Source organism: Nitrospirota bacterium, from assembly GCA_040757335.1.
In the GTDB taxonomy this organism is placed as follows: domain Bacteria; phylum Nitrospirota; class Nitrospiria; order 2-01-FULL-66-17; family 2-01-FULL-66-17; genus JBFLXB01.
Genome location: JBFLXB010000003.1, coordinates 126,992 through 171,946 on the forward strand (window position 1 = coordinate 126,992; position 44,955 = coordinate 171,946).

The window sequence follows — 44,955 nt, forward strand, 5'->3', positions numbered from 1 at the left end:
CGTTGGCCTCGGGCAGCCGGTGATCGCCGGAGGGTCGAAGTAACGTCGATTAAGTAATTCGCGGAGCGGCCCCTCCGTCCTGGAGGGGCCGCCAATCCCAGACTAGGAGAGGATGCGGTGATTCCAGGAAAGCTCGGCCTCATTGTGGGTATTGTCGCAGGCGTCTGGTTTATCAAGTGGGCATCGAGTGGACTGGGTCCGCTCGGCCTGGCGTTCGGCCTGTTGCTCAGCGCGGTCTTTCTGATGTGGCTGGGCTACATGCTCCCCAAGGCTCGGATGCTGCTGGTCTCAATCGGGTTCTTCACGTTGATGAGCGGATCCTTTGCCAGCTATTCGAACTGGCTACCACAGAGCCGCGGTGAGGTGCCGCCGGTGGAGCCAGCCGGCGCCGCCAAGAAAGCCGAGGACATGACGACCCAGGAACTCGCGGACAAAGGCGAGATGATCATCTTCGGCGAGATGGGCACGCTCCACGGCCAGGGGAAAGGGCAGTGTCCGCTGTGTCACGGGTTCAAGAAGGGTGACGTGAGCGAGCGCGCGCCGAACCTGGCCGGCATCCCGTCACGTGCCGCGGAGCGGATCAAAGATCCCCGGTATCTCAAACCCGATTCCGTGCAGACCGAAGCGTTTTCAGGGAGCGGGCGGGCGACGTCGGCCATTGAGTACATCGCCGAGTCCCATTCCTGCCCGAACTGCTTCATCGTGGCTGGGTTCGGAGTAAAGGGCAGCAACGACCGCGAAAGCCCGATGCCCCAGGTCCACAAGCCGCCGATCCAGCTCTCCATCGATGAACTGATCGCGGTCGATACCTGGTTGTTCACTCGCGAGGGCGAAGAGGCCCCGGCGGTTGCGGATCTCCGTGCGGCCTACGAAAAGTTTATCCCGGCCGCTGACCGGCCCGAACCGGCTCAAGAAGCCGCGGCGCCTGCGGGTGGCGCTCCCGCCATCGCGATCGCGATGGGAACCGATAAGCCGGAAGATATGCTGACTAAGATGGGGTGCGGAGCCTGTCACACGATTCCCACCACCCCCAACAAGTTTGGCGCCATCGGCCCTGTCCTGGTCGAAAAGACCAATGCGAGTAAGCGCATCGCATCTCCGGAGTATCAGGCTCGCGTGAAGGCCGGCAAGGCTCACGCGAAGACTCCAAAAGAGTATGTTATCGAGTCGATCATGAATCCGAGCGCCTTCGTGATTCCAGCATTCAAGAACCCGGGCGCTCCGGATGTGTCGATGATGCCTGCTGATTTCTCCAAGAAGTTTACTTACGAAGCGGTCGAAAAGCTGGCGGATTTTCTGTTGTCGATCGACGAGTCGGCCGCGGCAAAGGACGGGATCAAAGTCGACAAGGATGGGAAGAAACTGCCTGGGTAGTTGTCGACTTGCGCGGTTGGCTGAGTGTCACACGAACGGGTGCAGTGGCTAGTGTCACTTCCGTACTAGGGGAGGAGGGGTCCGGTGGGTAAGATTTGGATTCCAGGAGCCATGCCGGTTGAGCTCTTGCTGATTCTGGCGGCAGTGTTCTTCGCCTTCGTGGCCGGTGGGTGGGTGCTGAAGAAGCAAGGTCGGCCGATTCCGAAGTTCTGGCAAGCGATTCTAATCTGGATCGCCGCCTACGTCGTTCTCCGCTACGTCTTGTATCCACCGATTCCTTCGGCCCTCCTCAAGACCTACATGGGGCTGATCACCCTGGTGCTCTTCCTGTTGGTGTCGTCCGACGAGGAGTCTTGGACCGAATTCAAGGATCCCATCCTCAAGGTGCTGAGGGGAGCGACGCCAGGATTTCGGAGCATTCGTACCATCACGTTCGTGGCGCTTCCCGCGCTCATCGCGTTTGGAACCTACGACACGATCGTGCCGAAATTCGAGGAGCCGATCGAGCTGCGAACCGTGCACCCTGCGCCTCCGGCTTCGGTCAAGGTTGCCGGAAAGACCTTCACGCTGCAGACCGCTGAGAATCCGTTCCGCGTGGATGAAGAGGGTAAGTACTCGCGCGATATTCAGCAGCAGCACGTCAATGACAATCCCTGGGATCCCAACGCCGTCAAGTACATGAAATACGTTCGGGAAGGCGGCGCGATCTTTTTCCAGAATTGCCACTTCTGCCACGGAGATAACCTCGACGGACGCGGTATGTTCGCGTTCGCGTTCAACCCGATTCCGGCCAACTTCACGGACGCTGGCACGATTGCTCAGTTGCAGGAAACCTTCGTGTTCTGGCGCGTGGCCAAGGGCGGGATGGGGCTTCCACGCGAAGGCTTCCCGTGGGCGTCCGTGATGCCGCCGTGGGAGCAGCACCTGACCACCGACGAGATGTGGAAGGTGATCATGTTCGAGTACTGGCACACGGGCTTCTATCCAAGAACGTGGGATTGATCGAGCGTAAGTCGCGCCAACTCATCCAGGAAAAATCGGGAGTCTGACGATGAAGGGGATACTGAAGGGTTCGAGCAAGCGGGGACTGGTGATCGGGCTCACTCTGTTTGCTCTAATCGGGGCGGTGCTTGTGTCCACAGTCGTGATCACGACCGCGCAAGAAGAGAAAGCCGCGGCTCCAGCGACAGCGGCCATTCCTCCAAAGGCGACGCCTGAAGATTTGGAAGCCGGGAAAGCAGTCTATTTCAGAAAATGTGTCTGGTGCCACGGCCCTGAAGGTGCGGGAGATGGTCCCGGCGCGGACCGCTTGTGGCCACGACCCCGGAACTTCAATCAGGGGACCTTCAAGATCCGCCATACGGCGAGCGGAGAACTTCCCTTGCTCGACGATCTGTTCCAGACCGTGACCCATGGCCTTCCGGGTTCGGCCATGCCCGCGTGGGACGGCATCTTGAGCGAAAAGCAGCGGCGGCAGGTCGTGGAGTTCGTCCGCACCGAGTTGGTGAAGGATCGCGACTTTACCGACGCTGAGACCGAGACCTATACACCGATCAATTTCGGGAAACAAGTCCCCAGCTCGGAAGAAAGCATCGCGCGCGGCAAAGAAGTGTTCATGAACAAGGGGAAGTGTGTGGAGTGCCACGGCCCCGAAGCCCGAGGCGACGGGAATGCGACTCAGAAGGACGAGTGGGACTTCCCGATCCGGCCCGCGGATCTCCACAAGTGCTGGAACTTCAGAGGCAATCGTGGCGATCCGTATAATCCGGCGAATATCTTCCGGGAGGTTTCGACCGGACTCAACGGCACGCCCATGCCGTCGTTCGCAGATGTGCTCAGTGAGGAACAGCGGTGGGACGTCGCGAACTTTGTGATTTCGCTGTGCCCCAAGAAGCAGATCGACCCGCTGACCATGAAGCCGAATAACGATTTCGTGGTGCGATCCAAGTTCGCGGAGGGTGACCTTCCGACGGATCCGGACGATCCCAAGTGGCAGGAAATGGCACCGAACTACGTGGGACTGGGCGGACAGATCACCCACAAGCCGAGAAATTTCGTTCGCCTGGTCGACGATGCCTGGGTTCGTTCGTTGTACAACGACAAGGAAATCGCGTACCTGATCGAGTGGGATGATCGAAACAAGAGCGTCGCCACGCCCGAAGCACTGGCCATGGCCGCGACGTTTGAAGAAACCCCGCCGGAGGGCAAGCCCATTGCCGAGCGCGAGTACCCCGTGTTCAATGACGCCGCTGCGATTCAGTTTCCGACCAAGTGGGAAACGCTCAACGCGCCGGAGAAACCGCGCTTCATGTTCGGCGACGCAAAGAACGGCGTGGATATCTGGAAGTGGTCGGCCGATGGGTCGGTGAAAATGCTCAACGGCAGTGGGTGGGATCAGGAACTCGTTCCGCACGGGAGCGGTGAGGTCACGACGCCGTACGTCCAGCACAAGGACGGACAATGGAGAGTCATTTTCAAGCGGCCGCTGGTGACCGATGACAAGGAGAAAGCCGTCCAGTTCACCACCGGCCAGTACATTCCAACGCTCTTCTTCGTCTGGGACGGGCACAACGGTGATACCGGCCGGAAAACTTCGCTCTCGAGCTGGTATTACACGATCTTGATGCCGCCGATCCCGACCAAGGCGTACGTCTATCCGTTGTTCGCCGCGGCGTTCGTGATCGGGCTGCAATTCTGGGTCACGTCCAAGGTCAAGAACGGCAAGAAGAAGTAACGAACTGGGTGTGCAGTCGGAGCATTGGAGGCCCTGCGCGACGCGCAGGGCCTCTTTTTGTCTGGGCCGCGTTAAAATCCCCCTTGGCAAACGGGGGGCAGGGGGGATGTAGTTCCACATGGGCGAAAAATCCGAAATTCTGTTTCTGCTGTTCAGCCAACTTTCAGTCGGAGGGATCGTGCTGCTGGCGGCGATCGCCAAGCGGCAGCTCGGCCTCAGTTTCTTTCGCCTGAATGGGATGATCTTCTTCCTGCTGTTCGGCGTGGCTGTTCCGGGCATTCCCACGAGCGAGACCACGAGCCTCTGGTCGCAGGCGGTGATCATCCTGACGCTTGCCTATTCGGTCGCGCTGTTCGTGTATGTGGTGACGTTCTGGATCAAGAAGGAGACCCATCCCGTGTTCTGGCTCTATGCCGCCGCCGGGCTCGGCATTGCCCTGGTGGCCGCAAGCGGCTGGTTCTATGCCGCGCGCTCTGGTGGCGGGCTGGCGGCCGAGTTGATCCCGGTGAGTTTTCTCTTCTCCGCGCTGATTTTAGGATCGTCGCTGCTGGGGATGTTGTTGGGACACCGCTATCTGACCAATCCCCATTTGCCGATGAGCCATCTCAACTTCGTGGCCTGGGTGTTTCTGATCGCGGTGTTGCTGCAGGGTGGGTTGACGGTCGCGGCGTTTTGGTTTGGCCTGAGTCCGGACGCGGCGTTCGCCGCCCTGCGCCTGGAGAGCGTGCTCGGTCTCTTCCTCTGGATCCGCCTGGCCATCGGCATTGCCGGGCCGCTGGTGCTGGCCGTGATGATTCTCAACACCATCCGGTATCAAGCCAACATGTCCGCCACGGGTCTCATGTATATCGCGGTGATTATGGTGATGGCGGGCGAGGCGTTTTCGCGGTATCTGCTGGTCGCCGAATCCATCCTGTTATAATTCAGCGCCCGTCCATGAAGGGTCATCTGCGGCGTTGCCGCTGCGCATCCGCTCCTCGCGTACGCACTTAGTACGCTCCGGTGCGGTGCTCGCGGCGCCTTGCATCTGACGCCTTCCTGAACAGGCGCGCGCCCTGCGCAAATGCCAAAACAATCATACCAAGGGACTGTCACCGACATCGAGACCCTGACACCGACCGTCAAGGTCTTCCGCTTGGCGTTCGAGCCGGCGACGAATTTTTCGTTCATCGCTGGGCAATACGTGATGGTGGACGTCTTGAAGGACGGGGCGGTTATTCACAAGCCGTACTCGATTGCCTCCCCTCCGCATCAGAAAGACATCGATCTGTGCATTAAGTACGTGGAGGGGGGGTACGTCTCGACGTATTTCCATACCAAGGTTCGGGTGGGCGATGTGCTCACCGTGCACGAGGCGCTCGGGTTTTTTGTGGACCGTGGCGGGCCGCACGAGCGCGTGTACGTGGGAACCGGTACCGGGATCGCGCCGATCCGCAGCATGATCCTCGATCTATACCATGCTGGATTCGAGGGGCCGATGTCCGTGTATTTCGGGGTCCGGTACGAGGACGAACTTCTCTACGAGCCGGATTGGCGGAGGCTGGAAGCTGAACACCCCGCGTTTCGGTTCATTCCGGTGGTCAGTCGTCCCAAAACCTGGACCGGCCGCACTGGGTGGGTGCAGGACGCTTTGCGGGACACGTTGCGCGATCCTGCGTCCAAAGAGGTCTATGTCTGTGGGCTGGTGCCGATGGTCAAGGCCGTCAAGCCGTTGCTCATGGAATTGGGCGTGCCGCGGCAGCAAATTCACACCGAAAAATACATCTAAACCGTACGTCCATGGGATGGCGCACCACGGTGTGGTGCGCTGCGCGTTGACTCGTTCGTCGCAGTTGTGTTACAACCAGCCTGTTTTTACGCGCTGATTTTCCGCCGTTCGACCGGGGTTTCGTCATGTCAGGCCACTCAAAGTGGGCCACCACCAAGCATAAAAAAGCCGCGGCCGACGCCAAACGCGGGAAGATCTTCACCAAGCTCATCAAGGAATTGACGGTGGCCGCCCGCATCGGCGGCGGCGATCCGGACGGCAATCCACGCCTCCGCATGGCGATCCTGAAGTCCAAAGAAAACAACATGCCGGCGGACAACATCAAGCGCGCCATCATGAAGGGCACCGGTGAGCTCCCGGGCGTGACCTACGAAGAGTTCGTGTACGAAGGCTACGGTCCCGGGGGCACCGCTCTGTTGGTCGACATCATGACCGACAACAAGAACCGCACCGTGTCCGAGATCCGCCACGTCTTCTCCAAACACGGCGGCAACATGGGGGAGGCGGGGTCCGTGGGGTGGATGTTCCAGAAGCGCGGCTATATCGTGGTTGAGAAGGCCAAGGCGGACGAGGACACCCTGATGACCCTGGCCTTGGACGCGGGCGCCGAAGACATGAAAACGGACGACCCCGAGCAGTACGAGGTCCTCACCGCGCCCTCCGAGTTCGAGCGCGTCAAGAAGGCGATCGAAGCCAAAGGGATCCCGATCGCGCTGGCCGAGATCAGCCAGATCCCGCAGACCTACGTGAAGCTGGAGGGCAGGGACGCGGAGCAGATGCTCAAGTTGATGGAAGCCCTCGAGGATCACGACGACGTGCAGAAAGTGCACGCGAATTTCGACATTGATCAGGCCGTGATGGAGAAGGTGCTGGGGTAAAGGGCCGATCCCAAAAAAGGCCAAGCATCTCGCAGCCTCGGGTCTGAAGTCGACCCTGCGTTGCGTCAAGCAAGCTCGGAGGGGAGGGAGCCACCCATGCGGATTCTTGGAATCGACCCCGGCCTGAACGCCACCGGGTACGGCGTGGTGGAGCTGGACGGCTCCGAGGTGCGTCACGTCGCGTCCGGCACCATCAATATCCCCTCGGCGCGCCCGTTGCCCACCCGTCTGAACCTGCTGTTCGAATCCCTGCGAGAAGTGTTCGACCAATACCGCCCCGACGAGGTCGCGGTGGAGAACACGTTTCTCGCCAAAAACGTGGCCGTGGCGCTCAAACTGGGACAAGCCAAGGGGATCGCCCTGTTGGTGGCTGAGCAGGCCAAGCTCCCGGTGCTGGAATACACGCCCACGGAGATCAAGACCGCGGTCACCGGATACGGCGCGGCCGCAAAGGAGCAGGTGCAATATATGGTCGGCCGGCTGCTCCGGCTGGACGTGGAGGCCACCACGCACCACGCCACCGACGCGTTGGCCACGGCCATTTGCCACCTCCACACCGCCTTGCCCCGGCACGCCACGATGTCGGTCGCGTCGTCGCGGCGTATCGCCCACGCATGATCGCCGCGCTCGCGGGGACGTTGGTCGCCAAGTCTCCGCAGTCCGTGATTCTCGATGTTCAGGGCGTGGGCTACGAAGTCTTCACTTCGCTGCAAACCTACTATCGACTGCCTGAGCTGAAACAGGCCGTGCGCTTGCACACATACACGCACGTGCGCGAAGACGCCCTGTCCCTGTACGGTTTTCTCTCCTCTGAGGAAAAGTCGGCGTTCCTGCTGTTGATCTCGGTGTCGGGCGTGGGGCCTCGATTAGGGCTTGCGGTGCTCTCGGGACTGACGGTCGCAGAACTGGCGTCCGCGATCCGAACCGGCGACGCCAAACGCCTCTCCTCCGTGCCTGGTATCGGCCAAAAAACCGCGGCGCGTCTGATCCTGGAACTCCAGTCCAAAATCACCGCGATCGCGCCCGAGACCACGGACAACGGGGCGAGCCCGGCCGCGTCATCGACCATGGACGACGCGCTCTCAGCGTTGGTGAACCTGGGGTATCAGGGCGCAGCGGCCAAGGAAACCCTCAAACTCATCGAGCGCAGCCGGCCCGGTGAAGAACTCACCGTCGAGGATCTTCTGCGCGAGGCGCTGCGCCGCCTGTCCAAGTGACGATCGATCGCGACAACAGCCGCACCAACTCGCCGCTCGCCGCCGGCATGGTGGATGACGAGCGAGGCTACGAGAACAGTCTGCGGCCGCTGGCCTTGGACGAATACGTGGGCCAGGAGAAGATCAAAGCCAACCTGCGCGTGTACATCGAAGCCGCGCGCCAGCGCGGCGACGTGCTGGATCACTCGATCTTCTACGGCCCGCCGGGCTTGGGCAAAACCACGCTCGCGCACATCATCGCCAAGGAACTGGGCGTGCAGATCAAAGCCACGTCCGGTCCCGCGCTCGAACACGCGGGCGACCTGGCCGCGATCTTGACCAACCTAGGCCCGCGCGACGTGTTTTTCATCGATGAAATCCATCGCCTGCATCCCGCAGTGGAAGAAGTCCTCTACCCCGCGATGGAGGACTTTCAACTCGACATCGTCATCGGTCAAGGCCCGGCCGCGCGTAGCATCAAACTCGATCTGCCGCCGTTCACCCTGGTGGGCGCCACCACGCGCGCGGGTCTGTTGACGTCGCCGCTGCGTGATCGCTTCGGCGTGATCTGCCGTCTGGAGTACTACTCTCCCGGCGAGTTGGAGCAGATCATCATGCGCTCCTCGCGCCTGCTCAAGGTCCCCATCGTGCCGGAAGGCGCCTCTGAAATCGCGCGCCGCGCGCGCGGCACTCCGCGTATCGCCAACCGTCTGCTGCGTCGCGTGCGCGACTTCGCCCAGGTCAAGGGCGACGGCGTGATCACCGCGGAGGCCGCGCACGGCGCACTGTCCATGATGGAGATCGACGAACACGGCTTCGACGTCATGGACCGCCGCCTGCTCGCCGCCATCATCGACAAATTCGGGGGCGGCCCGGTCGGCGTGGACACCCTGGCTTCCGCCATCGGCGAAGAACGAGAAACCATCGAAGACGTCTACGAACCCTTCCTCTTGCAAGGCGGCTTCCTCGACCGCACCCCCCGCGGCCGCCTCGCCACCCCCCTCGCGTACCAGCATTTAAACAGACAACAGCCGAGCAATACTGAGCAGAAACCGTTGTGGTAGTGGGAAGGCAAGGTCGCCAAACCTTGCACTCGAACGAACCGCCGCGTTCTGGCCCGTGTGGGAAATGTTGGGGTCGGGGTACTAAAACCCGACAGTTGAGCCGCGGCTGCGTGGAGTGCCCTAAGCGGTTACTCGGCTGAATAGGACTCAGGTATGTCGGATAGTTAGGGGGACGTTCTTTACTAATTAAGTAATGTGGTAGTGACTCATTTCGAATCGCTACAGTGACGTCGTTGCACAGAGATGACCTTCCGAGGTTTCCACCTGTTCTGGGTTGCTTCACTCTTGACCCCGATTCTCACAAGGAGGCCCAGCACATGGATCCATTGAGCGGAGAAGTCGTCGTGGTCGATATCAAGATGCGCTTCGGGTCGATGGTAGTGTTCATGGTGAAATGGGCCATCGCGTCCATCCCGGCGCTGCTGATCCTGGCGGTCATTGGTGTGATGGCGGTGGCGTTCTTGGCGGCGATGGTCGGACCGTTGAGGTAATACGCCCCACGTATTGACTCGTGCCCGCCAACTCCGTTATACCCGACACCGTTCACCCTCGTAGAGGTGCCGGGTCGTGCCTTCGTCGCCTCCGTCAATAGCGCCCATCAGCATCATGGACGCCATCAATCAGCGGCGATCCGTGCGCGCCTTCTTACCACAGAAACTCGACCGATCAACTATTCGCGCGTTGCTCGCGGCCGCGGTGCGAGCTCCCACGGCGATGCACGGGGAGCCGTGGGCGTTTGCAATCGTGCAGGACGCGAACGTGCTGAAGCGGCTTTCGGATCAGTCCAAAGTGCTGTTTGCCGAGGAAGCACACCGCCTGCACCTCGACCATGGAGGCCATGCGCTCGACATCTTCAGCCGCCCGGATTTCAATATTTTCTATGACGCGAGCACGCTCATCGTGATCTGCGGTCTCCCCATCGGCCCCTTCGTGGCCGCGGACTGCTGGCTGGCCGCGCAGAACCTAATGCTCGCTGCCTCTGCCATGGGGCTCGGCACCTGTGTGATCGGTTCCGCGCTGCTCGCGCTGAACACCTCGGGCGGAAAAGCCGATGCCGGGATCCCGAGCGAGTTTTCCGCGTTTGCCTCGATCATCGTCGGTGTGCCGAGCGGTGAGACGCCCCTCACGACCCGCAAGGAGCCGCAGATTCTCGCCCGGAAGTGACGATGAACATTCACGGGGCCCTCTCCATGCCGGAGCGGTTCATTGTGTAGTATGAAAAGGTTCGGAGTATGTTGTTGCGACGTCGGAAATGGCGGTCGTGGTCGTCTTCACGAAAACGGGATCTAAACCGGAGGTACCTCCATGAACACGCGTAATGTTCGAGCAGGGATGATCGTCGGGTTGGTCGTGGGATTTCTGGGGGTATTGGTCTGCGCGTCGACCGCGTTGGCCGATGCCGCGGAGCACGTGGGCGAGGCGATAGAACACGCCAATGAGGCGGTCAAACACGGCAAACAAGGCCATACGGATCTATTGGTTGACCATGCCGACGGTGCGCTGCGGTACGCCAAAGAAGCGCAAAAGCTCAAGCAAGACGAGCACCTCGACGAGGCAATCGACGAGCTGGAAGCCGCGGTTTTCCAGGGCAAAGACGGGCGCACAGATATGGGTGTGCAACACGCGGAAAAAGCGTTGGAGCATCTGTCCGCGGTGAAGTAGGCTAAGGGGTGACGGACGTCGCGTTGAATCCGTCGGGTCAGTCGGTGGCCTCAGAGGGGAAAAAGTCGTGCAGGACAGCGGGTCGCCACGTGGATTTGGTGACCCGCCAAGTGCCGCGTTTATCAACGAGCGTCAGGTCGAACCGATAAAGGTCGGCGCGCAGCGCGGGCAAGTCGGAGACCGTGGGAATCGGCCGAGCCGCCATGGCGGTAAAGACCGTGGCTGTGGCTTGAGCCCGCGGGTCGATGTCGATGCGGTCGATCCGGGTCAACAGGTGGATCGACTCGTGTCGCCGAAACTGAACGAACAGGAGGGCCAGGATCGCGCGTTTGTCCTGGCCCGCGTCGTCGCGATACGCGTCGGACAGCAACGCTTTCAGCCCACCCAAGTCTTTGCCTTCCGCCAGAGCCTCCGCGCGCCCGATGGTTGCGCGGACCTGTGCCTCCGGCGAATCCCCTTCGGATCGGCAAGCCGAGGCACTCAGGCCCACGGCCCCCAGCCACGCCATCGCGAGCACACAACGCGCCAATTTCTTCCCTGCGCCGCGAAATTCAACCCTGGTTACTGACAACCAGTGTAGCTCACCCGGCACAATATGGCCGCTTTCTTTCCGCCCTGCGGTGCCGTATCATGTGGCGAGCGTGGACATGACGTTCGCTACGGCAGCCAAGATATCCGGCGTGTGCCTTCTCGCCCTGGCGGCCGAGGTGTTGGCCGCCTACTTCCTCTTTTCCAACTTTGCGTATGACTTGGCCCGAACCGGGGAGTACACCCTTGAGGAGGCCTACACCCAGGGGCCCGTGGGGCCGGTGGCGAAGGTATTTTACGTCCTGTTCGCTGCCACGGCCGCCGGAGCGCTCCTCGCCCCGGTGATCGCGGCGGTGACGTTCCCGTTCACCCGCCGCCGGCCGCGCGGCCCACGTGGGAGCGAGTCATCGAGCGTGATGCCGCCGGCTCGCCCGCATAATCCATACTGACCCAAGGCGGCTCCGACTCTTGATTCCGCGGTCCCTTCACCCTTATAGTGGGGCGCTTCAGTAATGGCGACCAGCGTCATGCGCCGTTTCGGTCTGCGATACCAGCTCACCGGGTGGTTCCTGCTCATCGGCGTGCTGCCGGCCGCAGCCGTGAGCGCCTACGCGTATTCGGTCACGCGCACCGGACTGTTCCGCGAGGCGGCGGTACTGATGCGGGCGGATGCGGATGCGGCGATCGACCACCTGGATGAGGCGTTTGGCGTGGCTCGTGATCAACTCGTGCTGGCGGCGCGTCAGGTTGCTCAGCGGGTGCTCGAAGCCAGGGCGAGGCAGCCGCCGAGACCACGATCCAAAACCCCGCCTCGCGTGAATTTCGACCCGGCGGTGAGCGTACTGACGTCGTGGGGCCAGCGGGCTCCGGTCCAGTTTGAAACGTGGACCGTGGTCGACGCGCTGGCGGAGCCTCGGTTAGCGTTCGTCGACGGCCAACCAGGAGCTTTTGGCGCCTTCTCCGACAACGACCGCCAGCTGGCCGCCGCGGCTCAAGCCACGCCGGAGGGCGAGGTCGTATTCGGTGGGGTGGTGACCTCGGCCCAAACCGCTCGGCGCGTCTTGCCGTTCGCTGCGCCGATTATGGGCTCCGACGGCGCCCTGCTCGGGTCGCTGCACGGTGAGATTCCCGCGGACTGGTTCCAGCGCGCTCTGGAAGTTCGGGCGACGCGAGGCGGATCGCTGTGGGTGTTCGATCACGCGGGCCAACTGGTGCTCACCACGGACAGCGGACCGGACGCGGATGCCACGGCGCCGACCCTGTTCGCGGCTGGACGCGGCGACGGCGACAGGCCCGTGCAGGTCAAGATCGGTTCTGATGCGGTCGCGGTGGTCTTGTCGCCGCTGGCCGTGACCGGGTCGCGAGAGCCATGGACCGTGGCGGTGTCGGTGCCCGAACGCACGATCGCGGGCCAGGCGCACCCGTGGCGGTATGCGGCGGTGGTCGCGGTGCTGACGGGGGCGGTCGGCCTCGTTGCCTTGCTGGTCAGCGCCGGCATCACGCGTCCCATCAAGTCCTTGGAGGAGGGGACCCGCCGGATCGCGCAGGGGGATCTCGATTTCGACCTGCAGGTTCGCGGGCGCAACGAGCTGGAACGGCTCGCCGGGTCGTTTCTCGAAATGGCTTACGCGCTCAAGCGCGCGCAAGAGCGGCTGACCAAAGCCGAGCGGATGGCCGCGATCGGGGAGGTGAGCCTGGCGATCGAGCGCGAGGTGCACCAGGCGCTGACAACGGTCATAGGGGCCGCTGAGCGGCTTCTGGCGCAGCCGGACTTGCCGGAGTCGGTTCGAGAGCAGGCGACGCCGATCTATGAAGCAGCGGTCCGGATGCGCGACGTGCTGCAAAAGCCGGAACACGTACACGATCAGGCCCAGGAAACGGCTCGAGGTCCACGGATGAGCGATGTGCTGGGCTCGCGAGGGTCGGGGCTTGGGGCGGGGGGGGCGGCGTGAGCCAGGTGGCCGACGTGGTGCGCGATGATTTGGCCGCCACGTTTGCGGACAGCCTCGAACGCGAGCGACAGCTGGGACGAACGTACCGGCAGGAGATGCAGGCCGCGTGGAGCGCGCGTGTGCGGCGGTTATGGGAAGAGGGGTGGGCGGCCAAACGCAGGCACGAGGACGCGCTGCTCCGGTTGCTTGGAGCGAGCGGGAACGCGTCGACCGAGGACGCCAACGCGCCGCGGTCCGCTCCGTCGGCGCGAGAAGTCTTGTCATGGCTGTACGAGCAGGAACGATTCCTCGCCCTCCGTTATCGCGAGGGCGCCCGTCTTGCCCCTGATTCCGAGACGCGGCGCGTCCTCGACCAGCTGGCTGACCAGCAGCAGCGCTTGGTCGAGCGCATACGGGAAACGTATCGCGACTACTCCGCCTCGTAAGTGCGGTGTCCGAACGCGTCTTGACAAAATTGTTCCCTTTTCAGTAGATACATCGGCCGATGACGGTATGATCCAAGTCCGCGATCTGACCAAGCGTTACGGCCCGATTACGGCAATCGATCGGGTCGGTTTCGAGGTGGCCTCCGGCGAAATCCTCGGGTTCCTCGGGCCCAACGGCGCGGGAAAGACCACCACCATGCGGATCGTGACCGGGTTTGTGCCGGCCACGAGCGGCTCCGCGGTGGTGGCGGGATTCGACGTCGCCGAGCACCCGCTCGAAGCGAAGTGCCGGATCGGGTACCTGCCGGAACATCCCCCGGTCTACGCCGAGTTGACCGTGTCCGAGTACCTCCGGTTTACCGGCCGCATCAAGGGGGTGCCGCGTCGCGCGTTGTCGGCCGCGCTGGACCGGGTGATTGGGCAGTGCGGACTGGGTGAGGTTCGACGGCGCCTGATCGGCAATCTCTCCAAAGGGTTTCGCCAACGGGTCGGCCTTGCCCAGGCTCTGATTCACGACCCGCCGGTGCTGATTCTCGACGAGCCGACCGTGGGGCTCGATCCGAAGCAGATCATCGAAGTTCGCGAACTGATCCGGAGCCTGGGCGGCGCGCACACCATCGTCCTTTCCACGCACATCCTGCCGGAGGTCACCGCCACCTGCCAGCGGGTCGTCATCATTCACGAGGGCCGCGTGGTGGCTGTTGATACCCATGCGGGGTTGGCCGCACGGCTGCGCAAGTCCGAGAAGATCCGGCTCACGCTGGTGCGCCCGGGGCCCGATACCGAGGAGACGATCAGACGTCTCCCCCACGTGGTGGGCGTGGCGGCGGAGTCGTCTGACGGGTCCGGCGGCCGGAGTTGGCTGGTCGAGGCCGATCTGGGGTACGACGTTCGCGAGGACCTGTCGCGCTGTGCCGTGACGCGGGATTGGGGACTGGTGGAACTTCGCCCGATGGTGATGAGTTTGGAAGACGTGTTCTTGAAGCTGACGGCCGAGGAGGCGACGTGAACGCCCTCCGTCCGATCCTGGCCCTCGCTGGAAAAGAGATCCGTGTCGCTACGGTCTCCCCGGTGTTGTACGTGGTGGGTGGGGTGTTCCTGGCGATTATTGGATTGTTCTTTGAGCGGATCGTGGCCTTCGCGAGCCTGCAGAGCATGCAGATGCTGCGGCTTCAAGGCGCGCTGCCCCAACTCGACCTGACGACGCTCGTCTTTCAGCCCATGTTTCGCAACATCCACGTGATCCTCCTGCTAGTGATTCCCTTGTTGACCATGCGCCTGCTTAGCGAGGAACGCAAGTACAAGACCGCGGAACTGCTGATGACCTCGCCGGTCACCGTGACCCAACTCATCGCCGGCAAGTTCGCGGCGGTCTTCGCGCTATACGCCGGGTTACTGGTGTTGACCCTTTACATGCCCGTGCTGCTCGATGTCTGGGGTGCGGTGGACTGGCCCACGGTGCTGGCCGGTTATCTGGGCTTGTTACTGGTCGGCGCGGTCTACCTCGCGTTGGGCCTGTTGGCCTCGTCGCTGACAGAAAATCAGATCAGCGCCGGCGTCGTCGCTCTGGGGATGATTCTCGGACTGTGGGTCATCGGCTGGGCCGCGTTGACGGCGGACAGCGAGGAACTACGATCCTTGCTCGAATATCTTTCAGTCACCCACCACTTTGAGAACTTCCTCAAGGGCCTTCTCAGCGTCACGGGCGCGGCGTACGCGCTGAGTCTGGCGTCATTCAGCCTCTTTCTGACCCACCGCGTGTTGGATTCTAGTCGGTGGCGCTGACACAACCAGTGGTTCGGTCGATCTGACGACGATGGGCTCGAAACTCGGACCGATGATTGGTGTCGCAACGCTCGGCGTGGCGGGAGTCGGCGTGGCGGTGGATTTCACCTTTCCCGGAAGGTGGTACGCCCTGGCGCTCTACGGCGCGGCGGCGGTCCTTGCCGCGCTCTGGGCGGGGATCTCCCGCCGCGCGCTCATCGCGTGGTCGCGACAACGCTCGACCAGGATGGGCGCGCACAGCGCGTTGCTGATAACGGTGGTTGCGGTCGTCTTGGTGCTGCTCAATATCCTGGCGTTCCGCCACGACGCGCGCCTCGATCTCTCCCAGACCGGAGCCTTCACGTTGGCGCCTCAGAGCGTGAAGATACTCGAAAGCCTGGAGGACGAAGTGAAAGTCACCGCCTTCGTGCAGAAGGGCGGCGAAAGCGAAATCAAGTTCAGAGATCTGCTCGGAACGTATCGACACTACAGCAGCAAGATTTCCGGCGAGCCCATTGATCCCGACGCCCGTCCGGCTGCGGCCAAGCAGTACGGCATCACGCAATACGACACGATCGTCGTGGAGAGCGGCGGGCAAGAAGCGCGTATCCGTTCCGTGAGCGAGCAGGAGCTGACGAACGCCCTGATCCGCGTTCGCAAAAAGGACAAGAAGCGAATCGCGGTGCTCGATGGACACGGTGAGCCGAGTCTGACCGACACCGATGCCAACGGCTTCTCTCAGGCGAAGGACGCGTTGGAGCGACAAGGCTACGAGGTGACGTCGCTTCTCCTTGCCCAAACCGGAACAGTCGATCCCGGAACCACGGCGGTCATTGTCGCGGATCCGCAAAGGCCCCTATTGTCCCAAGAAACCAGTGCGCTGAAGACCTATCTTTCCGGCGGCGGGCGTCTGCTGCTCTTGCTGGGACCTGGGCAGCACACGGGAATGGAGGAACTGGCCGTGCAGCAACTCGGCGTGACGTTTCGCGGCGACACGGTCATCGACGCCGATCCGTTCTCCAGACTGGCTGGCGGGGACTATACCAGACCGATTGTCCGGACGTACGGCGATCACGAGATTGTGCGGGATCTACGATTGGCGACGGCGTTTCCATTGGCCCAATCTCTGGCGTTCCAGACGTCCAAAGCTGCGGACATTGAATACCGGGCCCTGGCGCTGACCACTCAGGACAGTTGGGGTGAAACGCAGATCGTCGGCGGAAAGGCACGGTTCGACGCGGGCCAGGACACGCAGGGCCCCTTGGACCTGGCCGCGGTGCTGACTCCCAAAGCTCCCCCGACGGAACGCGGCGACGACGCCGGGACGAAGCCGGCTGCTTGGCGTGCGGTGGTGGTCGGCAACGCCCGGTTTGCCACGAACGGGTTCTTCAACATGTTGGGTAACGGCGATCTGTTGACCGCATCCATCAACTGGTTGGCGGAAGACGAAGATCTCATCGCGATTCGCCCGAAGGAGGCGTCGTCCAGCCCGTTGATTTTGACCGCAGGGCAACAGCGGATCGTGTTTTGGATGCCGGTCGTGCTGGTGCCGGGTGTGATTGCGGCCTACGGTCTCGGGATGTGGCGCCGGCGGCGACGATTGTAGGAGATGCGGCGTTACTGGGGGACGGTTGCCCTGCTGGCCTTCGCGGCCCTGCTGGGCCTCTACTTCGTATTCATCGAGACGCCTCGTGAGCGCGCTCGGTCGGACCAGCAACAGCGGGAGGGCCGCGTGCTCTCCCTCACCGAGGACGAAGTGACCAAGATCGAGATCGAGACGCCCACCGACCGCCTGGTACTCGAGCGGGGCGACGGCGGCGCGTGGCGCGTGTCGGCCCCGGTATCGGCCGAGGCCGACGAGGGCACGGTTCGCCGGCTGCTCTCCCAGCTGACGTCCCTGTCGGTTGTTCGTCCCATCGAGGATGTCGACGACCCGGCGGCGCTGGGGCTCGATCAGCCCGCGGTGCGGGTGATCGCGCATCGTTTCGAGGGCCGCGCCGAAGTGGCGTTTGGAGACGAGAACCCCGCGGGATCGGGCGTGTACGTTCAACGCGACGATCGCAAGGTGTTTTTGACCGCGACGACGGCCAAGTCCACGTTCGAGGTGTCGCGGGACGATGTCCGGCGCAAGGAGTTCATCGACTTCAAGCCGGAGGCGGTCACCGAAATCGCCATTACCCACCGTGGGCGATCGGTGCGCCTGCACCGCGAGGGCGCCGAGTGGCGAATGGCTCAACCCTCGCGTACGGCGGACCCCGACACGGTGTCGTCGCTGCTCAGTCGTCTCCGCGCGCTACGCGCCACGGGATTTGCGGACACAGTCGAGCAGCGGGACGCGCTGCGGGTGAGCGGGAAGCCGCGCACGGACATCGAGATTATCGCGGGGGACGACCTCATGCGCGTGGCGTTCGTTGCAGCGGCGGACGGCTCGCTCTACGCTCGCGCGTCGGGCGACACATTGTACCGACTGAACGAGAGCGTGGTGAACGCGCTCCCGCTCGATGCCTCGGCCCTTCGCGACCTGAGGGTGGTGCGAGCCGCCTTCGACGACGTGCGGGCAGTGGACGTCGAACGGGGCCAGGAACGGTATCGCGTGACGCGAGGTGAGGGCGGATGGGAGCTCGACGGTCGCCTGCTGGCGGACGAGGGGACGAGGGAAGTCGAAGCCATGATCCGGTCGCTCACCGCGTTGCGTGGTGAGTCCGTGGCGGCCGAGACGCCCGCCGCGTTGCCGGCGAACACGTTCGCGTCACCCGCTGTGCGCGTCGTCCTCCTGGGGACCGCCGATCGCCAGCTCGCCGCGGTGACCATCAGTGCAGCATCGGGCGAACGACGATATGCCGTATCGGAATCATCGGGTCCCGTCTTTTCGGTCCCGCCCGCGACGGTGGAGCGGATTCCATCGAAATCAGCGCTGGAGTCCCACCTCGCACCGGCGTCGTGACCCCGTTTCCAAGTGGACTCCGGGCGGTCTGAAGTGGTAGTTTTTTACCTAGTTTCGGGGCCTCGGCCGTCGCTTTTTCCTGCGCCACGGTCTGTCCAAATCCGGACAAGGTCGGTTCTTAGTTAGGAGTTACGTGTGGTTGGACGCGAACACCGGGTGATGGTCTCCCCCTTGCACCCCTCTCCGTGGCGTATGGACCTCCACGCGACCGGTCCGAGTGCGTTTCCCCATTCCTATCGCGTATTTTTGCGCCGCAGCGATCGGTGGGATCCCCACCGTCTGGCGGTGATGGCGCTTCCGATGGTGTTGGCGGTGCTCTTTGCCGGGCTCGGCTCGGTGCTGGAGCACGAAGCACCGGGGGCGCGGGAGTCGATCCCTCACCAGTCGTATTGCTGCGTATCGCGGGCGCCGGAGACCGCTTCTGCGGATGACGACGCGCTTCCGCCGCGCGTCGAGGCGTCCACGGCGTTCAGAGTGGTGTATTCCAAACAGGAGTCACGGGCTTTGGAGGTCGCGCGGGTTCTGGAAGCGCTCAGTCCCGAACTCGACGGTTCAAAACGGCGGCGATTGGGAATGTTATTGACCGACCTGAGCAGCCATTACGGGTACGACCCGGCGCTGATCGTGGCGGTCATCATGACCGAAAGTTCGTTCGACCCGACTTCCCGTTCGCACCGGGGAGCCGTGGGCCTGATGCAACTCTTGCCCAACACCGCGGAATCTCTGGCCGAAGAAACACACCGGCCATGGTTCGGTGAACACGCTCTGCTGGATCCTACGTTCAACATCAGCCTGGGCGTGCGTTACCTGGCGAAACTCCACAAGCGGTTCGGTTCCTTGGAGATCGCGCTTGCCGCGTACAACTACGGTCCGTCGCGCGTCGACGAGATGCTTCGACGCGGGTCGCCCGTGCCCATGGACTACACCCAGCGCGTGCTCGCTCATTATGAGCAGGTCCGAAGGGTCGAAGACTCCGTCCGCCTCTAGAACGTCTTCCTCCGCACTAAGAGTTTGACGGCCACTCGTTTGACACCCCACGGGTGGTCCACTACACTTTCCCCCGTGATTTGGACGGTCGGCGGTACTATCCTCTTATAAGATATCGACTCTACCGATGTCGGTGACGAAGAGCCGATCCGCGCACCCACTCGGGCGTTTGAAGCTGCCTCAGAAGGGTGTGGTGTTCTCTGAGAAGCGGTACACGGACTCATCCGTCAACCTCTTGTTCAGCAAGATGCGAACGAGGACCCCTCCGTTTCACGGCGTGCTCGCGGCCGAGGCGGAGTCCAAGCGCTTCTATCTCGTGATCGTCGACAACGAGCCCTACGCGGCGGGCGAGGAGCAACAGGGCATCTTTGTCCCGGTGACGCTTCACGGGCTTTTCAGCGGTTTGCGCAAGCTGCCGGCGAGCGGGGCCGGGCTCACGTTGGTGGGGACTGATCCGTTGTTCCTCAAAGCGGTGCTGACCATGATCCAATGCGCCCCCACCACCGAAGGAACCACCGAGATCATGGAGATCGGCAGCGTCGTCGAACACATCAAGAAGAGCACGCAGGATCAGCTGCTCGTCGTGGGACATCGCGGTGAGCTCAGCGTGTTCTATTTCCACGACCGCCAGCCGATCGCGGGATATTTTGCGGATCCGGCGTTCGAGACCGGGGAGGATTCGCTGGAAGAACGGTTGCTGGCGTACGTGTACAAGTACGCGGGCCAGACCTCGCTGTCCATCCACGTGTTTGCGACGATGTCCGCGTTGCCGGCCGACGACGGCGTGTTCGAGCGGGGCGCGTGGCCTGAAAGCCTGGTCGAACACTTCACCCGGCCGATCCCGTCGCTGCTGGTGATGGGGGCCGACGGCGGGGCGCGTCGCTTTGAATTGACGGCCGGGACGGTCAGCCTGGGGCGCGGAGAAGACAACGATATCGTCATTGAAGACCCGGCGATCTCCCGTCGGCACCTGGTGTTTCGCCAGGAGCCCGACGGGGTGACGGTCGAGGATTGTGGGAGCCGGAACGGAACGGTGTTCAACGGAGCTCCGTTGAAGAAGGCGACGCTGACGCACGGTGCGGAACTCCATATCGGCGAGTGTCTGATCCGCTTCTTGGGCAGCGCCGCGCCGGCCGAGCCGAGCCGGGAGGTCGAGAGCGGAGAGGAGACCATCTGCCGCCCGACCGTGGATGTTTCCGCACCGGTCCCCGAGGCCGCTCCGGAGCCCCCGCCCGCACGTCGCCAATCGGCCTGGGTGTTGGAGGTGGTTCGGCCCGACGGCTCGCACAACCGCGTTCCGTTGACGACCCCCCTCACGACGATCGGGCGGGCCAAAGCCGACCTCGTGATCGTTGATACCAAGGTGTCGCGCCGCCACGGCGAGCTTGAAGTCAGTCCCGAGGGGGTCATTTATCGGGATACCGGCAGCACGAACGGCAGTTTGCTCAACGGACGCGCGGTCACCAGCGCGCTGCTGAAAGCGGGCGACGTGCTGAAACTCGGCGAGACGTCGCTGACGATATTCCGAGACGCGGCGTGATCGCAGACCTGCTGAATGCGTTCGTGTTGTTTGTGCAGGCCGTGCGGGCGGGATCGCCTCTTGCCGCGATCAGCGCGGTGTTGGCGCTCGCGGTGATGGTCGTCCTCGTCCGGGCCGTCAGTCTCAACCGGTCTTCGGTCCGCCGCAGCCGTCGCAGCCTGCATCGCGAGGCCAAGGCCCTCCGGGCGCGGGGTGCATATCTGGAAGCAGGGCGAGGGTTTCAAGCCCTGGGTGATTACGATCAGGCGATCACCCTGTACACGCGCGCCGGCGCCCACCGCGAGCTCGGCCAACTGTTCGAGTACCTCAAGCATTGGGACGCGGCCGCGCAGGCGTACGAGGCCGCTCAGGAATCCGAACGGGCCGCGACGATGCTGTTGCGGGTGGGAGAGGAGCAACGGGCGGCCGAGCTCCTCCGGAGAGCCGGCAAAACGGTCGCGGCGGCGGAGCTCTTTGAAAAGATCGGGCAGTTCGTGGTCGCGGCGTCGCTGTTCGAAGCCGCCGGACACGTCAAGCGGGCCGCCGCATTGTTCGAACAGGGTGATCAGTGGTCGCACGCCGCCGAGTTGTTCGAGCAGGAATATCGCCAAGAGCATCGCAAGTGGCAGGAACGCGGCGCCCCGCCCCATGGTCAGGAATCGTTGGCCGCGGCGGCGCAGGAAGCGGGACGGTGTTGGTTGAAGGCCGGAGAACCGGAGCGCGCGGCGGCCGTGTTCAGTCAACAAGGCCTGGTGGCCGACGCCGCGGATGCGTACGCCCAGGCCGGGGCGGAGCACAAGGCGGCCGAGATGTACTTGTCGCAGCGCTTGTACGAAAAAGCCTCGGTCCTGTTCGACCGTCTGGGAGACCACGCTCGCCGCGATACCGCCTTGGCCGAAGCCAAGATCCAGGCCGGCGCGCTGGACGAGGCGGCCGATCTGCTCGCTGCCGCCAACCAGAACCTGCGCGCGGCGGAGCTCTACGAGCAGTCCGGATCCCACAAACGCGCCGCGGAGATGTACGCCGCCGCCGGGGAACAGAAGCACGCCGCGGAGTTGTATCTGGTCGCGGGATGCGGCGACGATGCCGCGGCGGCGCTGGAGCGCGGCGGGCGTCTCCAAGAGGCGGCTAAGCTCTACTTGGAGTTGGGAAAGCTCGATCGCGCGGCGGCGCTCTTCCGGCAAGCCGGGACGCTCTTCGAGGCGGGAAAGATCTTCCACAAGATGGGGCGGTTGGATGACGCGATCGAGGTCCTCCAACGGCTCGAGGTGCAATCGGACGAGTACTACCAGGGATCGCTGATTCTGGGCAGCATCTTTCTGGAACGCGGGATGTTGAGCGCGGCCAAGGAACGCTACCAGAAACTGCTCGCGCTCCGGAAGGACTCGTCGGAGGGCGAACTGGAGCCGATGTACCAGCTTGCCCGCGTCTACGAGGAAGAGCGTGACCACGACAGCGCGCTCCGGCTCTATGAAAAGGTGTTGGCGCAGGATTTCAACTTTCGGGACGCCCGCGAGCGGGCGACTCGCGTCAAAACCGCCAAAGACGCGCCCGCTTCGACGAAAAGTTCGTCCGGTCCCTCCGCGCCCACCACCGTCCCTCGGTACAAGATCCTCAAACAGATCGGTCAGGGCGGAATGGGGGTCGTGTATCGGGCCGAAGACACGGTGCTGAATCGCGTCGTGGCCTACAAGGTGTTGCCGGCCAGCGTGAGGGAACAGCCCGCGTTGCTGAAGAACTTTCTTCAAGAAGCCCGGATCGCGGCGTCGATCAACCACCCCAACATCGTCACCATCTACGACACCGGCCACGACCCTGCGGGGGAGGTGTTCATCTCCATGGAATTCGTCGACGGTCTCAGCCTCAAGGATCTGTTGGACAAGGTGGGGGCGCTGCCGCTCCCGCAGTTTCTGTCGATCGCCAGACAGATCTGTGCGGGGTTGGCCTATGCCCACGGCCGCCGAATCATCCACCGAGACATCAAGCCGTCGAACATCATGTTGAGCCGGGACCGGATGGTGAAGATCATGGACTTCGGGCTCGCCAAGATCGTCAACGACGCCATCGCGGACCGGACGTCGGTCAAGGGCACGCCGTTGTACATGGCCCCCGAACAAATCCTGGGGAAGGAAGTGGACCACCAGTCAGACTTGTATTCCCTGGGGTGCACCCTGTATCGGATGGCCACGGGCCGACTGCCGTTCACCAAAGGCGACCTGTATTATCAACACCTGCACGCGATGCCCACGCCTCCCAAGGACCTCAACCCCAAACTGCCCGCCGCGATCAACTCCATCATCATGCGATGCCTCGAGAAGGAGAAAGCCAAGCGCTACCAACAGGTGGGAGACGTTCTGGCCGACCTGGACCACACGAAACTCGCCGCCTGATCCCTGACGGCGCGCCGCCGTCACCCCGGGGTCATCGGTTGCAAAAGCCATTGAAATACTTTATGATATGACACTTTTGTGGGCGGTAGCTCGCCCGGTACTTATCACATCCTCGGGATATCCGGTGATGGACCGCACGCTCCAGGGGCTTCGCCAGCGCATCGATGAGATCGACGACACGATCCTCGGTCTGCTCAACCGTCGGGCCGAGATCGTGACCGAAGTCGGTCGGGTCAAACGCCAGGAACAGGCGCACGCCCACGCCCCCACCCGCGAGCGAGAAATCCTCGAGCGGCTGGAGCGAGAGAACCCCGGTCCTTTTCCCAACGACGGCGTGCGCGCCGTGTTTCGAGAGATCATGTCGGCGTCGTTGGCGCTGGAGCAGCCGCTCAAGGTCGCCTATCTGGGCCCGGAGGGCACCTTCACGCACATGGCGTGCCTGAAACAATTCGGCGCGTCGGCGGGCGCGGTGCCGGTCAACAGCATCAAAGACGTGTTCAGCGAAGTGGAACGCGGTCGCGCGGATTACGGGGTGGTGCCGATCGAAAACTCCACCGAAGGGGTCGTGACCCACACGCTCGATCTGCTGGCCGACTCGCAACTGAAGATCGCGGGTGAAGTCGTGCAGGAGATCTCGCACTACCTGTTGTCGCGCTCCGGCGTTCTGGCCGACGTCAAACGGATCTACTCGCACCCGCAGCCCGTGGCGCAGTGCCGCGGTTGGTTGTCCCAACACGTGCCCAACATTCCGATCGTGGAGGTGTACAGCACGGCGCGCGCGGCGGAGATGTGCCGCGACGATCCCGACGCCGCGGCGATCGCGTCGGATCTGGCGGCGCGCTTGTACGGGCTCACGGTCATTCAGAAACGCATCGAAGACAATCCGACCAATACCACGCGATTTCTGGTCATCGCGCCGCGTGCTCCGGAACGGACGGGGAGGGACAAGACCTCGGTGATGGTGTCGGTCAAAGACCGGGTGGGCGCGCTCTACGACATGTTGAAACCGTTCTCGGAGTACGGGCTCAACCTCACGAAGATCGAGTCGCGGCCGTCCCGCCGGAAGGCGTGGGAGTATTTTTTTTATATTGACGTTGAAGGGCATATCGAGGACGAGCCCGTCAAACAGGCCTTGGAGGCTCTCCGTTCACAGTGCCAGGTGCTGAAGGTCCTCGGTTCTTATCCCCGAACAGCGTGACCCGATCGGCCATGGATTTCCAGGTTCGTCCCGAGCTGTCCCGCATCGCGCCGTACGTGCCCGGCAAACCCGTCGCGGAGGTCGAGCGCGAGTACGGCGTGACACACGCCGTCAAGCTTGCCTCCAACGAAAATCCTCTAGGCCCGTCGCCGGCGGCGCTCAAGGCCGCGCAAGAGGTCCTTTCCGGGCTGCACCGGTATCCCGACGGCGCGGGCACCGCGCTGCGCGAAGCGATCGGGGCGAAGCTGAAGGTCGATCCGGACCAGGTCGTCCTGGGCAACGGCTCGGACGAGGTCGTCGACTTGGTGTGTAAGGTCTTGTTGACGCCCGGCGACGAAGCCGTGATGGCCGCGCCGACGTTCGGGATCTACCGGATCGCGGTGCTGGCGCACCAAGGGACTCCGGTCGAGGTGCCGCTGGCCGATGGCCGCCATGATCTCGACGCCATGTTGGCGGCCGTGAGCGAGCGCACCAAGCTGTTTTTTGTCTGTAACCCGAACAGCCCGACCGGCAGCGCGCTGTCGGGCCGGGACGTCACCCGCGCGATCGAACGCTTGCCCGATCACGTGGTGGCGGTGTGCGATCACGCGTATGAAGATTACGCGACGGCTGCAGATTTCCCCTACGGCGCGGCCCTCCTGCAACACGGTCGTCCGGTGGTCATCCTGCGCACGTTTTCCAAAATCTACGGTCTTGCGGGGCTGCGGATCGGGTACGGGGTCGGGCCCGCCGGACTCGTCGCGTGGATGAACCGCGTGCGACTCCCGTTCAACGCGAGCACGGTGGCTCAGGCCGCCGCGATCGCGGCATTGGGCGACGACGCCCACGTCCGCGCGAGCCGCATGGTCAATGCGGCGGGGAAAACGTATTTGACCCGGGAATGCGGGCGGCTGGGGCTGACGTGGTATCCGAGCGAGTCGAATTTCCTGTACGTCAACGTGGGCCGCGACGGCCGGCCCGTGTTCGAGCGGCTCTTGCGGGAGGGCGTGATCGTTCGCCATTTCGAGGGGCCGTGGTTACGGATCACCATCGGGATGCCGGAGGAGAACACGCGCTGCGTTGCGGCGCTGGAGCGCGTGTTAACTGACGAAGGGGGGAAGGGGTGAGGGGGAGAGTGGAGAGGACAGCCTACGGGCCGAGACTAGTTCGCCGATTCCCCGGTTCTCCGGTTCGTGCATTAAAACGGGAGTCTGAACGATGATCATCGTGCTGAAACCGGAAGCCACCCAGGCTGAGATCGATCACATCATGGAGAAGATCCGCGAGCGCGGATTGTCTCCGCACCTCTCGACGGGCCAGGAGCGTCGGGTGATCGGCGTGATCGGGGACGAGCGCACGATCCAAAACGTGCCGCTTGCGATCTTCCCCGGGGTGGAGAGCGTCACGCCGATCTTGGCGCCGTACAAGCTCGTCAGCCGCGAATTTCGCAAAGACAACACCGTCGTCACGGTCGGCGACGGGGTGGCGATCGGCGGGCGCTTGGTCCCGGTGATGGCCGGGCCGTGCGCGGTGGAGACCAAGGCGCAGGTGACGGGCGTGGCCAAGGCCGTCAAAAATTCCGGAGCGCGCGTGTTGCGCGGCGGGGCCTTCAAGCCGCGCACGTCGCCGTACGCGTTTCAGGGGTTGGCGGAAGAGGGGCTGCAGTATCTCGCTGAAGCGAAAAAAGCCACGGGGTTGCCGATCATCACCGAGGTGGTGGACTCCCGCGACATCGACCTGGTCGCCCAGTACGCGGACGTTTTGCAGATCGGCGCTCGCAATATGCAAAATTTTCGATTGTTGACCGATATCGGCAAGCAGCGCAAGCCGGTGCTGCTCAAGCGCGGGATGTCCGCCACCATCAAGGAGTTTCTCTTGTCGGCGGAGTACATCATGGCCGGCGGCAATCACAAGGTGATCCTCTGCGAGCGCGGCATCCGGACGTTCGAACCGCTGGCCCGCAATACGCTCGACCTGTCGGCCGTGCCCTTGATTCAAAAGCTGTCGCATCTGCCGGTCGTCGTGGACCCGAGCCATGCCACCGGGCGGTGGGACTTGGTCGCCCCCATGGCCCGGGCCGCGATTGCGGCCGGCGCGGACGGGTTGTTGATCGAAGTCCACGGGAACCCCGAAGAGGCGCTGTGCGACGGCGAAGAGTCGCTCACTCCACCGAAATTCGCGGCCATGATGGACGAGTTGCGCAAGGTCGCGCAGGCCGTGGGGCGGGAGATCTGACATTCCGCCCGGCACACCGCTTCGGCGCCTCACGGTCATCGGGATCGGCCTGGTCGGTGGGTCCGTCGCGTGGGGCGCCAAACAGCGGCGTCTGGCCGAAGAAGTGGTCGGCGTTGACCCGGATCGCCCCGCGGCGCTCCAAGCCGTGGCGCGAGGAATCGTCGATCGCACGGCGGCGTTGGCCGACGGCGTCGCTCGCGCGGACGTGGTCGTGTTGGCGGTGCCGATCGCGCAGATCGAGGCGGTCGCGCGCGAGGCGGCCCCGCTGATCAAGGGCACGGCCGCCGTGGTCACCGACGTGGGCAGTGTGAAGGCGCCGGTGGTGGCGCGCGTGGAACCGTTGTTCGAGCGGTTCGTGGGCGGCCATCCCATGGCGGGGAGCGAACGGTCGGGGGTGGCTGCCGCGTCCGCGACGTTGTTCGAGGGCGCGCCCTGCGTGCTCACGCCGACCTCGCGCACCGATCCCGGAGCGCTCGATGTGGTCGAGCGGTTGTGGCAGGGACTGGGGGCCGCGGTGGTGAGGGTGGATCCCGGAGTTCACGACGAACTGGTTGCCGCCGTGAGCCACCTGCCGCACCTGGTGGCGGCATCACTGGTCAACACCGCGGCAGGCGCGGGAGGCGGACGCGCGCTGAGCGTCGCCGCGGCCGGGTTTCGCGATACGACCAGGGTTGCGGGCGGCTCGCCCGCGCTCTGGCGGGACATCTGTTTGATGAATCAGGGACCGGTGCTCAAGATGTTGGCAGACTACAGCGACGAGCTCAACCGCCTGCGGGCCTTGATTGCCGGCGGAGACGGACAGGGCTTGTTCGAAGCTTTGAAAAAGGCCCAGCGGACCCGCGAGCGGATGACCGAGGGCGAGCCGTGAAGGCGGTGGTGATCGAACCCGGCCGGCCGCTGCAAGGGCGGGTGGAGGTACCGGGCGACAAGTCGATCACGCATCGGGCGATCATGTTGGGAGGCCTGGCCCGCGGGGAGACCCTGGTCCGCGGCTACCTACCGGCGGACGATTGCCTCCGTACCGTGGCGGCGATACGCGCCCTGGGCCGAACGATCGAGGACCTGGAATCCAGCAATCGCCCCACCCTTCGCATAGCCGGGTGCGCTTCGGGATCATCAATACTCCGGGAGCCCGCGGACGTGATCGATTGCGGGAACTCCGGCACGAGCCTGCGGTTGCTCACCGGCTTGGTCGCGGGGTTTCCGATGTGTACGGTGTTGACGGGCGACGCCTCGCTTCGTCGGCGGCCGATGGGGCGCGTGGTGGAACCGCTTCGCGCCATGGGCGCACACATCGTGGGGCGCGACGAGGGCCGGCTGGCGCCGCTGACTGTGGTGGGCCAACGGCTCAAAGGCCTCGACGTTCGTCTGCCGGTGGCAAGCGCGCAGGTCAAGTCCGCGGTGTTGCTGGCGGGCCTGGCGGCCGAAGGACGGACCGCCGTGACGGAGCCCGCGCCCTCGCGCGATCACACCGAACGGATGCTGCGCACGTTCGGCGTCCCGCTGCGAGTGGAAGGCGCAACCGTGTCCCTCGACGGACCCGCGGGCTTGTCGGCCGCGGAGATCGAGGTGCCGGGGGACATATCGTCCGCGGCGTTTCTGATCGCGGGCGCCTTGCTCCAACCCAAGTCGGACCTCATGATCGAGCGCGTGGGGGTCAATCCCACCCGCACCGGATTTCTGGATGTCCTGAAGCGCATGGGGGCGTCGGTGGCGATCGAAGGGGTTCGCGAGGTATCCGGCGAGCCGATCGGCACGCTGACCGTCCGCGCATCCGCACTACGGGGGACGACCGTTCGAGGCGATCTCGTCCCGCGGACGATCGATGAGTTCCCGGTTCTGTGCGTGTTGGCGGCTTTCGCGCGGGGCGAGACCATCATCGAGGACGCGGGCGAGCTGCGTGTCAAAGAGAGCGACCGGATTCACGTGATGGCGGAAGAACTCGGCAAACTCGGGATCAAGGTGGAGGAGCGACCGGCCGGCATGCGGATCGAGGGGCCGCAGCGCGCGACCGGGGCGCGATGCTCCAGCCACGGGGACCACCGGGTGGCGATGGCGCTGGCCGTGGCGGCGCTGCGCGCCTCGGGGCCGACCACGATCGACGATGTCGAGTGCGTGGGCACCTCGTTTCCGGGATTCTTCGAGCTGCTCGATCGGGTTCGCCGATGACGTCCCGGGAGCTCATTGTGGCCATTGACGGTCCCTCGGCCGCGGGCAAAAGCACGGCCGGCACGCGCGTGGCCAAACGTCTGGGCTACTTGTACGTCGAGAGCGGCGCGTTTTACCGCGCGCTCGCGTGGAAGGTCCGCGAGTGCCGGGTCGACCCCGCGGACAACGAGGCGCTGAGACTGTTGGGAGAAACCACGGCGATCGAGGTGGTGCGGCGTCCGGAAGGCGTGCGGATCCTGGTGGATCAGAACGACGTGACCGATCAACTCCGGACGCCGGAGATGAGCCGAATCGCGGCCCAGATCGCGTCCAATCCCATCGTACGCGACCCCATGCTGAAGGTGCAGCGCGCAATGGCCAAAGACGGGGGCGTGGTCATGGAGGGGCGGGACATCGGCACCGTCGTGTTCCCGGAGGCCGACGTCAAATTTTACCTCGATGCGGACACCGCGGTGCGGGGAGAGCGGCGATACAAAGAGCTTCGCGTGAAGGGCTTGGACGTGGATTTGAAGACCACGATCGACGAAATCGTGGCTCGGGACCGCAAGGACATGACCCGCGCAGTGGCCCCGTTGCGCAAAGCCCACGACGCGATTGCCATCGATTCCACAGGCTTGACCTTGGATGAGGTGGTGGATACAATGGTGGCGGCCGTCGAACGCCGACGAACCGCGATCTCGCGGTAGTCGTGCTGTACGAGGTCGCGCACCCGTTGGTGTGGTGGGTCGCGCGGTGGTGCTGTTCGCTGGAGGTCGTGGGCCGCGATCGGGTGCCGGCCGACGGCGGGGTCATCGTCGCCGCCAATCACGTCAGCTACCTCGACATTCCTATTGTGGGATGTTCGCTCGCCAGACGGGCGGATTTTCTGGCGAAGGCCGAGCTGTTCACACACCCCGTGGTGGGATGGTTCTTCAAACGTCTCGGCGGGGTCCCGATACGACGCGAGGGGGTCGACCGCAACGCGTTGGCCGAGGTCGAGCGCCGTTTGGCGGCCGGGCACCTGGTGGTCATGTACCCGGAAGGCACCCGCAGTCCGGACGAGCGGCTGCGCGAGCCCAAACCCGGCGTTGGAATGTTGGCGGTCCGTACCGGGGTCCCGGTGGTCCCGGCCTACGTCGCGGGGACGGGCGAGGCCTGGCCGGCCGGCGCGCGATGGTTGCGGTCGCGGCCGATCACCGTGGTGTTCGGTGAGCCGATGCAATGGCGGCGCACCGAGTCGACGAGCAGTGATGAGACGAAGGCCACACAGCGGTATCAACAGGTCAGTCAGGAGATCATGGACCGGATTGCGGAGCTTCAACGCGAGGCGCACGCACGGCGCCTACGGCTGCTGAACGCGTCAACGGTCGCGCGTTGATTCACATTCACCCTTCACCTGGTAGTTGATGAGAGGACGTACGAGTATGGCGAGCACGCAGTCGGAAGCCGGGGTGGCCGCCCGGAAGCCCTTCCAAAAAGGCACCGAGATGACCGAAATCGAACTGATGTATGCCGAGACCTTCAAGCAACTGGAGGAAGGCAGCATCGTGGAAGGCAGCGTCGTGGCCGTCCAGCCCGAGGGCGTGGTCGTCGATGTGGGCTACAAGTCCGAGGGCATCGTGCCTCGTGAGGAGTTCATTCCGGAGGAACTCAGCGCACTCAAAGTCGGCGATCGCTTCCTCGTGTATCTCGAAGAGCGGGAGGACGCCGACGGGAACATGATCCTCTCCAAGGAAAAAGCCGACCGCATGAAGATCTGGGGCGACCTCGAACGGATCTTCGAGAAGGGGGAGGTCATCGAGGGCAAGGTCCTCAACAAGATCAAGGGCGGCATGATGGTCGACATTGGGATCAAGGCGTTCCTGCCCGGTTCGCAGATCGACCTGCGCCCGGTGCGTGACCTCGACAGCCTGGTCGGCAAGACCTTCCAGATGAAGATCATCAAGATGAATCACCGGCGCAGCAACGTGGTGGTGTCGCGCCGCGTGGTGTTGGAGGAGACTCGCGATCGGCGCAAGCAGCAGGCCATGGCGACCCTGCAGGAGGGGCAGGTCATCGACGGGCAGGTCAAGAATATCACGGACTACGGCGCGTTCATCGATCTCGGCGGGATCGACGGCCTGCTGCACATTACCGACATGTCCTGGGGCCGCGTGGCGCACCCCTCCGAGATGTTCATGGTGGGCGACCGCGTGAAGGTCATGATTCTCAAATACGATCGTGAGACCGGGCGCATCTCGCTGGGCGTCAAGCAGCTCAAACCGGATCCCTGGATTCAGGTGGAGGACAAGTTCCCGGTCGGTTCACGCGTGCGGGGCAAGGTGGTGAGCCTCGTGGATTACGGCGCGTTCGTGGAGCTGGAGCCGGGCGTGGAAGGGTTGGTGCACATCTCGGAGATGACGTGGTCGCACGAGATCAAGCACCCCTCGAAGATCGTCTCAGTGGGCGATCAGGTCGAGGCGCAGGTGCTGAACGTCGATCGCAAGAGCCGGAAGATCTCGCTGGGCATGAAGCAGGTGGTCGCCAATCCATGGATCATCGTCGAAACCAAGTACCCGGTGGGGTCCGTCATCGAAGGCAAGGTCAAGAGCCTGACCGAGTTCGGCGTCTTCGTGGGGTTGGATGAAGGCATCGACGGATTGATCCACGTTTCGGACTTGTCATGGACCAAACGCGTGGTGCACCCCTCGGATCTCTTCAAAAAGGGCCAGATGGTGAAGGCGGTGGTGCTCCGGGTGGACAAAGACAAGGAGCGCCTGTCCCTCGGCTACAAACAGCTCACGCCGGACCCTTGGGAGAAGGAGATCCCCCAACGTTATCAGGTGGGCCAGGACGTCACCGGCAAGGTCGTCAAGATCGCCGACTTCGGCGTGTTCCTGGAGTTTGAAGACGGGGTGGAGGGGCTCATCCACGTGAGTGAAATGAACCTCGAAGGCCAGCGGATCGAAGAACGCTACAAGGTCGGCGATGAGGTCACCGCCCGCGTGATCAGGATCGACCCCACCGAGCGGAAGATCGCCCTCAGTATCCGCGAACACGTGGGCGATTGGGGGCTCTCCGAGGGCGAGGGGCGCGCGCCCAAGCGCCGGTAGGGAGGCTGTTCATGAAGGACCATCTGCGGCGTTGCCGCTGCGCATCCGGTGCTCACGTCGCGGTAGGGGCGTATTGCAATACGCCCCTACCGGTGCGGTTCTCGCTCCGCCTTGCGACCCACCTTCAAGAAATGAAATGTCGGAAGTCCCCGAAGGGGGCATCTGGCCCGTTCCTGAACAGCCTGACACGATTCACTCATCGGGCAGGGTTGTAGCGCAAACCTTTTCATGGCGCGACGTCCACTCCTTACCGGAGTTCTCGTTTTCCTGGTCCTGGCGGTCGCGTTTTTTCTCGGGACCTATCTCACCGCGCTGTTGATCGAAGGGCCGCCGTCGGACTCCAACCAGATCGCGCTCGTTCGGATCGAGGGCGTCATCTTAGACGCCGACGAACCGGTTGAGCAGCTCCGGACCTTTGCGGAGAACGAGGCGATTCGAGCGATCCTGATTCGCATCGACAGCCCGGGCGGAGCCGTGGTCCCCTCGCAGGAAATCTACGACGAAGTGCGAAAGATCCGCGCCGAGGGCCGGCAGAAGATCGTCGTGTCGATGGGGGCGGTTGCCGCGTCCGGAGGGTACTACATCGCGAGCGCTTCGGACCGCATCATCGCCAATCCCGGCACGTTGACCGGGAGCATCGGCGTAATTCTGGAGATGCCGAACTTCGAAGGGCTCATGAAGAAAATCGGGGTGGAGAGCACCGTCATCAAGAGCGGCGCGCACAAGGACTTGATCTCCCCGTTCCGCAAGCTGGGCGAGGCGGAGCGCGAGATCCTGCAGCGCGTGATGGACGACGTTCATGATCAGTTCATTCAGGCCGTGGCCGACGGTCGTGGGCTGGAGAAAAACACGGTGGCGGCCATCGCGGACGGGCAGGTGTTTACGGGACGGCAGGCCAAGGAGAAGGGGCTGATCGATGAGATCGGCAGCTTCGAAGACGCGATCCAACTGACCGGACACTTGGCCGGCATCATCGGACGGCCGGTGGTGGTGGAGCCCAAGCGTCGGTTCTCACTGACCGATTTGATCAGCACGATCTTTCGCGGCCGGATCGGGGCCCTCGTGGATCCCGTCCCTGCCATCCGCCTCAATTATTTGTGGACGTGGGGATAGAAAACCCCTTTGAGCAATGAGTTGAGCCCGTTCAGGAGGGGCCAGATGCAAGGCGTCGTGAGCACCGGAGCCGTAGGGGCGTATTGCAATACGCCCCTACCAAGACGTGAGCACCGGAAGCGCAGCGGCAACGCCGCAGATGGCCCCTCCTGGACGGGCGCCTAGCCGGGAGCGCGATGATGACCAAAGCCGAGCTAATCGAAGACGTGTCGCACAAAGTCAAAGGGCTGACCAAGCGCCAGACCGAAATCATCATCAACGCCATTCTCGACGGCATCAAAGACACCCTGGCCCGGGGCGACAAGATCGAGATCCGCGGTTTCGGCAGCTTTCGGCTGCGCAGCCGCCGCATGCGCGAAGGCCGCAATCCCAAGACCGGCAGTTCAGTGCACGTACCCGCCAAACGCGTGCCGTTCTTCAAGGCCGGCAAAGAGCTCAAAGAACTCGTCGACCGCTGACGCGCCTATTGGCCCGGCCGAGTCGGTTACTCGCCGACCTGCAAGAGCAGCCCCCTGCGCCGCGCAACGCGAAACATGCCCAAAAAGCCCGCGCACCCGACGATCAGGTACACGACGTTGAGAACCAGAGCCCCGATGATGTGGCCCGCGTCGAACCTTCCGTCCAGCAACAGCGCGCGCATGCCTTCGAACACGTGCGCGGCCGGGGTGGCGAGCGCCACGGACCGGAGCCATTCCGGCAGCACCGAGACCGGGTAGAACACCGCGGCCACGGGTTGGAACAGGAAGATCACGGCCCAGGCCAGGCTTTCTGCGCCTTGACCGAAGCGCAGGATCATCGCCGACACGAGCAGGCCGATCGACCATCCCATCACCATCAAGTTGACGAAGAACGCGACCAGCGGGAGCCCCATGCTGAACAGGTTGTAGTGGTACAGCAGGGCGGCCAGGAGCGCCATGAACAAGCCGGCGATCAGGGTGCGCGCGAGCGCCACGATCACCTGGCTCGCCACGAACTCGGTCGGCGTCAAGGGGCTCGCGAACAGGTTGGACAGGTTGCGCGACCAGATCTCTTCCAAGAACGCGAGCGACACGCCGATCTGCGAGCGAAACAGCACGTCCCACAGAATCAACCCGCCCAGGAACAACACGACGAAATCCGGTAATCCGGGGCCCAGTCCCCGCAGGTAGATCGTCAGGAACCCCCAGACGAACAGCTCCATCGCGGGCCAGTAGATCAACTCGACGAGACGTGTCCACGAACTGCGATAGAGGTACACGTGACGCCAGACCATCGCCAGCACCCGGTGGGCGTTCAAGGGGTCCGATCCTTCCTGGCGATAGCGAGGAAGACGTCTTCGAGGGATCGGCGGCCGTAGCGCTCGACAAGGCGGGCCGGCGTGTCCTGGTCCACGCACCGTCCCTGGTGCAGGACGATCACCCGGTCGCAGAGCCGCTCGACCTCCGCCATGTTGTGGGAGGAGAGCAGAATCGCGGCGCCGGTGCGGGTGCGGTACTCTTCCAGCCACGCGCGGACACGGTCTGCGATGTCCGGGTCCAAGCTCGCGGTGGGTTCGTCCAGCAGCAACAACTCGGGGGCGTTGATCAAAGCCTTGGCGAGCGCCACGCGGGTGCGTTGGCCGGACGAGAGTTCACCGAGCGGGCGATCAAGCAACACGGCGATGTCCAGCCGCTGGGCCAAGTCCGCGATGGTTCCCTTCAAATGTTTGACGCCGTAGAGGCGGCCGTACACCGAGAGATTCTGTCGTACCGTGAGGCGGTGGGGCAGGTCGGCGTAGGGCGACGAAAAGTTCATGCGGCCGAGCACCGCCTGCCGATGCAGGGCAACGTCCAACCCGAACAACCGGATGTGCCCCGTGGTGGGGACGAGAAGCGCGAGCAGCATCGACAGCGTGGTGGTCTTGCCCGCTCCATTGGGACCCAACAACCCGACGATCTCGCCTCGCTGCACGGAGAACGACAGGTCGGACACCGCCCAGACGTTCTTGAAACGTTTTCCGACGCGATCCACCTCGACGACCAGTTCAGCCATGATGAGGCCAGTGTGTGGCTATTGTCCGATCTCTGATAGCGGGGATTCTGTGATATCAGACGGTTCGACCAATGGTCAAGCCGTGGATTGCGCCGTGGATTGCGCAAGGACTGCGGCTTCGGTAGAGTACGCCGAATATCGGGAGGCGGAATGATGAACGGAAAGACGTGGATGCTGATCGTCGCACTTCTGGGTTTGACCTGGTCGTGGGCGAACGCGGCGACGGACCCAGACGAGGCGATTAACATTTCTGTGTACGAGCAGGCCCGGGACAGCGTGGTCAACATCACGAACGTGGCCGTTGATTACGACATATTCTTCACGCCCTACGCGAGCGCTTCCACCGGCTCCGGCGTGGTGCTCGACACCGATGGGCACATCGCCACCAACCACCACGTGGTGAACAATGCCGCGCGGCTGGAGGTGACGTTGTCCGACCAGAGCAAATGGCCCGCCGAGGTGGTGGGGAAGGATGCGGCCACGGATCTGGCCGTGATCAAGATCAAGGCGCCGGCCGCGAAGCTGCGACCGGTTCGCTTCGGAGAGTCCTCGGGGCTCAAAGTCGGCCAGAAGGTGCTGGCCATCGGCAATCCCTTCGGCCTCGAACAGAGCATGACAACCGGCATCATCAGCTCGATTCGGCGGTACTTGAAGCTCTCGCAAGTCGAGATGGAGAACGTCATTCAAACCGACGCGGCCATCAACCCCGGAAACTCCGGGGGACCGCTGTTGGACAGCGACGGGCGCATGATCGGGATCAACACCGCGATTTTTTCCCCTTCCGGGGGCAACGTGGGCATCGGCTTCGCCGTGCCCGTGGACACGGTCAAGCGCGTGGTCAGTGAGCTGCGGGACAAGGGATACGTGGCCTACGCGTGGTTGGGCGTCGAGATGCAGACGTTGATCCCCCGCTACGCCGAGGCCTTGGATCTGCCCGTGGACCGCGGCGTGCTGGTGGGGCGTCTCGTCCGCAACGGACCCGCGCACCGCGCAGGCATCCGAGGGGGCGCGGACCGGGTGATCGTCGGCAACACGCGCCTGGTGGTGGGCGGCGACATTATTGTCGAGTCCGACGGACAAGTAATTGGTTCGGCTGAAGAGCTGCAACGCTTGCTGCGGAACAAGAAGCCGGGCGACAAGATGCGATTGACAGTCGTACGCGACAGCCGGCACGTGGCAGTGTCGATCACGCTCGGCGAACGACCACGGGAGTGATAGAGGCTAAGAGCTAAGACGAGGGGGAGAAGGGAACGGGGACGAGTGGGCGACGGGGAGAGGGGGAGAGGGAGAGAAAGGTCAAGGAGCCGCGTCGATGGCGGCCATCACGCGGAGCAGCGCCTCGCGTCCCGCGTCCGGTGCGGACACGACGCTCAGCACGAGGTGTGTTGGGTCCAGGTCGTAAAAGAACCCGGGATGCACGAGGCAGCCGGTGGTGCGCAGAATGTGTAGGGCCAGCGTCTCGTCGTCCCAGGCGGTGTTGACGCGCAGCGCCGCGTAAAATCCCCCGGCCGGCGGGATCACTGACGCCCGGGCCGACCGGGTGATGATGCCCAGGTACTCATCCCGCCGCGCAGCGATTTCCTTCCGATATTGATCCGTAAAGGTCCGGCTGTCCGAGAGTATCCGTGGCACCGCGGCCTGGACGATTTCGTTGACGGGAAGAAACGCGTCGGAGATTCGCTCAAACGCCGCCAGGACCCGTGTGACCGCCGGGGCTTCTCCGCTAAGGGCCATCCATCCGAGCTTCATCCCCGGTAAGGCCATCGCCTTCGAAAATCCGTTGAGGGTGACGACCAGCGGTGCCCGCGTGACCGCGGGTCTGGGCAGTCGATCAAGCCCGAACAGGAATTCTCCGAACACCTCGTCCGCGATGATCGGCAGCTCGCGATCCGCGGCAACCGCGGCAATGGCTTCGATCTCCTCGGCCGAGGCCACGGCGCCGGTGGGGTTGTGCGGCGAGATGAGGATGATCGCGCGCGTGCGGTCGGTCATCGCCGCGATGAGGCTGTCCACGTCGACGGCCCAGCCGCGCGCTTCGTCGAGCCGGTACGAGGTCATCCGTACGCGGGCCAGGTTCGCCAGCTCGTCGAAGAGGGGGTACGATGGCCGCGGCGCGAGCACCTCGTTGCTCGGATCGCAGAACACCGAGAAGGCGTACCAGTACGCCAGGCTGGTACCGGGCGTGAGCACGATCTGCGCGGCCGGCACGTCGACTCCGTGGCCGCGGTAGTAGCCGCTGATCGCCTCTCGGGCCGGGAGTTGGCCGAGGGGATTCGGCTGGTAACGCTGCGCGCGTCGTACCGCATCCGAGAGGATGTCGTGCAGCAGGTCCGGCGGAAAAACGATCCCCTGCTCCGTGACGTTGCCCGACACGAGGTCAATGACAGGCAGGCCCTGGCTGAGACGCTGATCCCTCTCGCGGTAGAGGGTGTTGGTCTGGGCGGGAAAGGTCGAGGCGAGGTGAGAGAACCGAACCACCACGCTCAGTCGTAGAAGTTGCGGGCCCACGCGTGGGGCTTCACGCGTTCGAACAACTCGGGGGGGAACGCCGGACCCGCCGCGTAGCGGGCGTTGTCCGCCACGTGTTCGGTGCGCCGCATCCCGGGGATGACCGTGGCGACCGACGGCTCGCTCAGAATTCGGTGGCTCAAGACGTACTGCAACGCGGCGTGGGCCAGGATTTCGTACCCGTCGCCGACCACGGCTTTGAGCGCCTCGGCGCGTCGTACGGTTTCAGCGAGCCGCTCGCCTTTGAAGTACTCGCGGCGCCAGTCGTTGCGGCCAAACGTGGTGTCGGACCGCAGCGTCCCGGTCAGCCCCCCTTCGTCGAACGGGCACCGGGCGATGATGCCGATGTGGTGTTCCTGGGCCAGGGGCAGGAGGCGCACCGCGGGGCTCTGATCGAACAGGTTGAAGATCACCTGGATCGTGTCCACCCAACCCGAGCGGACCAATTCCAAGGCCGCGTCCGGCTCGTGGTCGTTGATGGACACGCCGAGGTAGCGGATCTTGCCCGCGAGTTGAAGGTCGCGCAGGGTCTCGATCCACTCGGTCTCTTTCAGCCAGCGCGGGGACCACACGTGCAGTTGCTGCAAGTCGATGAAATCGCTGTCCAGGTGACGCAGGCTCTGCTCGGTGCACTTGATGATCCAATCTTTCGGAAAGGCCTCCCGGATCGGCGTTTCGTGTTTGGCGGGCCACTCCAGATTTTTCGGGGGGATTTTGGTGGCGATGGTCACTTTGCGGCGCACGCCGTGTGCCTTTACGGCCTGAGCCACCAGGCGTTCGCTTCGCCCATCTCCGTACGCCAACGCGGTGTCGAAGAACGTGACGCCCAGTTGCAGGGCTTTCTTGAGGGCGGCCGTCGAGGTCTTGTCGTCGGCCCGCCCCCACGCTCCGCCGCCGATGCCCCATGCCCCGAACCCCAGCTCGGACACGGTGAGCTCGGTACGGCCCAGCGTTCGCGTCTTGACCGGCTTCATGCCTCGCCTCCGCCACGCGCGGCGGGAGCATAACAAGGCCGCGAGGCGCCGGTCAACGGCTGCAATTTTCTGCAATTTTCTGTGCAGCAATTTTCTTGCCAGGGCTCGAGCGGACGGTATCAGCACCTTCACTTGCGACTACACCGGGGGACGTGATCCAAGGACCTTCTCGTGCAGCGATTCGACCGACACCGGAACCTGGCGCATATTCCGGCTGTGAGTCGGCTGGTAGAGCGCGACGCGCTATGGTAGCATGCGGTCCATGGCGAAGGTTCAGGTCTATACCAGCGATTACTGTTACTACTGCCGCGTCGCCAAATCCCTGCTCGACGACGCGAAGATCCCGTACGAGGAGATCAACATTTCGCGGACTCCGGAGATGCGCGACGTGCTGGTCCAGAAGACCGGCGAGTGGACTGTGCCGCAAGTCTTCGTGGACGGGGAATACATCGGGCAGGACGACGAGTTGCGCGAGTGGATCAAATCCGGCCGCCTGAGAGCCTGTCCATGAACCTGCATGCCCGGGTGCCAATGAGCCGAAGGCATCCTTGCAGGTGGCGAAGCAAAGGCCATCTGCTGCGTTGTCGGTCTTTAGGTTCCACGGCCGCCTCACCGTCTCGGCGGCGCTCGTGGCTTGGCGCCACTTCTTCGTGGCGCCACTCGCCTCACGTACGACCCAGTACGCTGCGCTCCTGGTCTCGCTCCGCCTTGCATCTGGCGCTTTCCTGGACAGGCTCCGCTTTCGCGGTTAGTCGGACAGGCTCCTGACGTGACGCTCGAGCGAACCAGTCTATTCCACACGCCGCCCATCGAGGTCGAGACCGGTCGCGAGCCTTCAGCAGCCGTGATCTGGCTGCACGGCCTCGGCGCGGACGGACACGACTTCGAGCCCATCGTGCCCGAGCTGCGTCTGCCCGGCGCGCTAGCCGTGCGGTTCATCTTCCCGCACGCCCCGCACCGGCCCGTGAGCATCAACAACGGCTACGTGATGCGCGCGTGGTACGACATCCGCACCGCGGAGTTCGTGCAGCGGGAAGACGAGGCCGGCATCCGCGACTCGGAGAAAACCGTCCGGGACCTGATCGCGCGCGAACACGCCCGCGGGATTCCGTCGCCGCGGATCGTGCTCGCGGGGTTCTCGCAGGGCGGGGCCATTGCGCTGCACACCGGGGTGCGGTATCCCGAACGCCTCGCCGGGATCATGGCGCTTTCCACCTATTTGCCGTTGGTCGAGTCGTTCGCGACCGAGGCGCACCCCGCCGGTCACGCCGTTCCCATCTTCATGGCCCACGGCACCGAGGACCCCATCATCCCCCTTGAACGCGGCCGGCAGTCCGCCGAGTTGCTCAAACGCGGCGGGGCCGACGTCCAGTGGCGGACCTACGAGATGGGACACTCGGTCTGCATCGAAGAAATCGGCGACATCGCGACCTGGCTGGTCGGCACGCTCACCGGACGTTAGCTACATCCACGCGTCGCCGGGTTTGAGCCCCCGACGGGCGGCCATTTCCCGACCGACCACGGCAATCGTGCCCTGGTCCAAGGTTCCGCCCGCAAGGGGAAACACGTCGTGGTCTTCGATCGCGATGTGGCGCTCATAGATCGCCCGGAGTTCCTGCAGCACGGCCACGAGACGCCGGACCTCGTTCGAAGGCAGCGACCCGTCGTCCATCCAGCGGTCGATGAGCGTATCGACCTCGACGTGCCCCCGATCAAGTACCACGTGATCCTCCACCAGCTCTTCGAGGGTCGCCAGCGCGGCGCGCACCCGCCTATCACGCGACGCGCGCATCCGGGGAAAGAGCGAGCGCTCTTCGTCCTCCTTGTGCAGCGGTGCTGCTTCGCGGAAATACCGCCCCGCGGCGACCAACGCGTCGCGCTGTTCGCCGGTCAACGCCCCACCCCGCGCCTGGGCCGTGACCGTGATCAACAGGCCGAGAAAGTGCTCGATCCGGCGGTGGCAATCGCTGAGCAGCCCCAACGGGTCCGCGAACGAGCTTCCCGGTTTTTTGCCGATGGTGATGGGCACGGTCGACCTCCAGGACGAGCGGACTCCCTGCGATTCGCATTGTAACAGGGAGCGGGAAGGGGTGGAAGCGGACTTGACACGGCATCGCCGGAATCCGCACAATTCGGACGGGACGAGCGCGGACGTCCCGCCCTTCCCTCTCCGCGATTCGAGACCCTCATCCTGCGAGGGGTTATGACCACACGAACGGATCCTGAAGCGGGCCGCCGGGCATCGCTTGACGAGCAGATCGACCGGTTCCGCGCTCAGCTCGAACGCCTGGAACCGTTGCTGAGCGCTCCGACCTCCTCGTCGGTGCTGGTGGAGTTCGATGCCGCCACGGAACGGGTGATCGCCGAAGCCTTCGGCAGCACGTCGGACAAGCTGGACACGTACTACTACGCGCAGCTCGGGGAAGCCGCGAGCATGCTCAATCTCCAGGAGGAAGCCCCGGAGGGGAGTCGTGACGATCTCGGCCGCGAAAGCCTGCGGCAACGCCGTCGGGTGCTCGAAAGCTGCGTCTGGGAGCTCGAAGCCAAACGGGCGGCCAGCGCCAAGAAACAACGCCCGTTCCCGGAGGTTGCCGCGCGGGTCTCCGAGTACATGACCCGGCAGGTTCGAGATATCCGCGCAGACGCGACGTTAAGAGACGCGGGAGTCCGCATGGAGGAATACCAGGTCGCGTGCCTGCTCGTGGAGGACCATCAGCGCTACGTGGGGACGATCACCGATGCGATGCTCAGCCAGGGCGTTGTGGTTCGGGGACTGGACCCTGCGACCACGCCGGTGAGGCGTTGTATGGACGAGACGATCATTTCGATCGACGCCCGCGAGCCCATTGTCGAGGCGGTCAAACTCATGAAGGACCGCGGCGTTCGGCATCTGGCGGTGACCGAGGACGACACGATCGTGGGCGTGCTCTCGGTGTCTGATCTACTCCGATACTATTCAGGCGTGTAACCGCCTTCGCGCCCGTACACGAGCCAGACGTAGTACTCAGCTCCTAGTAGCTCCAGACCCCAATGGTTCATGGTATCCCTCCATTTCCAGCCGGGGCCGCCCGATTGACACCGAGCGGCCCCGGTCGGGCTCCGATCAGGCGAGGTCGAAGCGATCAAGGTTCATCACCTTGTTCCAGGCCGCCACAAAGTCATGGACAAACTTCGCCTGCGCGTCCGAGCTTCCGTAGACTTCAGCCAGGGCCCGGAGCTGGGAATTTGAACCGAAGACGAGATCGACACGCGTGCCGGTCCACTTGATCGTGCCCGTTGCGCGGTCGCGCCCTTCAAACACGTCGGCGTCTTTCGAGACCGCCGTCCACTCCGTGCCCATGTCGAGCAGGTTCACGAAGAAGTCGTTGGTCAGCGCCTCCGGCCGCTTGGTGAAGACACCGTGGGGTGTCTGGCCGACGTTGGTATTCAGGACACGCATGCCGCCAATGAGCACCGTCATCTCAGGTGCCGTCAGCGTCAGCAATTGGGCCCGATCGACCAGCAGCTCCTCGGCCGATACGGAGAACCTGGTCTTCAGGTAGTTGCGGAAGCCGTCGGCGACCGGTTCGAGCACGGCGAAGGAGGCCGCATCGGTGTGCTCCGGCAAGGCGTCCATGCGTCCCGGCGCGAAGGGAACCGTGACATGGTGGCCGGCATTCTTCGCCGCTTGCTCGACGCCTGCGCAGCCGGCCAGGACGATCAGGTCGGCCAGCGAGACCTTCTTGCCGCCGGTCTGCGCGCGGTTGAACGCGCTCTGGATGCCCTCCAGGGTCTTGAGCACCTTCGCCAGTTGAGCAGGCTGATTGACCTCCCAATCCGTCTGCGGGGCGAGACGAATACGGGCGCCGTTCGCGCCGCCGCGCTTGTCGGAGCCGCGGAATGTGGACGCCGACGCCCAGGCGGTCGAGACGAGTTGCGCGACCGACAGGCCTGAAGCCAGCGCCGCGTCCTTGAGGGCGGCAATGTCCTTCTCATCAATGAGCTGGTGATTGCGCGCGGGGATGGGGTCTTGCCAGATCAGCTCTTCGGCGGGAACCTCAGGGCCGAGATAGCGTGAGCGCGGCCCCATGTCGCGGTGCGTCAACTTGAACCAGGCCCGGGCGAAGGCGTCGGCGAACTGGTCCGGGTTCTCCATGAACCGCCGCGAAATCTTTTCGTACGCAGGGTCGAAACGCAGGGAGAGGTCCGTGGTCAGCATGGAAGGCGCGATGCGCTTGGACGGGTCGTGGGCATGCGGCACGGTACCGGCGCCTGCGCCCCCCTTCGGCCGCCACTGATGCGCGCCGGCCGGACTCTTGGTCAGCTCCCATTCGTAGCCGAACAGGTTTTGGAAGAAGTTGTCGCTCCACTTCGTAGGCGTGGTGGTCCAGGTGACTTCCAGGCCGCTGGTGATCGTGTCGCCGCCTTTGCCCGTGCCAAGGCTGCTCTTCCAGCCCAGGCCTTGCTCCTCGATGCCGGCTGCTTCGGGCTCCGGACCCACATGGGAGGCAGGGCCCGAACCGTGGGCCTTGCCGAAGGTGTGGCCGCCCGCAATCAGCGCGACGGTCTCTTCGTCATTCATCGCCATGCGGGCAAACGTCTCGCGGATATCCCTGGCCGCGGCGATCGGATCCGGGTTGCCGTTGGGGCCCTCCGGGTTGACGTAGATCAAGCCCATCTGCACGGCCGCGAGCGGATGTTCGAGGTCCCGGTCGCCGGAGTAGCGCTTGTCATCCAGCCACTTGTCCTCAGAGCCCCAGTAGACGTCTCTTTCCGGTTCCCAGACGTCCCCACGACCGCCGGCGAAGCCGAAGGTCTTGAAGCCCATCGACTCCAGGGCCACGTTGCCGGCGAGGATCATCAGGTCGGCCCAGGAAATTTTCCGGCCGTACTTCTGTTTGATCGGCCAAAGCAGCCGGCGCGCCTTGTCGAGGTTCGCGTTGTCGGGCCAACTGTTGAGAGGCGCGAAGCGCTGCTGACCGGCGCCGGCGCCGCCGCGGCCGTCACCGGTGCGGTACGTGCCGGCGCTGTGCCATGCCATGCGAATAAACAAGGGCCCGTAGTGGCCGAAGTCCGCCGGCCACCAGTCCTGCGAGTTGGTCATCAGTTCGCGGAGGTCTTTCTTCACGGCCTCCAGGTCGAGACTCTCGAACTCCTTGGCGTAGCTGAACTCCTCGCCCATCGGATTGGACTTGGAGGAATGCTGGTGGAGGATATCGAGCTTCAACTGGTTGGGCCACCAGTCTCGATTCGTCGTGCCGCCGCCGGCGGTGTGATGGAACGGGCACTTTGCTTCGGTTGACATGTGTTCTCTCCTTTACGCTACGTTGGGTTTGTACGGCTGACGACCACGCTCATCGTGTGCCTACTATGGCGGAATCCTCATGAAAGGTCCAAGACATCGTTTCAATAAATGTGATAGTCTATGGCTATGAACTTGGAGTCCCATCCCTATACCTTGCGGCAACTCCAATACGCGGTGGCCGTGGCGGATACGCTGAGTTTCCGCAAAGCCGCGGAGCTCTGTCATGTTTCTCAGCCGTCGCTGAGCGCGCAACTCGCTCAACTCGAATCCGCCCTGGGCGTTCGCCTGTTCGAGCGCAATCGCAAACGCGTGTTGCCAACTGAAGCGGGGAGAGAACTGGTCAGGCGCGCCCGGCAGATCCTGATTGAATCGGACGACCTCGTCGTGGCGGCCAAGCAACTGGGCGATCCCCTGACCGGCACCCTGCGCATGGGCGTGATCCCGACCATCTCGCCGTACCTGCTGCCGCGCATCACACCCGTGCTGCGGGAGCGTTATCCGAAGCTGACGATCAACTGGGTGGAAGACAAGACCGATGTGCTGTTACGCAGTCTGGATTCGGGGAAACTGGATGCGGTGCTCCTCGCGCTGGAAGCCGACATTGGCGATGTGGAGCGGGAAATCGTGGCCCGCGATCCCTTTGTGCTGGCCACGCCTCCCGGTCACCCACTCGGCGCCACGGCTTCACCGGCCGAACCAGGAGACCTGCAAGGGACGAGTGTCCTGCTTCTGGACGATGGGCATTGCTTTCGCGATCAGGCGCTTGCGGTCTGTTCGAGCGCCAAAGCCCGCGAACTCGAATTCCGCGCAACCAGCCTGTCCACGCTGGCCCAAATGGTGGCGGGTGGTGGGGGCGTGACGCTCTTGCCCGCTCTCGCGGTGCCGACGGAGGCCGGACGAGCCGGGCTGACCGTGCGCCCGTTCGCCGAGCCCGCGCCGAGTCGAACCATTGCGCTGGCGTGGAGACGGACTTCTCCCCTCGGGGAGGCGCTCAAACGGCTTGCCGCAACGATTCGGGAGGCGTACCCGACCATTGAGAAACACGCGGCGAGGCAGCCGGCTCATCGTAAGCCGGCAGGGGGCCGCTGGAAACGTAGCTGAACTAGCAGGGTGCTGAAAAAGTCCTATGATTGAGAGTCCCACCCTGGTATACTGGCGCCGTCCCTTCGGAGGAGCGCCCATGCGTGGCAGCCAGGAGCCCCAGAGCGGGTTGTTCAGTTACGTGGCCC

General features: G+C 63.8%; 45 protein-coding genes (1 of these 45 running past the window's edge). 38 read left to right on the forward strand and 7 right to left on the reverse strand.

Going from position 1 to position 44,955, the window contains the following annotated elements:
* The 13 genes from AB1451_03390 to smbP all read left to right on the forward strand — a co-directional run.
* Positions 1-43 carry the end of a cytochrome ubiquinol oxidase subunit I gene (locus tag AB1451_03390; GenBank protein ID MEW6681953.1) on the forward strand. It extends 1,907 nt beyond the left edge of the window, so 43 of the gene's 1,950 nt are visible here — the last part of the coding sequence; its start codon lies off the left edge, out of view; the stop codon is at positions 41-43.
* 74 nt (positions 44-117) lie between these two features.
* The gene (locus AB1451_03395) at positions 118-1,374 is read left to right on the forward strand and encodes a nitric oxide reductase (protein MEW6681954.1); all 1,257 of its coding nucleotides are present in this window, start codon (positions 118-120) and stop codon (positions 1,372-1,374) included.
* 84 nt (positions 1,375-1,458) lie between these two features.
* Positions 1,459-2,376, forward strand: a complete 918-nt coding sequence (locus tag AB1451_03400; GenBank protein ID MEW6681955.1) for a cytochrome c — start codon at positions 1,459-1,461, stop codon at positions 2,374-2,376.
* A 49-nt stretch (positions 2,377-2,425) separates the two neighbouring features.
* Entirely contained in the window at positions 2,426-4,108 is a 1,683-nt protein-coding gene (locus AB1451_03405; protein ID MEW6681956.1) for a c-type cytochrome, read from the forward strand.
* 118 nt (positions 4,109-4,226) lie between these two features.
* On the forward strand, positions 4,227-5,030 hold the full coding sequence (locus AB1451_03410) for a hypothetical protein (GenBank protein ID MEW6681957.1): 804 nt from the start codon (positions 4,227-4,229) through the stop codon (positions 5,028-5,030).
* 141 nt (positions 5,031-5,171) lie between these two features.
* A complete protein-coding gene (locus AB1451_03415) occupies positions 5,172-5,876 on the forward strand; it encodes an FAD-binding oxidoreductase (GenBank protein ID MEW6681958.1) in 705 nt (234 codons plus the stop codon).
* 125 nt (positions 5,877-6,001) lie between these two features.
* The gene (locus AB1451_03420; GenBank protein MEW6681959.1) at positions 6,002-6,754 is read left to right on the forward strand and encodes a YebC/PmpR family DNA-binding transcriptional regulator; all 753 of its coding nucleotides are present in this window, start codon (positions 6,002-6,004) and stop codon (positions 6,752-6,754) included.
* A 96-nt stretch (positions 6,755-6,850) separates the two neighbouring features.
* Positions 6,851-7,372 (forward strand): crossover junction endodeoxyribonuclease RuvC, encoded by a 522-nt coding sequence (gene ruvC, locus AB1451_03425; GenBank protein ID MEW6681960.1) that lies wholly within the window; start codon positions 6,851-6,853, stop codon positions 7,370-7,372.
* Positions 7,369-7,971 carry a Holliday junction branch migration protein RuvA gene (gene ruvA / locus AB1451_03430; protein MEW6681961.1) on the forward strand — a complete coding sequence of 201 codons (603 nt, stop codon included), beginning with the start codon at positions 7,369-7,371 and terminating at the stop codon, positions 7,969-7,971. Before ruvC ends, ruvA begins: the two co-directional genes overlap by 4 nt.
* A 47-nt stretch (positions 7,972-8,018) precedes the next feature.
* Positions 8,019-9,014: a Holliday junction branch migration DNA helicase RuvB gene (gene ruvB, locus AB1451_03435; GenBank protein ID MEW6681962.1), complete on the forward strand. Its 996-nt coding sequence runs from the start codon at positions 8,019-8,021 to the stop codon at positions 9,012-9,014.
* Between the two features lie 317 nt (positions 9,015-9,331).
* Entirely contained in the window at positions 9,332-9,505 is a 174-nt protein-coding gene (locus AB1451_03440; GenBank protein MEW6681963.1) for a hypothetical protein, read from the forward strand.
* 115 nt (positions 9,506-9,620) lie between these two features.
* On the forward strand, positions 9,621-10,178 hold the full coding sequence (locus AB1451_03445; GenBank protein ID MEW6681964.1) for a nitroreductase family protein: 558 nt from the start codon (positions 9,621-9,623) through the stop codon (positions 10,176-10,178).
* A 141-nt stretch (positions 10,179-10,319) separates the two neighbouring features.
* Positions 10,320-10,676 carry a small metal-binding protein SmbP gene (gene smbP, locus AB1451_03450; protein ID MEW6681965.1) on the forward strand — a complete coding sequence of 119 codons (357 nt, stop codon included), beginning with the start codon at positions 10,320-10,322 and terminating at the stop codon, positions 10,674-10,676.
* Positions 10,677-10,713: 37 nt separating this feature from the next.
* On the opposite strand, the gene AB1451_03455 is transcribed toward smbP, so the two are convergent.
* Complete coding sequence (locus tag AB1451_03455; protein ID MEW6681966.1) at positions 10,714-11,193, reverse strand: hypothetical protein; 480 nt, start codon at positions 11,191-11,193, stop codon at positions 10,714-10,716.
* A gap of 130 nt (positions 11,194-11,323) precedes the next feature.
* On the opposite strand from AB1451_03455, the gene AB1451_03460 reads away from it, so the two are divergent.
* From AB1451_03460 to AB1451_03555, 20 genes are all read left to right on the forward strand, one after another.
* On the forward strand, positions 11,324-11,653 hold the full coding sequence (locus AB1451_03460) for a hypothetical protein (GenBank protein ID MEW6681967.1): 330 nt from the start codon (positions 11,324-11,326) through the stop codon (positions 11,651-11,653).
* 63 nt (positions 11,654-11,716) lie between these two features.
* A complete protein-coding gene (locus tag AB1451_03465) occupies positions 11,717-13,156 on the forward strand; it encodes a HAMP domain-containing protein (GenBank protein MEW6681968.1) in 1,440 nt (479 codons plus the stop codon).
* Positions 13,153-13,581, forward strand: a complete 429-nt coding sequence (locus AB1451_03470; protein ID MEW6681969.1) for a hypothetical protein — start codon at positions 13,153-13,155, stop codon at positions 13,579-13,581. The genes AB1451_03465 and AB1451_03470 overlap by 4 nt, the downstream gene beginning before the upstream one ends.
* A 67-nt stretch (positions 13,582-13,648) precedes the next feature.
* Positions 13,649-14,590 (forward strand): ATP-binding cassette domain-containing protein, encoded by a 942-nt coding sequence (locus AB1451_03475; protein ID MEW6681970.1) that lies wholly within the window; start codon positions 13,649-13,651, stop codon positions 14,588-14,590.
* The gene (locus tag AB1451_03480) at positions 14,587-15,366 is read left to right on the forward strand and encodes an ABC transporter permease subunit (GenBank protein ID MEW6681971.1); all 780 of its coding nucleotides are present in this window, start codon (positions 14,587-14,589) and stop codon (positions 15,364-15,366) included. The genes AB1451_03475 and AB1451_03480 overlap by 4 nt, the downstream gene beginning before the upstream one ends.
* A 52-nt stretch (positions 15,367-15,418) precedes the next feature.
* The gene (locus AB1451_03485) at positions 15,419-16,951 is read left to right on the forward strand and encodes a Gldg family protein (GenBank protein ID MEW6681972.1); all 1,533 of its coding nucleotides are present in this window, start codon (positions 15,419-15,421) and stop codon (positions 16,949-16,951) included.
* Between the two features lie 3 nt (positions 16,952-16,954).
* Positions 16,955-18,289: a DUF4340 domain-containing protein gene (locus AB1451_03490; GenBank protein ID MEW6681973.1), complete on the forward strand. Its 1,335-nt coding sequence runs from the start codon at positions 16,955-16,957 to the stop codon at positions 18,287-18,289.
* Between the two features lie 135 nt (positions 18,290-18,424).
* Complete coding sequence (locus AB1451_03495; GenBank protein MEW6681974.1) at positions 18,425-19,276, forward strand: lytic transglycosylase domain-containing protein; 852 nt, start codon at positions 18,425-18,427, stop codon at positions 19,274-19,276.
* Between the two features lie 193 nt (positions 19,277-19,469).
* Positions 19,470-20,816: an FHA domain-containing protein gene (locus AB1451_03500; GenBank protein ID MEW6681975.1), complete on the forward strand. Its 1,347-nt coding sequence runs from the start codon at positions 19,470-19,472 to the stop codon at positions 20,814-20,816.
* On the forward strand, positions 20,813-23,185 hold the full coding sequence (locus AB1451_03505; GenBank protein ID MEW6681976.1) for a protein kinase: 2,373 nt from the start codon (positions 20,813-20,815) through the stop codon (positions 23,183-23,185). The genes AB1451_03500 and AB1451_03505 overlap by 4 nt, the downstream gene beginning before the upstream one ends.
* 127 nt (positions 23,186-23,312) lie before the next feature.
* A complete protein-coding gene (pheA, locus tag AB1451_03510; protein MEW6681977.1) occupies positions 23,313-24,383 on the forward strand; it encodes a prephenate dehydratase in 1,071 nt (356 codons plus the stop codon).
* The gene (gene hisC / locus AB1451_03515) at positions 24,380-25,489 is read left to right on the forward strand and encodes a histidinol-phosphate transaminase (GenBank protein MEW6681978.1); all 1,110 of its coding nucleotides are present in this window, start codon (positions 24,380-24,382) and stop codon (positions 25,487-25,489) included. The genes pheA and hisC overlap by 4 nt, the downstream gene beginning before the upstream one ends.
* Before the next feature lie 91 nt (positions 25,490-25,580).
* Positions 25,581-26,597, forward strand: a complete 1,017-nt coding sequence (aroF, locus tag AB1451_03520) for a 3-deoxy-7-phosphoheptulonate synthase (protein ID MEW6681979.1) — start codon at positions 25,581-25,583, stop codon at positions 26,595-26,597.
* A 49-nt stretch (positions 26,598-26,646) separates the two neighbouring features.
* Positions 26,647-27,465: a prephenate dehydrogenase/arogenate dehydrogenase family protein gene (locus AB1451_03525; protein ID MEW6681980.1), complete on the forward strand. Its 819-nt coding sequence runs from the start codon at positions 26,647-26,649 to the stop codon at positions 27,463-27,465.
* Entirely contained in the window at positions 27,462-28,766 is a 1,305-nt protein-coding gene (gene aroA / locus AB1451_03530; protein ID MEW6681981.1) for a 3-phosphoshikimate 1-carboxyvinyltransferase, read from the forward strand. Before AB1451_03525 ends, aroA begins: the two co-directional genes overlap by 4 nt.
* Positions 28,763-29,452, forward strand: a complete 690-nt coding sequence (cmk, locus tag AB1451_03535; GenBank protein ID MEW6681982.1) for a (d)CMP kinase — start codon at positions 28,763-28,765, stop codon at positions 29,450-29,452. Before aroA ends, cmk begins: the two co-directional genes overlap by 4 nt.
* A 2-nt stretch (positions 29,453-29,454) precedes the next feature.
* The gene (locus AB1451_03540) at positions 29,455-30,123 is read left to right on the forward strand and encodes a lysophospholipid acyltransferase family protein (protein ID MEW6681983.1); all 669 of its coding nucleotides are present in this window, start codon (positions 29,455-29,457) and stop codon (positions 30,121-30,123) included.
* 46 nt (positions 30,124-30,169) lie between these two features.
* On the forward strand, positions 30,170-31,837 hold the full coding sequence (locus AB1451_03545) for a 30S ribosomal protein S1 (protein ID MEW6681984.1): 1,668 nt from the start codon (positions 30,170-30,172) through the stop codon (positions 31,835-31,837).
* 228 nt (positions 31,838-32,065) lie between these two features.
* Positions 32,066-32,950: a signal peptide peptidase SppA gene (gene sppA, locus AB1451_03550; GenBank protein MEW6681985.1), complete on the forward strand. Its 885-nt coding sequence runs from the start codon at positions 32,066-32,068 to the stop codon at positions 32,948-32,950.
* 179 nt (positions 32,951-33,129) lie between these two features.
* Positions 33,130-33,408 carry an integration host factor subunit beta gene (locus AB1451_03555; GenBank protein MEW6681986.1) on the forward strand — a complete coding sequence of 93 codons (279 nt, stop codon included), beginning with the start codon at positions 33,130-33,132 and terminating at the stop codon, positions 33,406-33,408.
* A gap of 26 nt (positions 33,409-33,434) precedes the next feature.
* Here the strand turns inward: AB1451_03555 and AB1451_03560 are convergent, their stop codons facing one another.
* Together AB1451_03560 and AB1451_03565 are read right to left on the reverse strand one after the other, a co-directional pair.
* On the reverse strand, positions 33,435-34,226 hold the full coding sequence (locus AB1451_03560; protein MEW6681987.1) for an ABC transporter permease: 792 nt from the start codon (positions 34,224-34,226) through the stop codon (positions 33,435-33,437).
* Positions 34,223-34,960: an ABC transporter ATP-binding protein gene (locus AB1451_03565; GenBank protein MEW6681988.1), complete on the reverse strand. Its 738-nt coding sequence runs from the start codon at positions 34,958-34,960 to the stop codon at positions 34,223-34,225. Before AB1451_03565 ends, AB1451_03560 begins: the two co-directional genes overlap by 4 nt.
* Positions 34,961-35,113: 153 nt before the next feature.
* Here AB1451_03565 and AB1451_03570 point away from each other — a divergent pair, with 153 nt between their 5' ends.
* Positions 35,114-36,175 carry a trypsin-like peptidase domain-containing protein gene (locus AB1451_03570; protein ID MEW6681989.1) on the forward strand — a complete coding sequence of 354 codons (1,062 nt, stop codon included), beginning with the start codon at positions 35,114-35,116 and terminating at the stop codon, positions 36,173-36,175.
* Between the two features lie 81 nt (positions 36,176-36,256).
* On the opposite strand, the gene AB1451_03575 is transcribed toward AB1451_03570, so the two are convergent.
* Together AB1451_03575 and AB1451_03580 are read right to left on the reverse strand one after the other, a co-directional pair.
* Entirely contained in the window at positions 36,257-37,468 is a 1,212-nt protein-coding gene (locus AB1451_03575; protein ID MEW6681990.1) for a pyridoxal phosphate-dependent aminotransferase, read from the reverse strand.
* Entirely contained in the window at positions 37,444-38,442 is a 999-nt protein-coding gene (locus AB1451_03580) for an aldo/keto reductase (GenBank protein MEW6681991.1), read from the reverse strand. Before AB1451_03580 ends, AB1451_03575 begins: the two co-directional genes overlap by 25 nt.
* Positions 38,443-38,704: 262 nt before the next feature.
* On the opposite strand from AB1451_03580, the gene AB1451_03585 reads away from it, so the two are divergent.
* The gene (locus tag AB1451_03585) at positions 38,705-38,953 is read left to right on the forward strand and encodes a glutaredoxin (GenBank protein ID MEW6681992.1); all 249 of its coding nucleotides are present in this window, start codon (positions 38,705-38,707) and stop codon (positions 38,951-38,953) included.
* Positions 38,954-39,211: 258 nt separating this feature from the next.
* Positions 39,212-39,904 carry an alpha/beta fold hydrolase gene (locus AB1451_03590; GenBank protein MEW6681993.1) on the forward strand — a complete coding sequence of 231 codons (693 nt, stop codon included), beginning with the start codon at positions 39,212-39,214 and terminating at the stop codon, positions 39,902-39,904.
* Here AB1451_03590 and AB1451_03595 read toward each other — a convergent pair whose 3' ends face one another.
* Entirely contained in the window at positions 39,905-40,471 is a 567-nt protein-coding gene (locus AB1451_03595; GenBank protein ID MEW6681994.1) for a hemerythrin domain-containing protein, read from the reverse strand.
* A 174-nt stretch (positions 40,472-40,645) separates the two neighbouring features.
* Between AB1451_03595 and AB1451_03600 the strand changes: the two genes are divergently transcribed.
* Positions 40,646-41,410 (forward strand): CBS domain-containing protein, encoded by a 765-nt coding sequence (locus AB1451_03600; protein MEW6681995.1) that lies wholly within the window; start codon positions 40,646-40,648, stop codon positions 41,408-41,410.
* 135 nt (positions 41,411-41,545) lie between these two features.
* Here the strand turns inward: AB1451_03600 and katG are convergent, their stop codons facing one another.
* Positions 41,546-43,726: a catalase/peroxidase HPI gene (gene katG, locus AB1451_03605; GenBank protein MEW6681996.1), complete on the reverse strand. Its 2,181-nt coding sequence runs from the start codon at positions 43,724-43,726 to the stop codon at positions 41,546-41,548.
* A gap of 120 nt (positions 43,727-43,846) precedes the next feature.
* Here katG and AB1451_03610 point away from each other — a divergent pair, with 120 nt between their 5' ends.
* Complete coding sequence (locus AB1451_03610) at positions 43,847-44,827, forward strand: LysR substrate-binding domain-containing protein (protein MEW6681997.1); 981 nt, start codon at positions 43,847-43,849, stop codon at positions 44,825-44,827.
* Positions 44,828-44,955: the final 128 nt, after the last annotated feature.

Excerpts from the sequence above, each read along its gene's own strand:
- AB1451_03405 (MEW6681956.1), top strand. The coding sequence starts at position 2,426 with ATGAAGGGGATACTGAAGGGTTCGAGCAAGCGGGGACTGGTGATCGGG.
- AB1451_03410 (MEW6681957.1), top strand. The coding sequence starts at position 4,227 with ATGGGCGAAAAATCCGAAATTCTGTTTCTGCTGTTCAGCCAACTTTCA.
- AB1451_03415 (MEW6681958.1), top strand. The coding sequence starts at position 5,172 with ATGCCAAAACAATCATACCAAGGGACTGTCACCGACATCGAGACCCTG.
- AB1451_03420 (MEW6681959.1), top strand. The coding sequence starts at position 6,002 with ATGTCAGGCCACTCAAAGTGGGCCACCACCAAGCATAAAAAAGCCGCG.
- ruvC (MEW6681960.1), top strand. The coding sequence starts at position 6,851 with ATGCGGATTCTTGGAATCGACCCCGGCCTGAACGCCACCGGGTACGGC.
- ruvA (MEW6681961.1), top strand. The coding sequence starts at position 7,369 with ATGATCGCCGCGCTCGCGGGGACGTTGGTCGCCAAGTCTCCGCAGTCC.
- ruvB (MEW6681962.1), top strand. The coding sequence starts at position 8,019 with ATGGTGGATGACGAGCGAGGCTACGAGAACAGTCTGCGGCCGCTGGCC.
- AB1451_03440 (MEW6681963.1), top strand. The coding sequence starts at position 9,332 with ATGGATCCATTGAGCGGAGAAGTCGTCGTGGTCGATATCAAGATGCGC.
- AB1451_03445 (MEW6681964.1), top strand. The coding sequence starts at position 9,621 with ATGGACGCCATCAATCAGCGGCGATCCGTGCGCGCCTTCTTACCACAG.
- smbP (MEW6681965.1), top strand. The coding sequence starts at position 10,320 with ATGAACACGCGTAATGTTCGAGCAGGGATGATCGTCGGGTTGGTCGTG.
- AB1451_03460 (MEW6681967.1), top strand. The coding sequence starts at position 11,324 with ATGACGTTCGCTACGGCAGCCAAGATATCCGGCGTGTGCCTTCTCGCC.
- AB1451_03465 (MEW6681968.1), top strand. The coding sequence starts at position 11,717 with ATGGCGACCAGCGTCATGCGCCGTTTCGGTCTGCGATACCAGCTCACC.
- AB1451_03475 (MEW6681970.1), top strand. The coding sequence starts at position 13,649 with ATGATCCAAGTCCGCGATCTGACCAAGCGTTACGGCCCGATTACGGCA.
- AB1451_03485 (MEW6681972.1), top strand. The coding sequence starts at position 15,419 with ATGATTGGTGTCGCAACGCTCGGCGTGGCGGGAGTCGGCGTGGCGGTG.
- AB1451_03490 (MEW6681973.1), top strand. The coding sequence starts at position 16,955 with ATGCGGCGTTACTGGGGGACGGTTGCCCTGCTGGCCTTCGCGGCCCTG.
- pheA (MEW6681977.1), top strand. The coding sequence starts at position 23,313 with ATGGACCGCACGCTCCAGGGGCTTCGCCAGCGCATCGATGAGATCGAC.
- aroF (MEW6681979.1), top strand. The coding sequence starts at position 25,581 with ATGATCATCGTGCTGAAACCGGAAGCCACCCAGGCTGAGATCGATCAC.
- cmk (MEW6681982.1), top strand. The coding sequence starts at position 28,763 with ATGACGTCCCGGGAGCTCATTGTGGCCATTGACGGTCCCTCGGCCGCG.
- AB1451_03545 (MEW6681984.1), top strand. The coding sequence starts at position 30,170 with ATGGCGAGCACGCAGTCGGAAGCCGGGGTGGCCGCCCGGAAGCCCTTC.
- sppA (MEW6681985.1), top strand. The coding sequence starts at position 32,066 with ATGGCGCGACGTCCACTCCTTACCGGAGTTCTCGTTTTCCTGGTCCTG.
- AB1451_03555 (MEW6681986.1), top strand. The coding sequence starts at position 33,130 with ATGACCAAAGCCGAGCTAATCGAAGACGTGTCGCACAAAGTCAAAGGG.
- AB1451_03565 (MEW6681988.1), bottom strand. The coding sequence starts at position 34,960 with ATGGCTGAACTGGTCGTCGAGGTGGATCGCGTCGGAAAACGTTTCAAG.
- AB1451_03570 (MEW6681989.1), top strand. The coding sequence starts at position 35,114 with ATGAACGGAAAGACGTGGATGCTGATCGTCGCACTTCTGGGTTTGACC.
- AB1451_03580 (MEW6681991.1), bottom strand. The coding sequence starts at position 38,442 with ATGAAGCCGGTCAAGACGCGAACGCTGGGCCGTACCGAGCTCACCGTG.
- AB1451_03585 (MEW6681992.1), top strand. The coding sequence starts at position 38,705 with ATGGCGAAGGTTCAGGTCTATACCAGCGATTACTGTTACTACTGCCGC.
- AB1451_03600 (MEW6681995.1), top strand. The coding sequence starts at position 40,646 with ATGACCACACGAACGGATCCTGAAGCGGGCCGCCGGGCATCGCTTGAC.
- katG (MEW6681996.1), bottom strand. The coding sequence starts at position 43,726 with ATGTCAACCGAAGCAAAGTGCCCGTTCCATCACACCGCCGGCGGCGGC.
- AB1451_03610 (MEW6681997.1), top strand. The coding sequence starts at position 43,847 with ATGGCTATGAACTTGGAGTCCCATCCCTATACCTTGCGGCAACTCCAA.